The following is a 55,246-nucleotide window of genomic DNA, read 5'->3' as shown; positions in this document are numbered from 1 at the left end:
CCCCGTCCGCATCGTAGAAATCAATGTAGACGAAAGCCGGGTAGTCCGCCCCGGTCAGGTCGAAGCTCAGCTTTTGTCCTTCGACGAACTGATAGTTGCGCACCTGCGTATCCGGCCCGACGATCCGCGGGTTGTCCCGCTGATCGCTGGATTGCGGCAGACCGGTTTGTTCCAGCCCCAGAAGAACGCCGCATTGCGGGCGGGGCAGGACCCGCAGATTGTCCGCGACGGGGATCGACCGGCCGACCTGCGCCTGCAATGCAGATACCAGCGGCCCGCGCGCTTCGGCCTCCGGAACGTGGCCACGCAGGACAAGCTGGCCGGTATCCGGATCGAACTCTGTCTGTAGCCGGGCGCAGGGGGGGCCGTTCAGCGTGGCGGAGAGGCCGTCGCGCAGCTCTGCTCCGGCAGGGGTTCCGGGCTGTGCAAAAGCACTGATCGCCGCAAAGGAAACCGGGTCCAGAGAGGATGCCGAACCGGACCAGATCGCCGATGCCCTGCCGCGCTGGACCTGTGGCTGGGCCGGATCTGCGCGCTCTTCCGGCGGCGTCGCCCGGGCCAGCGGCTGCGCCACCGGCCGGGCAGAAGGCGCGGGCGACGGATCCGTTTGTGCAACAGGCAGGGGCTGAGCGGCCGGAACGGCAGCAGCCAGCTGCGCCCCGGCCGGGGTGGCCGCATCAAGCCGGTCTCCCGCCACGACAGAAGGCGGCTGAACCACCTGTGGTGCGCTTGTCGCGACCGGAGCGGTCGCCGGCGCGGATGCAGGTAGGCGCGTGCCGGCCGGCACCGTCGCCGAAACCTTCTGAACCGGAACGGCGCCGCGCCCGGCGCGTGCGCCCTGAACCGCCTGGCCTTGGGTCGGTTGCGCCGCGGCCTCCTGCAATGCGGCGCTCTGACGAGGGACATCATAGGTCGCGAGATCGAGCGCAACCGGCCTGGCGGTTCCTGCCTGAACCGGCGCATCGGGCTGCACACTCACCCATATGATCGTTCCGCCCGCACCATGCAGCAGCAGGGTGCCGGCAATCGCCAGCACAGTGCGCCAGACCGGGATCATTCGGCTTCCGGCGTGACGACAAGGACAATGTCCCGTGCGCCCGCCGCCTCGATCCGGGATGTCAGCGGCAGCACCAGACGCAGTGGGGCCGCCCGATGCGCATTGATCCGGACCAGAAGCGCGGGCGTCGTGGCAAGCCGCGCCTCCAGATCCGTCAAAAGCTCCGCCTCTGTCCTTGGTGCGCCGTCCAGCGCCAGCATCCCCTCCGCCGAAATGGCCACGGTAATGCCGCCGCCCGGCAGATCCTCTCCGGCGCCGGACCGCGGCGGGACAACGTCGAACGGCGCGGTCGCATCCATCCGTCCGATCAGCAGAAAAAACACGAGCAGAAAGAACACCACGTCGATCAGGGCGATAATCGGCTCGCCTGTCATCTGCGGTGTCCTGCGTTTCAGCTTCATGGATCGGCCTCCAGCCGGATCACCCGGATGCGGGTCGCCCCTGCCCCCGCCGCCATATCCAGCGCTGTCACCAGAGCCTGCGCCGTGGCCTGGCCCGAGGGCAGGAACAGGACCTCTGCCCCGGGTTGCTGCTGCAGCGCCGATTTCAGGCCGGCCGGGTCAAGCTCTGACCCGCCACGCAAGATCCGTCCTGCCGCATCGATCCGCAGGAACAGGCTCGGCTCCTCCGCAGCACCGGCACCCCCTGGCATAGCGTCCCGCCGCAGCGGCAGCATATCGAGATTGCGGAAGGTCGAGGTGACCATAAAGAACACCAGCAGGATCATGAGCACGTCGATCATCGAAACCAGCGGGATGAGGGTCGCAGGCGTTTTTCGACGTGTCAGACGCATGGCTCAGCGACCCTCGGACGCGAAAAGGCGTCCGAGCGTGGTTTCGATCTCCTGCGTGATGCGGTCCAGACGGGAGGTCATGAGCCCGGCCGCGACCGCCGCTGGAATGGCCACCACCAGACCTGCCGCCGTGGTCAGCAGAGCCTGCCAGATCCCCGAAGCCAGCAGCGCCGCATTCGCTGCCCCTTCGGCCTGTGCCAGTTCCCGGAACGACTGGATCATGCCCAGAACGGTCCCCAGAAGACCCAGCAGCGGGCTGATCATCGCGATCAGTTCGAGGCTACGGATATGACGCGCCAGCCCCGCGACCTCCCGGTTGCCACGCCATTCAAGCTCCGCCTCCAGCGGCGCCTGCGCGACGCCCTCGTTCAGGGATGCCATCGCATGGAGCAGCAGGCTGTTGACCGGACCGTCAGAGGACACCGTGGTCAGGGCCGCGTCCCGCTCTCCCTTCGACCAAGCCGCGAGGGCCGCGTCGCGGCTGTCCTGCCCGCGTAACGCGCCGGCAAGATGCAGCGCCTTCCAGAGGATCAGAAAGATGGAAACGCAGGACAGCAGACCCAGCAGCAGCAGAATGGGTCCCCCGTCCCGGATCGGGTCCAGAACGCCCATTTCAGTAGAAGAACCGCGCCGCAGCCCGGCTTTCGAGTTTGATCAGCGGGAAACAATCCATCGCCGTGCCGTTCTGCGGCTGGCAGGCGGGAATATCATGCAGCAGAACCTCGGACACCGCGCCGCAATCCATTCCGGAAATGTCGAAGAGCTTCAGCATTGTGCGCCCGGCCGGCAGGGGGGCGGCATCGACGCTGAGGACGCGGTCGATCACGCCCTGCCCGTCCAGGATAGCCAGAGACATCTCAAATGCCTCAAAGCTGGTCTCCGTATCGTTTCGGAACAGAAAGAACATGCGGCAACTGTTGTCCGGGGCGGCTTCCAGCTTGTTCAGTTCCAGGTTCAATGTCCCCGACTGCCCCATGACTGCGGATGCGGTCAGCGATAAGGCCACGCCGGCACACAGGGCCCGGATAATTCTCTTGCCTGACATGCCAATCCCCCTCGGTTGCCAAGGTATGAAGCCCCCTGCCCCCTGCTCCGGTCAAGCCCGGATTTTACGCTTTGATGCGGCGGCGTGGACTGTCACACTCCTCAGGACGAGGCGAGAGGTGAAAATGACCCCAGCACAAAACCCCGCATTCCGGACCTGCCCCACCTGCCGCCGCCTGATCGCGCAGGGCGAAGACTGCACGACACTCGCTTGCGTCAACCAGGCCAAATTCGCCCCCGCGCTGGACCATGCCAGGACCAAGCGCGACCGGCTTGAGGCACAGCGCCAGCTTCTGCGCGACCGGACAGACCGCCTGTTCCCGAATATCGCCAAGGCAGCCGGGCAGAACCCTGACGACATACCGGCGACAACCGTCCCATCCTGCAATCCGGAATTCGCGCCGCGGAACACGGACAGAGAGCGCGTGATGGCACGTCGTCTGATGGACCTGATCGACGAGGTCTTTGACCCGGCCACCGCAGAAGACGAAGAGCGCATGGCGAGGTTTCGCGCGCTGGCCGACGAACAGGAGGTCCAAAAGAAACCCGAAATCCCCGCAATTGCGGCGTCCTGCATCGCCTGTCAGGGCGCCTGTTGCCGACAGGGGATGAGCATGCAGGCATTTATCTCTGTGGAGACGATCGCCGTTTACCGTCTATTGAATCCCGGCTGCACCCCGTCAGAGATCCTGACGGCCTACCTGTCCCGCCTGCCGCAGGAGGCCGTGGTGAATTCATGCCTGTTTCATGGCGTCGAGGGCTGCACCCTGCCGCGGGAAATGCGGTCGCAGACATGTAACAGTTTCGAATGCGGCGACCGTAGAAGCCTCTGGGAACAGTTCGAGAAATTGGGGCGGGACGATCACGCGGTCACCATCTCCGTCAAAGGCTATCCGAATGACTTTACGGAGGCATCGCCCCTTGAGGGCCGGATCGTCGAAGTCGATCCGCAGCGCGGCATCACGATCACGCGCATTGAATACCGACCGGATCTGCGCGACTAGGCCACGCAGCTGAGGGAACCCAGGCCCCGGTCCGATTCGGCAATTGAGGCATTTCCGCGTCCATACCCCCGGCAAAGGGTGCAACAACGGCTGAGCACATGCCCGGTTTCTGGATGATTATGTCAACAGTAACCCGGTAACGGCGGCTTTCAGCTCATTCCGGAAACGGTCTTTTCGCAATTGCGGCATGCACAAAGCACATGACTTAAAAATGACCTTGCGTCAGCTGAAGGAACATCAGGGCTAATAGTCCAAAAAATATTGAACCTTATCAGACGGTTAGAGATTTTCTGACGGTTAAGAAAATTCGGCCGACTCCGAAAATCCTGCCACCGGAAGTGTTGCCAACCGCCGAAATCGCCACATTTCGCAGATGCAGCATCTGGACAGACAAACTTTCGCCACCTACCCTCTGATCAAGTCGCAATCCGAAGAAATTTTAACTGGTCCGTTCGATGGCCGCAGATGGCCCGCCATCTGTCACTACCCAACGCGAGGAACCCATCTTGTCTTCGATTGAATTTCAAAACTTCGCCACTGGCACCGAAGCGTCATTTCACGCTCACCGTGCGGCCTGCCGTAAAGACAGCCGCAAATTCTACACCCGCTTTGTGAAACGCGGTTTCGACCTGATTATGGTCGTGCTGATCGCCCCGGTCATCCTTCCTGTCATCGCCCTTCTCTGGCTGATGACAATCCGCGACGGCGGGCCCGGTTTCTTTGGCCATCTCCGGATCGGTCGCAACGGCAAGGCGTTCCGCTGCTGGAAAATCCGCAGCATGGTCGTCAACGCGGAAGAGCATCTTGAGAAGTATCTCAAGGAAAACCCCGAAGCGGCCGAAGAATGGAAGCGGGACTACAAGCTGACCAATGATCCCCGGATCACCCGGCTCGGCAATTTCATCCGCAAGACCAGCCTGGATGAACTGCCCCAGATCTGGAACGTCATCACCGGCGAGATGAGCTTTGTCGGCCCCCGCCCGGTGATCCGCGCAGAAATGCGCAAATACACCCACGGCCGGACCGCCTATCTGACCATGCGTCCTGGCATCACCGGCCTGTGGCAGGTCTCTGGCCGCAACGACGTCAGCTATGACGAGCGGGTCCGCCTGGACATCCGGTATCTGAGCGAGGTTTCGCTCTGGACCGACCTGCGGATCATGGCCGCAACGGCCGGCGCCGTTCTGAACCGCACCGGCAAATAAGACGCCCGTCACCTGAGTAAGGGTGATCCGCCGCACCACAATTTAAACCGCGACCAGGTCCCTGCCTGTGTCGCGGTTTTCTTATTTGGTGTCAGAGATATCTCCGGCGGAACGGTGCGGCACGCTCCCCGCCAGGTCCGGACCTAAAGCTTGAGGTTGTCCAGCCGCTGATCGCCCGGCAATTTGGAGCGTTCCAGAATGATCTGGGAAATGGCACGCGCACGAACCGGGTTCAAAGCGGCAAGGATCGGAGCCGCTGTACGTTCGTCCATCGTGCCCAGAACCATGACCGACACTTCGATATCGAGGTCGTTCATAATGGCCGCGGCATCCTTCGGCTTCATGTTGGAATAAAGCGCAACAAGCCGGCGGACATCGTCGGTCTGGGCGTCTTCGACTTTAGCCAGCAATCCTTCGAGCGCCGTTTTCAGCTCTTCCAGCCGGGCCTGTTCGATCCTGGTTTTCTCCGTCGCCAGATCAACCTCGGCCTGCCGCTTGGCGATCAGTGCCTTCTGCTCGTCAAGAAGCCGGCGCTCTGTCTGGATAACATCGAGCATTTCTTCCGGCGTCTGACAGACATTGGCCTGTACGGGACGCGGCATGGTTTCGGGGACTTCCGGGTCCGGGGTCGCAGCGGTGGCGGCATTCGCCGAACTCACGAACAGGCTGTCTCCGGCCGGCAACGGTGGCTCTGACGACGACATCAGATCAACGCTTAGCTTGGCAACGCCCATCCCCGCCAGCGCCATGAGCATAATCGGAAAAGGACGCAGAGCCATTTATGCCCCCCGGGTCTTGGCAGTTTCGAAAAAGCCGCGGACAAGATCCGATTTGCCGGAAACCCGGGTCACGCCAGCTGGTCGTTCGGCGGGTTTGTCATGGCGAGTGCTGCGGAAAGACACCACCTCTTCCCGCTTTTCCGCCGGACGCGTCATGATGGGGGCCCGCACCTTGTCGCTCATCGATTTCAGCATGGAGACCGTCGACTCGGATTTGTCCACGGCATCGGAAAACTGGCCAACCATCGGCTCCATTTCCCTGAGCACGGCCATCAGCATCCGCACCCTCCGATCCACGAGGAATGCATAGCCCAACGTCCCGCCAAGCAGCAGCAGGATCAGAATATCAATCAGATAGGACATTGGAGATTTCCTCTTCGTCTTTGAGCTGGGTTTCAACCTTGAGCGCCACGCGTCCGTTGCGCTTCCGGCCGGAATGCGCCGTGTACATATCGTGGCCCGCACAGGTCAGCGTCACCTGCTGATCCAGCGAAATACCAAGGTCGAGCATCTCGCCCTTCTTCCAGTTCAGCACTTTCTGCATGGGCACATGAGCCTGGTGGAGCCTGGCAGAGACGACGACCTCGGTATCCGAGATCGCCTCCGTCATGCTCTTCCGCCAGCTCTTGTCGCCGCCCAGATCGCCGCCCTGGAAAGGTTGGGCAAGCATATTGCGGACTGCCGCCAAAGCATTGAACGGCATGATGAAATAGAGATACCCGTCGCGCTCGTCGAGCGTGATATGCGCCCGCATCCGGACACAACCTGTATTTGGTGGTGCCAGGACCAGCGCCAGCGGGTTCGTCTCGACATGGGTGATCGCGAACTGCGTCTCCGTCAGTTTGGAGAAGACCTCGCTCAGCTCTTCCAGGACGATGTTCGTCATCTCCCGGCCGATTTTCCGCTCGATCGCGGTAAAGCTGCGCGGGCTCCATGCACTGCGATCGGCCGCACGTCCGCCGAATGTGATCTCCAGCACCGAGATCAGCAGCGACGGGTCGAGCACCACAGCATAGGGCCCTTCCCACGACACCGTTTCGACAACCGACATCAGCGCCGGGTTCGGGATGACGTCCAGCGCCTCTCCGGTCGGCAGATATTCGATATTGTCGACCGTGACTTCGCAGACCGCGCCGACGTAGGATTTCAGCCGCGGCCCAAGCGCCAGGGCGAAACGGTCAAAGATGACCTCAAGGATCGGCAAGCGGGCATAGGAGCGCTTTGCACGCTGTATGATCTCTTCCTCAACCGGCGCGCCGCGTGGAAGTTGGGATGTGTTTTTGGTCGCCGCCTTCGCCATGGTCACTGCACAATCAGGTCTGAGATGAGTATTTCCTGCGGCGCCTCGGATCCGGAAATCGTCCGGGCGCGCCGCAGAAGTTCGGCTTTGAGAATGGCCAGCCCCGCGCTGCCCTGAAGATCGCGTTCCGACAGCTGACGCAGATAGTCCTGAAAGCTGTCGCGGAGATAGGTTTTGCGCTCTTCGACATGTTTCGCGCCAGGCTGCGCCTCGTCATAGACGAGGGCGGTATTCAGCTTCAGAAACCGGGTTGTCTGCCGGCCTGTGGCTGTTGTGGCGGTGATATTGACGATGATCTCTTTGAAAGGCGTGACAACGATTGTCTTGCCCGGCTCTGCCGGCGGCTGCGGCGGCGCAACCTCCTCGGCGACCATCTCAGAATCACCCCCGCCGAACAACGACATTGCACTGTCGAATCCGACGGCAGCCATAAGCCCGCCGACCAGGGCAACAAGCCCGAGCAGCACGATCGCCGCGATGGACATGATCTTTTTGACCATGGATTAATCTCTGCCTGCGCCTCGCCGATTCTTCTCTTACTCTCGCGCCTTACGATTGTGTAAGAAGGATTAAACCGGCCTTTTCTTGTAAACTCTTGGAAAAGATGCCCGCACACAGGCTGAAATGCAAGTATAAACTACAAAGTTTGCTTGCTATGCAAGGATAGTTCAGCCTATTCTTGGGGCAATGATAAATCTAATTCCCGGGGGACGGCAGTGCAGGCCCTGATCGACAATCTGAAGGCCCTGGGCCAGGGGCGCCTCATTGCGCTTGGGCTGACCGGCATCGTGCTGGCCGCGGCGCTGTTTTTTGGCGTCCGCACGGTCATGCAGCCAACCTATGCGGCCCTTCACACAAACCTGAGCCCGGCAGAAGCCAGCCAGATGGTCGGCGCGCTGGAGCAGGCGGGGTTCCGTGTCCGGGTCGATGGTGGCGGCACGGCAATCTCTGTCCCGCAGGAAGATGTCGCGCGGGCCCGGATGGAACTTGCCGGTCAGGGGCTTGTGGGCGACGGGTCGGCCGGCTGGGAGCTTTTCGACGAAAGCTCCGGTCTGGGAATGAACACCTTCATGCAGAAGATTAACCGCCTGCGCGCGCTTGAGGGAGAGCTGGCCCGCTCTATCCAGACGCTGGACGGGGTCGAGGCGGCCCGGGTCCATCTCGTGCTGCCGGAGCGCGAAGCCTTTTCGCGTGACCGGCCCGTGCCCTCTGCCTCTATTATCGTACGCGGGCGCGCCGGCTATCAGGTCACGACCCGGCAGGCGCAGGCCATTCGCGCCCTCGTCGCTTCTGCCGTTCCGGAAATGTCGCCGGGCAAGGTGACCGTTCTGACAGCCAAGGGCGAGACCGTCCTGGGCGAAGAAGGCGATGGCGCCTCCGAGACATCCCAGCAGGCGATGCGCGCCACGGTCGAAGACCGCATTGCCGCCCGGGTGACAGAGATTCTGACGGCCCGTGTCGGCGCCGGCAATGCCCGGGTCACCGTCAGCGTTGATCTGACCTCGGAACGGCAGGTGATCCGGAACCAGAGTTTCGATCCTGCGCAGCGTGTCGTCCGCTCGACCGAAACCCGCGAGGAGACGCGTCAGGATGTCGACCGCGCGCAGGGCGAAGTTGGCGTGGCCGACGACATTCCCGCCACACTCGCCGATCCCGATGGCGGCACGCAGAGCTCCAATTCCCTGAACCGCACGGACGAGGTCGTTAACTACGAAATCGGCAATACGCAGAGCGAAACGATCCGGGAGCCGGGCCAGATTCAGAAGGTCTCTGTCGCTGTTCTGGTCAACGGCATCTACAATGTTCAGGACAATGGTGATGTCGTTTACGAGGAGCGCAGCGCCGAAGAGCTGGAGCGCCTGAACCAGTTGGTCCAGGCCGCCATCGGATATGATCAGGGCCGCGGCGACAGCATTTCCGTGGATAGCCTGCGGTTCATGGACTACTCGATGGATGTCGGCGAACCCGTGGGCGGCGGCGTTGCCGATGTCCTGCGCGACAATCTGGGGTCCATTCTGCGCGGGCTCTTTGCCCTGGCGCTTATCGCCGCGATCCTGCGGTTCGGGGTGATGCCGCTGATCCAGCGCGCCCTGCCGGAAAAAGCCGAAGGCACGGCCGACGAGAACACCGCGATTGGCGAGGATGGCGCAGAGCTTGCCCTGACTGCCGAACAGCCGCGGAGTCAGGCGCAGATCGCCGGACGTCCGACGGCACAGGCCGCACGTCCGGGCGCGGCGATTTCCGGCGACGCCATGACGGGAACCATCCTCGACCCGCTCGGGCCAGGCGACCCGCATGATCTCGTCAATGTCGCGGCGGTTCAGGGCGGCGTGCAGCGCGGCTGGCTGACCACAGTGCACGAGCTGATCGACAATGAACCGGATCAGGCGATGAAAGTCGTCAAGAACTGGCTGGCAGAAGGGGCATAAGCATGAGTTTCGTCTTTGATCGCAATTTCGACGAAGAAGCCGAGATTGAGGCCCGCAATCTGCTGCGGGCCCGCCGCGCCATTCACACGCCCGAAGACCTGGAAGAGGCTGTACGCAAGGCCCGTAAGGAAGCCTATGAGGATGGCCGTCTGGCCGGACGCGCCGAGGCATCGGTCGAACATGGAGAGACCACAGCGGCCCGGCAGGCAGATGCGCTTGTTGCGCTCGGCCCGTCCATCAAGGAACTTCTGGGTCAGGCCGATCAGCATCGGGTGTCGCTTGAGGCTCAGGTGCTGGATTACATCCTGACCGTATTCAAACAGGTCGCGCCGGAGCTTCTGGAACGCACCGCGACGCTGCGCGTCGAAGAAGAGGTTCGCAATACATTGCGGATGGCCGTCGGCGCCGCGTCGTTGCAGATCCATCTTCCCGCGGACCTGGCGTCGGACATGTCCGTGCAGATCGGCGATATCGCCCGTCAGTCCGGCTTTCACGGGCGCGTCCACATTCTGCCCGACAGCTCTCTGCGGCCCGGCGACTGTCAGGTCGAATGGGACCACGGCAGCATGGAATACAGCCTCTCCTCCATTTGCGACGGCATCATAGATGCGCTGAACAAAGCGACCATCGAGGCGATGGCAAAAAAATCGAAAAGAGCGGAGTAAACGCATGTCGGACGAAACAGACGACACGAACGAGCAGATCGAAAACAGCGAGACCGGGTCTCAGGCCGCGGCGGACAAAGAGCCGACGGTCATGGACGCCATGATGGGCAAGGCGCCCGACAATGGCACAGGCTATAACATCGATGCGATGCTCAATGTCGGGCTTCAGATCCAGATCATTCTGGGCAAGACCCGCATGCCGATCTCATCCCTGCTGAAACTGTCGCGCGGATCGATCATTGAGCTGGACAAGAAGATCGGCGAGCCGGTCGATATCGTGATCAACGACCGCGTCGTGGCGCGCGGCGATCTGGTCAAGCTTGATGGCGACAAGGTCGGTGTCTCGCTGATCGAGATCGTCAAAGACTACGTGTCAGAGGCCTGAATGGTCCGGGCGGGGTCCCCCGTCCGTTACCTTGTCCCAGTGCTGCTGGCGCTCGGGGTGCTTCTTCACGCCCATGGCGCGCAGGCACAGGATGGCGGCGCCTCGCTTCTGTCGACCATCACCGAAGCCCTGAGCGACGCCGCCCCCGGATCGGATGAACGCGCCTCTCTGTCCGGCCGCATCCTTCAGCTGGTCGCGGCGATGACGGTCCTGTCCATCGCACCCGGCCTGCTGGTTGTGATGACCTCTTTCACGCGATTTGTGATCGTCTTCTCGATGCTGCGCTCCGCGCTCGGCCTCAATCAGACGCCGCCGAACATGGTGCTGTCCTCGATGGCGCTGTTCATGACGTTCTTTGTCATGCAGCCCGTTTTCGAAGACGCCTGGGAGGGCGGGATCCAACCGCTCATCGAAAATTCGATCACCGAAGAACAGGCTCTGATGCGCACGTCAGAGCCTTTCCGGACCTTCATGTACGCCAATACACGCGACAAGGATCTGGCCCTGTTCGAAGACGTGGCCGCGCGGGTCAACGGCGAAACCGCACCGGCCGCGATTGTCGAAGACGATGCCCCGCCCTCGTGGCGCGCACTGGTCCCGGCCTTCATGATGTCAGAGCTGCGCCGCGCCTTTTCGATTGGCTTCCTGCTCTACCTGCCTTTCGTGGCGATCGACCTAATTATTGCCTCGGTTCTGATGTCGGCTGGCATGATGATGCTGCCGCCGGTTCTGATCTCCCTGCCCTTCAAAGTCATCTTTTTTGTCCTCATCGACGGCTGGTACATGCTGGCCGGGTCGCTGATGGAAAGCTATCTGCCCGCCGCAGGCGCGGGTTAAGGAAAGGACCACCCCATGGCCGTGACCGAACGTCAGCGCACCGACACCGCGACCCGCGCCAAAAAGCGCCGCCCCCTCAAGGGGCCGGAAAAGGCGGCGATCCTGTTCCTCGTCCTCGGCGAACAGAAGGGCGGTGAAATGATGCAGAAACTTACCGATGCGGAAATCCAGACCATTACCCGCGCCATGTCCGGCCTGGGCGTCATCGACAACGAGCGTGTCGAAGAGGTGCTGACCGATTTCACCGAGGGCATGGCAAATGGCAACGGCGTTGTCGGGTCCTTTGCGGTTGCCGAAGACATGCTGCGGTCCTTCCTGCCCGAAGACCAGGTCAACGGCATCCTCAAGGATATCCGCGGCCCGCTCAAGGAACGCGACCTTTGGGCGCGCTTCTCCGGCCTATCGGAAACGGTGATCGCCAATTACCTGAAGAACGAGCACGACCAGACTATCGCCGCTATTCTGTCCAACGTGAAGACAGATGTCTGTGCCAAGGTCCTGCCGCTGCTGGGTCAGGAGAAAATGCAGAACGTGGTCGAACGGATGATCCGGATGGAAGCCGTGCCGCATCACATGATGAAGCAGATCGAAGAAACGCTACAGTCCGATATCATCAATGCGCCGGCTCAGCCGACCAGTGGCGAGCTTCAGCAGCGCATGGCCGACCTTTTCAACAAGCTCGACAGCAATGCGTTCCAGGACCTCTCCGAAGTGCTGGAAGCGCGCATGCCAGAGACCTTTGGCCAGATCAAAGGCAAGATGTTCATTTTCGACGACCTCGTTCATCTGGATGCGATGGATCTGGCACGCGTGATGCGTGGCGCGCCGGGCAATGCCCTGCCCATGGCGCTGCGCGGTGCCAAGAAAGAGGTGCGCGATGTCTTCCTGAACGCCCTGCCCGGCCGGTCGCGCGACATGCTGGAAGAAGAGATGAATACGATGGGCCCGGTCCGTGGCCGCGACGTGCGCGATGCACAATCCGGTCTGGTCGACTATGCCAAAGAACTGGCCGACGAAGAGGTCATCCGGCTTCCGCTGGGCGGCGACGACGAGGACGAATTCATCTGATCCGGATCGCGGGGCGGATCAGCGATACAGCGAGGATGCGGAGAAGCCGACCGGAAGGATATCGAGCGTCGCCGAAATGATCGAGGTGGCGTCCGATCCGGTCAGGATCGTTAGCGCCGCACTGGTCGAGGCCGCCGTATTATTCTCGATATCCGAAATGGCGATATATTTCCGGACCAGCTGTTCCTGCACCTCGGGGTCAGACAGCGTTTCCAGATCGATCTTCGCTTCGATAATCTCGGCCTGCCGGTCAATATCGAGCTGCGCGATAGATTCCGGAAGTCCAAGCGCGGTCCGGAAAAATTCCGACATGCCGGTGTCTTTGAGAATGTCGTAGGGCGAGTCGATATCCGCGACCTTGTTCCGGAACTCCAGCGCCGTGGCAACGGTTTCATTCTCTTCAGCATAAGAGTTGATGAACTGTCGCTCGACGTATCGGTCCACCATGTCCTGCCGCCAAGTCGACGAGGCCGTGTTCAGGTTTCCGACACCGTCAGTGCCGAACCCAAGTTCCTCATACATCTCGCGGAAGCGGACATCCGTCAGCTTGTTGACGAGCGCATCGCTCTCTTCGATATTGCTTTTGAGGATCTTTTCGATCATCGCCTTGCCAAAGATCTGGTCTTCCAGATCGAAGGCACGCATCACAAAGCCATAGAGTTCGGGGTCCTCGATCAGCTGATCAACCGTTTCGACATCCCCGATATTCTCGGAGAAATAGTCAATCGCGCGTTGATGCTGCGCCTGACTGCGGATCGTTTCCAGTTGCCGGTCCTGCGTTGCGTCAATCAGCTTCAGCGCCGTGAACGAGGTCATCCCCGTGATCGATATCATCCCGTCACCCGGCGCACGGCCGCCTCCGAAACGCTTTCATCCGCCTGCGCTTCGCGGATCATTTCCTCGCGGATGCTGTCCGGCCGCGGCAGATGCACGCCCAGGATTTCAGCCTCGCGCTTCATAAGCGGACGAAGCGCGCGCAGCGCCTTGTAATAGTCGCCGTTGGACACGTGATTGGCCGCTTCGAAGACGTAATGCACATTCGGCGGGCCAAATGTGGTGGCAAGCGCGGCCAACTGTTTCTGGATCGGCTTGCGCAGTTTGTCCTGCATCCCGGGGTCAGTCAGGGCCGACTGAACCAGGAAATAGGCCTGGTTGACCGGCGTGACCGCGGCCTTTTTCGACAGCAGGTCGTGACCCCGCACAACATCGGCCTTGGTCTCGATAACCAGGGTCGATTTGCGCGAGGCATTGCGCACGACACAGCCATTGATGACGATGCGCTCGTATGGCTTGAGTGTCAGTTGCAGAGCCATGGATCAGCCCCGCGGTCCAGGCGCATCCCCGGTCAGACCCGCGATGATGCTTTCGTTGATCTGAACCAGCACGCCCGCATTTCCGTTGCCACCGACGATCATCGCGGTCTGGCGTTCCACGAACAGGGCGAGCGAAATCAGCCCGGCTTTCAGCTGGGGCGGGATGCCGTTATCCGGCAGCATGAGGTCATGTTTGATCGTCGACCAGAGTTTCTGGTTCTCGATCAGAGGGTACTGAAGCTCGGTCGCCAGGATATCCGCGCGGGTCTGACGATCTGCGGCCGCGTCATAGCGTTTGGCAATCTCTGCGATGCCGTTGGTCACGCGCACAAACACCCGCCGTTCGATCTGGCGGGGCGTTTCGCTTTCCCGGATGGTCCGCTTGTATGCAGCGATGCTCATTTTAGCCTGTCCTCATTCTCCGCTTCTGCGGAATGTCTTGGGGTTTCCCGGGTTGACCCCGGTTGTTGCGGTCGGAAGGCCGCTCAACGCGCCCTTCCGTATCTTTTTATGTGCCGATTACTGGAACAGGCTCAGAATGTTCTGAGGCGAGGAGTTCGCGATCGACAGGGACTGCGTCGCCAACTGCTGCTGCACCTGCAGCGCCTGCAGCCGTGCGGCTTCTTCTTCCATATCGGCGTCAATCATGGCGCCAACACCGGAGTCGAGACGGTCGGACAGTTCCGAAAGGAAGTCCTTCTGCGTTTCGATGGATTTCTCCGCGATGCCCAGGGCGGTGGCCGACGCGATGGCGTTGCTCAGCTCGGTTTCCGCGTCTTTCAGGATCGTCGCCTGTTCCGAAGCCGTGCTGGCCGCCGAAATGTCGAGCGCGTCGAGCGTATTGGCGATCAGGCCCAGCGACTGGGTTTTGAACGTCATGGAGGTGGTGGTCACGCCCGTTGCCGACCGGCTGATACCGGTAACAACCGAAACATCCGAACCGCCTGTCGCAGTGCCCGACACGTAATCGGTGCCGTTGAACGTCGACTGGGAGATCGTGGTCTTCATACGCGCAACAAGTTCGTCCAGTTCGGCCTGAACATCGGTGCGGACCTCATCGGTCCCGCCCTGCGCGAAGGCGACCCGCTCAAGGAACGAGTTTGCCAGCTCGACCAGCGTTTCTGCACCCAGGCGGGCGGTGGAAACGGCGTTCATCTGCAGCGTCAGGTTTTCGTCGATCGCTTTATACATGCCGGAGTCGCCGGACATGGTTTTGGAAATCGAGAAATAGGCGGCGTTGTCTTTACCCGAAGAGATTTTCAGGCCGGTGGAGATTTTGTTCTGCGTTTCAGAAAGGCTGTTGTTAATGTTACGCAGAGTAGACAGCGCGGTCATCGCGCTGTTGTTCGTAAGGATGGAAGACATTTTCTGCTCCGATTTTTTTATATCGCGTCATCGACTTTCTGTCGAATAACGGGCCTGCCCGTAGGGCGGAAGATATCAGTAAATTTCTGGTTGTGGATAACAATTTTCGAGAACCCGGGTTCTTGTGTTGCGGCCTAGCCACTGTATTTCGGGCTTTTTTTGGGCAGAATGTGGCAGAAACAAGGCAGCCCCGCCCGACTGTCTGAATGGGCACCAAATGTCGACGCGACAGGACCGCGTTCCACTTCAGGTAGAAGCAACCGAAAAATCAGGATTGTGGCAGGGTCTTCATAGCTGACACAAAAAATTTTTATCTACGACGCCCGGTCATTAAAAATAAATTAAAAAAGGGCCGCGTTTCCGCGACCCTCTGCAGTATCAAAAGATCCGGGTTTACCGGAACAGGCTCAGAATATTCTGAGGCGAAGAGTTCGCGATCGACAGGGACTGCGTCGCCAACTGCTGCTGCACCTGCAGCGCCTGCAGCCGTGCGGCTTCTTCTTCCATGTCGGCGTCAACCATCGCGCCCACGCCGGAGTCGAGACGGTCGGACAGCGACGTCAGGAACTCTTTCTGGGTTTCGATGGATTTCTCCGCGATGCCCAGAGACGTGGCCGAGGCAATGGCGTTGCTCAGCTGCTTTTCAGCAGCCTGAAGCACGGCCGCCTGGCCCGCCGCATCCGCGGAAGCCGATGCCGTAAGGTCCAGTGCATCCAGCGCATCGGCAATCATGCCCAGCGACTGAGTTTTGAACGTCATGGAGGTCGTGGTGACGCCCGAAGCTGTCCGGCTGATGCCGGTCACAACGGTCACATCCGTACCGGCCGATGCCGTGCTCGACACATAGTCGGTGCCATTGAAGGTGGACTGCGAGATGGTGGTCTTCATCCGCGCAACAAGTTCGTCCAGTTCGGCCTGCACATCGGCGCGCACTTCATCCGTGCCGCCTTGTGCAAAGGCCACGCGTTCGACGAACTCGTTTGCCAGTTCCACCAGAGTCTCAGAGCCCAGACGTGCCGTCGACACTGCGTTCTGTTGCAGCGTCAGGTTCTCGTCGATCGCCTTGTACATGCCGGAGTCGCCGGACATGGTTTTGGAGATCGAGAAATAGGCAGCGTTGTCCTTGCCCGAAGAGATGCTCAAGCCTGTCGAGATCTTGTTCTGGGTTGATGCCAGATTGGTGTTGATGTTTCGAAGAGTCGACAGCGCGGTCATCGCGCTGTTGTTCGTAAGTATGGAAGACATTTTCTGCTCCAATTTTTTTTGTTTCCCGACTTTCTGTCGGATCGGGCCTGCCCGTAGCTGCAAATTATCATTCCCGAGGTTGCGCGAAATGATAATCTTTCAACACACCTTAAGAGTGTGCTCTTTAAGTAACTGATTTTTAATGGCTTTTTTGTGGCAATGCCAAGGCATCCCGATGGCAAAGCGCCACGGGACACAGCCCGTCACGCCGCTGAAAACAGCGCGCGGGAAACCGGACCGCGTCCGTCCGGTGGATGCAGGAAAAGGCGGATCATCTGTCAGATGCCCACCGGTCCGGAGGACTGCACGGGGCAGCCCTCCGGGGTCATGTCATGTCAGTATTGAAGCTTACTGGAACAGGCTCAGAATGTTCTGAGGCGAGGAGTTCGCGATCGACAGGGACTGTGTCGCCAACTGCTGCTGCACCTGCAGCGCCTGCAGCCGTGCGGCTTCTTCTTCCATATCGGCGTCAATCATGGCGCCAACACCGGAGTCGAGGCGGTCGGACAGTTCCGAAAGGAAGTCCTTCTGCGTTTCGATGGATTTCTCCGCGATGCCCAGGGCGGTGGCCGACGCGATGGCTGCGCTCAGCTGTCCTTCCGCATTCTGAAGCGCCAGGGTCTGCTCTGCAGCAGTATCGGCGGCCGCGGTCAGCAGGCTGATGCTGCCCAGCTGGGTCGCGATGTCGCTCAGATCCTGAGAATTGAACGTCAGCGACGTCGTGGTGACGGAGGTGCCGGTCCGGCTGATACCGGTCACGACGGAAATTGCTGTCGACGGGTTGCTCACATAGTCGGTGCCGTTGAAGGTCGACTGGGCAATCGTCGTGTTCATCCGCGCAACCAACTCGTTCAGTTCGGCCTGGACGTCCGCGCGGACCTCGGCAGTGCCACCCTGCGCAAAGGCGACACGTTCGACAAAATCATTTGCCAGTTCAACGATGGTTTCCGCACCCAGGCGGGCGGTGGAAACGGCGTTCATCTGCAGCGTCAGGTTTTCGTCGATCGCCTTGTACATGCCGGAGTCGCCGGACATGGTTTTGGAAATCGAGAAATAGGCGGCGTTGTCCTTGCCCGAAGAGATTTTCAGGCCGGTGGAGATTTTGTTCTGCGTGTCAGAAAGCGTGTTGTTGATATTACGCAGAGTCGACAGCGCGGTCATCGCGCTGTTGTTCGTAAGGATGGAAGACATTTTCTGCTCCGATTTTTTTATATCGCGTCATCGACTTTCTGTCGAATAACGGGCCTGCCCGTAGGGGGAACCTACCAGCTAACCGAGTCTGTGGATATCTTGAAGATCAGAGAGACGTGTCGAAGTGTTGCGACGACGCCACGGTTTTGGGACGTTTCGCACCGTCCGGTCCGTAAATTCCGCTCAGGGAATGACGGTCCCGAATGCGATCCAGCTCCTCAATCACTGCGCCAGTAGCTTCGGTCATTTTCTCCAATAGCGCGAAATCTTGTGCGATGAGTTCCCTCATCTCCTCCAACTTGTGTCTCAGCTCGGCTGATCGCGGGTGATCTTCCAGCAGCGGGCGCGGCGCGGCAAAGACCTCTTCCACCTGCGACAGCAATTCCTGCTTTTCCGGGAAAAGTTCGTTTACGACCCCCAGTTTTCCGGCCGTGATCGCGGCGATTTCGTCCCGCAACAGCCGGGAAAGGCGGTCAACAACGGTGACGGCGGCGGTCATATTGCTCATATCAGCCCTCCACGGCCTGCGTCGCCGCTTCAACCGGGGCGATGTCGGTAATCATACCGGCGCGATATGCACCGATGCTCCGCTCCACACTCTGAGAGATGCCGGTGGTTCCGCGCGCGGCCAGTTCGTCCGCATAGGCGCGGGCCAGAAAGCTGCGCCACGTCTCCTCGGCGAACCCGCCGCTCATATCGCCGAGATTGACGGTCTTGAGCATCTCATCCATGACCTGCGTCAGAAACAGCGCCTCGAATTCCCGCGCGGCCTGCACGCTCGCATCCGGCTGAGTGGCTGCCCGCGCCAGACCAAGCTGAGCCTGAGCGAGCTGTGTTCCTGCACCTGCGTGAATATCCATGGTCCCTCCTCAGATGATCTCCAGGTCCGCATGCAGCGCACCGGCGGCCTTGATGGCCTGAAGGATCGAAATGGTCTGCGATGCGGTCACCCCGATGGCGTTCAGCCCGTCGACCAGACGCTGCAGACTGACGTCGCCCTCGATAATGGTGAAATTCGCCTGTTTCTCTTCAACCTGCACCTCGGTCTGCGGCACCACGACGGTTGTCCCGCCGATCGAGATCGGGTTGGGCTGGCTGACTTCTATATCCTCGCGCACGATGACCGTCAGACCGCCCTGCGAGACCGCCACCTTGTCGACGCGGACGTTGTTGCCAATCACAATCGTGCCGGACCGGGCGTCAATAACCACTTTGGCGGGGCTGTCGGGCTGCACCATCAGCCCCTCGACCGCGGCCATGATCTCCGGCGCGGCCCCCTTGTCGTTTACCGTGACTTCGATCGTCGTGCTGTCGAGCGCCTGCGCAGTCCGCGGGCCCAGGCTGTCGTTGATCCGGTCCGCCACACGATGGGCGGTCGTGATATCCGGTGTGCGCAGGGCGATACGGAACGACGTCAGCTGCGAGAGCTTGAATTCGACTTCGTTTTCGACGGTTGCCCCGTTTTCAATGCGGGCGACAGTCGGAACGCCTTCGACGATTTCCGCATTCGCGCCCTGCGCGGCATAGCCTGCCACGGCAATCGGACCCTGGGCAACGGCATAGACCTCTCCGTCCGCACCCGAAAGCGGGGTCACGATCAGGGTGCCGCCGCGCAAGGATTCAGCGTCGCCAAGGGAGGACACCACCACGTCGATTGTTGAACCCCGCCGTGCAAAGGGCGGCAACATGGCGGTCACCATGACAGCGGCGGTGTTCTGCGTCCGCATATTCTCTTCCGAGATATTGCCAACGCCGAGCCGCTCCAGCATGCCTTCGATGCTGCGTTCCGTGAACGGGCTGTTACGCAGCGTGTCGCCTGTGCCGTTCAGACCAACCACAAGGCCGTAGCCAACCAGCTGGTTCTCCCGCACGCCCTCGAACTGGGCGATATCCTTGATGCGCACATCGGCATGCGCCGGTGCGGCGGCAAGCAGGATCAGGGCTAGGGCCGTTCGAAAAATGGACATGTTGTTTTTTCTTGTCGCTCGATACAACAACTGTTGCCGCATTTGTTCCGAAAAAACAAGAATAGATTGCAAACTGTTCATGTAGTTTGTCAGTTTAGCTTGACGCTCGCGTATTTGTGTCCCTACTATCAAGAAAAACCAACAAAGGGCCGATCCACCTACAAGGATCGGGGGCAGTATGCAGATTTATCTTTACGAGCCGCGCGCGGATCGTCTGAATGGAGTCATGGACGAGCTTCGGATGGCAAAGATGCGTCCGGTGGCGATCCAGGACACATTCTTTACCGGCGATCTGACGTTAGTGAACCGGGACGGCCACGAAGACAGGCCATTTCTTCTGGCCGATACGCCTTCTGTGATCGACCAGATCACCACACTGAGGGCGGCCGGACTGCGTAATCCCATCATCGTGGTCCGCGATTTCCGATCCTCGCGCGACACGGCCATGACTCTGGATGCCGGCGCGGATGACGACATCGTCATTCCGATCAAATCCGTAGAACTGCGATCCCGGATCAATTCCATCACCCGCCGCGCGCATGGCCATTCGTCTGAAAGCATTCAGGTCGGAGAGATCACCGCCTTTTTCGACGGGCGCGATCCGGAGGTCTGTGGCGGCACCGTGAAACTGTCGCGCCGGGAGCATGCGATCTTTCAGCAGCTTGTCCTGCAGGCCGGTAAGGTTGTGTCCAAGGGCGCGATCTACGATGCCGTTTACGGCATGGCGGAGGATCAGCCTTTCGACAAGGTGATCGACGTCTACATCTGCAAGATCCGCAAAAAGATCGACGCGGCTGCCCAGTCGGGACACCACTATATCGAAACCGTGCACGGCCGCGGATACAAGCTTACCTCTGCCGAGGAAAAGCTGCGTCAGGCTGGAAATTTCTGACGGCACCATAGGCGCTTACGACCGATGAATAGCAAAAGGGCACGCCACACCGGCGTGCCCTTTTCTGTCGTCAACCGGCTGCGCCGGTCATGCCGTAGCACTTACATGAAGTTCAGGAATGACAGGCTCTGCAGGCGGGCTGTCACCGCGTAGCTGGCCTGCAACTGGGTCTCGACCGAGGTCAGGCGGGTAGCGGCCTCATAGGCATCAACCCCTTCGAGCGACGAAATCTGATCGGTCAGGATCGTGATCTTGTAGTCCAGCCGTTCCTGCGTCCGGTCGAGCGTTTGCTGCATCATGCCCGTACTGGATTCCGAGGCCAGCACCGCGTCGACGCCGTTTTTCAGCGCAGAGGAGGCCTCTTTCATCCAGGCATTATAGGCATCCGGATCGGCAATAGCGCCAACATCAACCGAGGCCAGCATGGCGAGGCCGCGCATCAAGTCCCGGAAACCGCTGTCATTTGCCTGGACCGCATAGTCCAGTCGGACCCCCTCCTCGATCTGGGCCGACATCCGTGGATTGGCGTTGCCCAGACCATCTTCGGCCGGGGTGCCATTGTAGAAGCTGGCTTCGTAGTTCCAGTTGGCGTCGGAGGCGCTGCCATCAAAGGCGGCCTGGATTTCCGCAATCTTGGCGGCTGCATCTGTCGCATCGGTCAGACCGCCGCCGATGATGGCCTGCATCACATCATCGGGGCTGAGCCCCGTGTCGCCATCCGTTCCGTCGTAGGTATTCATGGCGATCTTGTCGGTGTCGATCCCGCCATACAACGACGATCCGTTGTACTTCGTGTTCAGGAGACTGGCGATCGCATCATAGGCGGCCTTGGCCGATTGCTGCATGAACTCGACCGTCGGCGAAGAGGAATAATCCAAATTGGCCAGCGCAAGCGTCATCACCTCTTCGGCCTGCTCGCGCATATCGCCCAGCGTGCTGGCCATCAATTCAAGCCGGCTTTCCAGCAGGGCATTGGCATCCTGCTGTGCCTCGATCCTGTCATAGCTCGCCCTGACGCTCAGCGCCTGTACGGCCTGGCTTCCCAGCGATTTGAACATGTCGGCATGCCGCCCGGTTGACATCTCCTTCTCGGCTTCGGCGAGGAGGTTGGTCATCTGCACGGTCGTGCGCTGCCGGTAAAGCAGGCTCTGCAGGGTCGAAGTGGACTGGCTGAAGTTGATCATCTGTTATGCCTCACTCACGTCACACGGCGGCAAGAAGCGTATCGATCATTTCGATCGCGGTCTTCAGCGCCTGAGAATTCGCATTGTAAGCCTGTTCCACCAGCGTCAGGTTCTGCAATTCGGTGTCGATGTTCACGCCTCGTGCGTCCAACCGGGCCGCGCGATAGGTTTCCGCGCTGGCCGAGAGGGATGTCAGGCTGGCCTGCACATCCACCCGGACGTTCTGCTGTTTGGCAAAAATGCCGGAGGTGAATTCCGACAGGGTGTTGGTGCTGCCCTGCCCCGCCGCCGGATCGAAGGCCGTCGTGGCCGAGAAGATATCGACAAAGGCCAGCAGCTGCGTCGGATCAGAGGCCGCGCCTTCGGTCACGGCGCTCATGCCATCCCGGATCCGCCACAGATCGCCGCCTTGCGTCGGATCGACCGCGGCGTTCACCGTGATACGGCCCGCGAGGCCTTCGAGATTGGCCGCATTATAGGCCGCCCCCGCATCGGTGAAGAGCCCGGGATCACCCGCGGCAAGCGAGGTATCGGCAGCCTCGAACCCTTCGATCAGCGCCCGCGCCATTTCGTCCAGTTCCAGCTGCATCTGGGGAACGGTTTCCGTCATCAGCTCGATATGGCCGGCCAGCGTACCGCTGTCGAACCCGCGCCGACCGGATGCACCCGGCGTGATATTTTCATTGCCCGCGGTCAGTGTCTGCGTCGTCCGGTTGTAGGCAAGTTCCTGGAATTCCAGCCCTTTGACCAGCTCTACCCCGCCCTCGGTATAGACTTCCGCGCGGCCCATCTCGTCGTATTGAACCTGGATGCCCATCACCTCGGCGAGGCTGTCGAGCGTGGCGCCCATCTCGTCCTGTAGCGCGGCATAGGCATTGCTGCCCGGCGCCGTCGCCGCGATATTCCTGTTCAGCCGGACCACGTTTTCCATCAGGTCGTTCGCGGCCTCGACATCCGTCTCGATCCCGCTCAGGGCACGGCTTTCCATCTGGCTCAGACCGCCGCTGGCACTTTGCAGGGCCGTGGCCAGCTGACGACCGGCAGAGACGGCCTGTTGCTGAAGTGTCTCGTTCTCGGGCGCGTTGGACAGCAGCGCCATCGCATTTTCAAAGGCCGTCAGGCTTCCGGGAAGGCTGGTTTCGCTGTCGATTTCGCCCAGCGACGTCGTGTAAAGCGTCAGGCTGTCGACCATGACGCTCTGCTTGGCGGCGGCGGCCCATTCGCCGCGGAACATGGCATCCATCGCCGTCTGGGTCGAACGAGACACGCCAAGGATCGAAACGCCTCCGCTGAGCGCACCGGTCACATCCAGCGTGCGTCGGGAGTAACTTTCGTTCTGAGCATTCGCGATATTGGCCGACACAAGTTCGGCGCGCAGGGAATTTGCCATCAGCCCGGTGCGGCTGGCGTTGATCGCGGAAAGAATAGACATGTCAGGCCCTCACTCAGGCAAGGAAAGACGCACCGGGCCGACCCGGTGCGTCAGTCGTCAGGATCAGCGTTTCAGGTTCACTGTCTCGTTCAGCATCTCATCAGCGGTCGTGATGATCTTCGAGTTCGACGAGAAGGCGCGCTGTTTCTGGATCAGCTCGGTCAGTTCCTCGGCCACATCGACGTTGGAGCTTTCGACGGAGGACCCGGCGATTTCACCAGCCGAGCCGACACCGGCTTCGGACAGGGTGAATGCACCAGAGGACTCGCTGACGGCAAAGATGGTGTTATCCGCCGTGGTCAGCCCGTTCGGGTTGGGCACTGTCACCAGCGGAACCTGATAAAGCGCCCGACGCATGCCATTGTCGAAAATGCCCCAGACCGTGCCGTCATTGTCGATTTCGGCACGCGACAGCGATCCGGACTGCGTCCCGTCACCCGAGCTTTGCAGCGGCACATAGTCGCCGGAGAACTGCGTCAGCCCTTCAAAGGTGTTGGGCGCGCCCATCTCGACCTCGATGACCTGAGGCGAGGTGCCGTTGTCGATCGTGATCGTGGCGACCCCGGTCGTGGCATCGAACGCAAAGGCAGCCGGCGCCGTCGCGGTGCTGGTGATCGCGCTATAGGCCGACGGCGTGCCGGCCAGCGCGCCGCTGTCGTTGAAGGTTGCGGTCAGCGACCCGTAGGAATTGCCGTCCGCATCGGTGATCGACAGGCTCCATTCATTGGCCGTGGAGGTCGGCTGCCAGGAGAACTGAAGCCGGTCGGATTCACCCAGGGGCGTGAAGAATTCCATCGAATTGACAAAGGCGTCGCCCGGCGTTGTAAGCCCGGTTTCCTGCGACGGCAGGTTGCCCGTGATCTGCATGGTCGAGGTGGGGTTACCCGCGATGGTCGCATCCGCAAGGTTGATCGTCTCCAGCCCGGAGAACTGGTTGCGGTCGACCGGGCCGAGGCTGCCGGTTTCGTCATAGGGGAACCCGGCGAGGTAGTAGCCGGCCGAGTTGACCAGATACCCGTTGGCATCCTTTTCAAAATCGCCCGCCCGCGTCAGATAGGTCTCGCCGGTATAGAGGTTGTCCTCATCGTCGATCCCCCGGGTCACAGCAAAGAACCCGTCGCCGCTGATCGCGAGGTTGGTCGCAACCGACGACCCGAGAACCGTCCCGTCGCGGGTGTTTTCGTTCTGAACGCTCGCCCGGACGCCAGATGCGTCCGAACCGCTGCCCGGCACCGATGCGCCAGAGGTCAGCATATTGGCAAAGCTGCGCCGATAGCCGTTGGTGTCAGAGTTTGCGATATTATAGGAAATCTTTGCGACAGCCTTTGAATTGGCCATCAGGCCGCTGACGCCAGAGCTCATCGCCTGGGAAATGCTCATAACTGCCCCTCGTTTGTTTTTTTACGGGATCCGTTTTGGTCCCTTGTAGCCGAATATAGTCAATCGGATTTTCAACGAGGTTAAAGAATAGAGAATTTTAATCCTGCGCCGGAACATGTGACATTCAAGGATCACCCGCCCGAACAGCACCGGTCAATCCTTAGACAAACCATGCCCTGAGGCGCCCGTGCGGGTCCGGGTCAGTTGGTCTCAGGCGCGACCGCATCCAGATCGTCCAGCGTGCGGCCCGCGTTCTCAACCCGGCTGGTCGCCGAGTCCTGTCGCAACGGAAACACCTGCGCCGGCGTGTCGGTCAGCCCGCGTGCAATATCGGCCCATTGCGGCAGCTCGGTCAGCTCAGGGAATGCCGCTCCCAGCTCTGTGGCCTTGTCGAGGTCTCCGGACCGGAACGCAGACAGCAGGAACTGCAGCGCGCTTTCGAATGGCATTTCTGCCCCCAGCCGGTCCCAGATCGCCTGATATTCCGACTGGGCCTCTGCCCATTCTTCGCGATCGAACCGGGCATCGGCACGAAGCTGCAAAAACTCCACCGTCGGCTCCTGTTGGCTGGTTTCAAGCACCGCGGCGCTTTGCCCGGTTTCGGCATAAAGCGTCGCCAGCATCTGAGTGCGCCGGTCTTCCAGCTCCGGCTCTCCCGACAGAAGCGGGTCTTTCAGAACCTGCGTCGCAGCCGAATACTGGCCGCCGTAGATCAGGCTCTCGGACTGTTTGAGGCGGAGTTCATCCAGGCGGGTATCGGTGACGCTGTCGTCCAGACCAAGGTCGCGCGCCACGGCCAGGTGATCGTGAACGGATTGATATTCCTGCGCCGCCACAAGGGTCGAGCCCAGCTCACGAAACCTGTCGGCGAATTGTTCGGCGCGGGTTGCGAAACCGGGCTCAAACCGGAAATCGGGCGCAATCTGCCGATGCGCCACGAGAAATTCGCTCAGTGGCAGCGCGCCTGACACGCCGGCCTCATACACTTCCGAAATCAGCGCCCGCGCCTTCTGGCGCGCCAGTTCCGCTGCCGGATTGTCCGGAAACCTGTCCAGGATCGCGGCATATGTCGTGATCGCCCCGACCGGATCGCCCAGAGACTGATCCAGCGCGGCGATATCCGACAGGACCATCAGGGCGCTGTCATCGCCCCGCCAGATCTGGCTCTCTCGGAACAGCAGGTCGCGCGCTTCCTCTGCGGTCATGAACTCGTTTCGCAGGGCAAGGGCAATCGTGGCCAGCCGTCCGCGGTGCCCATAGCCATCATGGGCCGCCCCGGCCAGAGCGTAACTGTCAAAGGCGGCCAGATGATCGCCGCCGGCTTCGGCGGCGCGGCCCAGCAGATAGTTAAACGCGGAACTGCTGCTCAGCCGTGGATTGGCATGGAATTCGCCTGCAAAGTCGCGCGCCACGCGCCACTGCCCGTTGTGGATCGCCGCTTCCAGCAGATCGGGCAGAAATTCCGCGCGATAGGCAGGTGGGAAATAGTCCATCCGGTCACGCGCATCGCCCAGGAACGGGGCGGCGGCAGACAGGTCGCCATTGCGCACGGCACGCAGGGCCAGAAACAGCGGCTGATCCTGCCACCCCGCGTAATCCGGACCAAGCAGCGCCGCGGCTCTGTCTGTCACGGTGGCCCCTCTCGGGTCGATCAGCCCAAGCGCCAGCTCCAGCGCCGCGCGACGCATTTCCATCGGCGGGGACAGATCCGCCCCGTCCAGCCGCGCCAGAAGAGAGAGCCCCTCCGGCGCCAGCGCATACCGGTAATGCAGCGCCGCCAGAGACATCAGCGCATCCGCCATAGCCGAACCCGGTGCGTCACCCGGCCGGGCGCCTTCCATGGCCCGCCCCAGAACCTCAAGCCCGGCCGCCCTGGCCTCGATGAACGGGAGCGGCGTGGTCGCCGGCTGATACAGCACCGGCGGCACCTCCCAGGTGGTCTGCGCCACCGGGGCCGGCCCGACCGCCGGGGATTGCGTCACCGCCGAGGGATATTGCGTCTCGATCACCGCAGGCTGCACCTTCGGCTGTTCCGCGAACGCGCCCGGACCAAGCACCATTCCGGCCGAAAAAATGGATATGCAAAGATAGCTACGCAATTATTGACTTCTTTTCTTGGAGGTGCTTCTATAATGCCAAGAAAAATGCGCCATCCGCAAGAAAAGAAAATGGATAGGACGCAAGGTTTGAGGACAGTTGAGCAAAGGGGCAACGGATGGACAACACCACGTATGTGGCATTGTCTCTGGCCAGGGCCATGCAGCGCGATCTGGATGTGACGGCGAACAATATCGCCAACGCAAACACGGCGGGCTTCAAGGCTGAAAGGGTCGTTTTTTCAAGCTACCTGCACCCCGACGAGGGCGCCGAGGTCGGCGAAGGCACGAACTTCGTGGTCGACGAGGGGTCCTTTCTCGACGAACAACAGGGCGCCTTTACCCGGACCGATAACCCGCTGGACGTGGCCGTGCGCGGCAAGGCCTGGATGAGCTACCGCACACCCGAAGGCACGCAGGCTTTCGGACGTGACGGTCAGTTCGAGGTCAACGCCAATGGCACTCTGGTCACGCTCAGCGGCGCTCATGTGCTGGACGAAGGCGGGGCCGATATCGTGATCCCGCCCGGCGCCGGAGAAATCAAGATCTCCGTCGACGGCACGATCGCATCGGACAATGCCGGCGTTCTGGGCAAGATCGGTCTGTTCGACCTGCCCGACATCCAGAGCTATGTCCGCCTGGGCGCGTCGATGATTGCCCCGCCGGAAGGCCGCGCCAGCATGGCGCGGGCCGCGCAGGGATCTGAACTGGCACAGGGCACATTGGAGCTGAGCAACGTCCAGCCCATCCAGGAAGTGACCCGTCTGATGATGATTCAGAAAGCCTACGACCAGGCGACAAAGCTGATGACAACCGAAGACGAACTGAAAAAGGACATGCTGCGCCGTATGGGCCAGATGTCCGCATAACAAGACAGGCAGGAGCAGGGGACAGGTCATGAAAGCACTCGGGATCGCCGCAACCGGCATGATGGCGCAACAGACCAACGTCGACGTCATTTCGAACAATATCGCCAATGCCTCGACAACGGGGTTCAAATCGGTCCGCGCCTCGTTTCAGGACCTTCTCTACGAACATCTCGAACGTGAGGGCGCGCCGACCTCCGAACAGGGTACATACCGGCCAACGGGGATCGATGTCGGTCTGGGCGTCCGAACCGCCGGCACCGTCCGTCTGAACACGCAGGGCGGGCTGACCCAGACGGAAAACGAGCTCGATCTGGCCATCGAGGGGCGCGGCTTCCTGACCGTGAACATGCCAGACGGAACGGTGGCCTATTCCCGCGATGGCAACCTGCGGATCAATGCCGAAGGTCAGGTCGTCACCCAACAGGGCTATGAGGTGAACCCGGGCATCGTCATTCCCGACGACACCACCCGGATCGAAATTGCCGAAACCGGCATCGTCTCGGCATTTGCCGGCAACGACAACACGCCTGTCGAAATTGGTCAGATCACCCTGTCGACCTTCGTCAACGAAGCCGGGATGCGGCCGCTGGGCAACAACCTCCTGGCCGAAACGGTCGCCTCCGGCGCCGCGACACTGGCCAACCCGGGCGATCCCTCTGTCGGGATCCTGCGCCAGGGGTATCTCGAAAATTCCAACGTCAACATCATCCAGCAGATCACCGACCTGATCTCTGCGCAGCGCGCCTATGAGATGAATTCCAAGTCGATCGAGACGGCCGACCAGATGATGACCACCGCCAACCAGATCCGGTAAGCCTGAGGACCCGACATGCGCAGACTTCTCTATTACGTCACCATCGTCCTTGTGGTCTTTGTCCTGCCGGCCTCGGTCTGGGCAGAGCCGATCGAAACGCTTGTCGACGAACGCGCCCGCGAAAGCTATGGCGTCCAGCTGCCCGATCAGGCCCGGTTCAAGATCGCGCTCAAGGACGGCACCCCGGAGGAGGCCGAGAGCTTTTCCGACTACTGGATGGACAAGATCACCGGGCGGTTTCTGGCCAATGCCATCCTGCCCGACGGCAGCGTGAAACGGATCGAAGGCCGCGCAGTTGCGGTCATGGATGTGCCGGTTCCGACCCGGCGGCTTCTGCCCGGCGAGATCATCACCGCAGCTGACCTCCAGCAATCAACCCTGCCGCTGGGCCGGATCGGTGCCTTTACGGTCACGCAGACAGACGCCGTCCAGGGCATGCAGGTCAAGCGCCTGCTGGCCCAGGGCCGGCCCGTACAGACCCAGTCCATCATCCCCCCTGTCATCGTCGACCGGGGCGAACGGGTGTCCATCCGCTATGAAGACGGCCAGCTCGCGCTGTCGGCCCCCGGCCGTGCGCTCAGCGAAGGCCACAGAGGCCAGGAGATCCGGGTGGTGAACCTTGCCAGCAACACATCGGTCACGGCAGTCGCCGTCGCCAAGGGAATCGTGAGAGTGATCCGTTGAAGATGTCTCCTATTCGGTCCGCGTTGCGGACGTCTTTGTCGTGTTTTGCGCTTCTGGCCGTCGCGGCCTGCGGCAACGACCCGTTCAACCAGGACCCGAATGTCTCGGGCATTGACATGTCGCCCACGACAATGCCCGAGGTTGCCCGCGTTCAGGTGCCGATGCCGCCGCCCGAGGTTGTCCATATCCCGGAACGGGCCGAGGGCGCCTCGATCTGGCAGCATGGGTCCGGCGGCTTCTTTGCCGATCAGCGCGCCACCCGCGTCGGCGACATTCTGACCATCAATATCGAGATCGACGACGAAGCGCAGCTGTCCAACGCCTCTGACAGGGAGCGCAGCGGATCCGGCGGGCTGGAACGGCCGAGCTTCTTTGGCTACGGCGGCAAATTGCACAAGATCCTGCCGGGGATCGGCGCAGATGACCTGCCCGAGAACGACCTGGTCGATATCTCGTCTTCCGTGTCCGCCAGCGGCTCCGGCTCGATCAAGCGGAATGAGTCGATCAAGCTGAAGGTCGCCGCTCTCGTCGTCCAGATGCTGCCGAACGGCAATATGGTTGTCGCCGGCCGGCAGGAGGTCAAGGTGAACCAGGAACTGCGCGAATTGCGCGTGGCCGGTATCATCCGGCCGCAGGACATCGCAATCGACAACACCATACCCTACGAGAAAATTGCCGAAGCCCGCATCTCCTACGGCGGCGAAGGCTCGATCTCCGACCAGCAGAGACGGAGTTACGGCGAAGGTGTTCTGGACATAATCTTGCCCTATTAACTCTGATTTTCGACGCAGTTCGGTAAAACTCTCGCCCTTCTTCATCATCATAACGGCACCTGAGAAAAACAGGCTCAGGTGTCGAGATGAAGAAATCGTTGATTGCCATTGCGGCAGTTCCGGTCCTCTGTGCAGGTGCGGGCTTCGGCGCGGGCAAGTTCCTTGTCACCAAGCCCGCTGCCACGCACGAAGAAGCAGCCGTGTCCAAAACGGACGCGGAAGAAGTGCTCGACCAGATGGCAGATGAGCATGACACCCATGCCGCCCCCCAGACCGAAGACCATGGCGCAGCCGGTCACGAAGCCGAGGCGCCCGCCGCACATGGTACGGAAAAGACCCCGGCCGCCGCCCATGGCGACAGCCACGCAGAGGCTATCCCGGCGTCTTACCAATGGGAATCCGGCAGCCTGCCCAACTCTGTCAGCAAACCCACCCGCGTAGCGGAGGCAATGGCCGCGCTGGAGGCCCGGAAAAAGGCCGAACAGGCGAAATGGCCCCGCAATCCGACCGATGGCGAACGGCTTCGCATGGAAGGCCAGCATATTTCCCAGACCCGGACGGAACACCCGGCCCTGCTGCCCGTGAATACCGAAGCCAAGGTCGCACGCGATGCGATCAAGCGGATCGAGGAATCGGACGACCACGTGGTGAAGCTCGGGCGGATGACAGTGCCTGTCTACAAGGCCGCCAATGTGACCTATGTCGTCGCAGATTTCGGCGTATCCGTGTCTGACCTGGACCAGGCGAAAACCTTTTACGAGGCCGAAAATGCCACCCGCCTGCGCGACGTCATCATGAAATCGATGCACGATGCCGCTGGCACGACCCTGCTACAGAGCGATGTGATCAATGCCCAGAAACTGGCCGATCGCGTCGCCGATGACCTCAAGCAGAAATTCCGGGGCGTCGAAGACGTCCTGTTCCTGTCGCTCTATCAGACGGACCTGCCGCGCAGCTGAGGTGGTGGATCACTCCACCGCCTGCACCTCGTCGCTGGAAACCATGTCGCCATTCGCCAGATGCAGCACGGCCAGCCCATCGAGGAAGGTCAGCCGTTCGACCATGACATTGACGTAGCTTTCCGCGTCGACGGTAGTGCCGTCCTGGTCCACCGCGACGATTTCGACACTATAGGTCCCGTCGGTGACAGGCAGACCCTCGTAATCAAGACCGTCCCAGCTGAAGGAATGGATTTCATCCGTTGCCGTTTCCAGCCCCGGGATTTCGCGCAGAACCGTGCCTGATGCGTCGGTGATGACGGCGCTGACACTGGTTGCACCGGCCGCGAGCGTATATTCAAACTCCGCCGCCCCTTCCGCCAGCGTGATCTCGCTCGACGGCACCGTGACCGTGCGACCGATCAGCCCCAGATCGGAGGAAAGCCCGACCGAATTCAGCTGGCTCGCAATCGCCTCCAGATGAGAGTTGGTGGTGATCGACTGTTCCACCTGGCTGAGCTGTGCCAGCTGCGACACGAAGGTCGTGCTGTCCATCGGTTCAAGCGGGTCCTGGTTGGTCAGCTGCGCCGTCAGAAGGGTCAGGAAGCTTTTGTAATCCGTCGCCAGCTTGTTCGCGGCCACGTCAGAAGCCGTGGTCGTCGTCGTCGTGGCAAGTGCGCTTGTATCGGTAATGCTGGTGACCATGGCTGTCTCCTCAGGTCAGAATATCCAGACGGCCATCGCCGACGGTATTGGTTTCGGGCAGCGCCACGTCTTCCTCCTCGGCCGAGGTCGAGATCATGCCGGAGGGTGAGGTCTGTTCAGCCGGCAGTCGTCGCTCACCGCCCTGCCCCATGTTTTCGAAACTCATCTGATCGCCGCCGACCGAAGCGCCGCCGTCCCGTAGCAATCCGGCCAGAAGATCGCGGTCGGACCGCATGGCGTTCAGCACTGCGGGGTTTTCTGCGCGCAGAACCACTCTCAGCCGGCCTTCTTCGTCGGGCGACAGTTCGATCTCGATCCCGCCCAGCCCTTGTGGCGTCAATTCGATCCGGGTGGTGCCCTCGCTGAACGACACGCCGCGGATTTGCCCGGCGAGGTTACGGGCGAACCCCTGTTCCGGGCTTGCCGGCGTTTTGGGTTGCGCGACCTCCGCCGACGGCGCCACCGAATTGAGCGCCAGAGGCTGGACCGTCGCGGACGCCGTGCCCGCCACCGTGGGCACGTCCGTCGCAGCGGTGCCCGCGCGTTCGGACCCGGAGGCGAGCGCCTGCGCCAGCATCAGCCGCAGCGCATTGGGCAGCGGCGGTGTTTCCCGGGGCAAAGCCACCTCCGGGACATCTTCTGTCGGTGTCAGGATATCCAAAGCATCGGCGGATTGGATATCCTCGATAGATGGCTCTGCCGCGTCTTCGGATGTCGCTGCCTGCCGATCTGTCGCTGCGGCGGGCCGTGACACGCCGGAGCCCGTCCCCGCCGGCACAAGCGCGACCAGCGAAGGATCCTGTCCGCGCGTTACCGGCGCTTCGCCCGTGGCGCTGGCGCGTTCTGGCGACGGTGCCGGATCCACGGCGCCCGGTGCCACCTCGCCCTCTGTCGTCAAACCGGAAGTCGCGGCCTCCGGCAAAGCAGGCTCTTCGACAGAGCCCTCTGTGGTGACCTCCGACGACACGAAGGCAGACACCTCCTCGCGCCTCTGGATGTCCTGGACCAGTCGGCCCGACGTGAGGGCCGGATCTGGCTCTGCCTTCAGCAGCTGAACGGCCTGGGTCAACAGCTCTGTCGCCTCGCCGTCCTGCCCGACCAGCTGCGGCATGACCTCCGACAGCATGGACACAGACACGCCTGCCTCGCTCAGCACCGTATCGAGTTCATCAATCATCTCGCGCGCCCAGTCGTCAAAGGCCGGACCGGGCAAAACCTCGCCATCGGGAAACGCCTCTTCCAGACTCGCCTCTGCCGTGGCACGGAAATCCGCAAGCGCGGCCTCCAGCTCTTCAGGCGTCACCTCTGGCGGGATGTCCTGACCGGCTTCAGCCGACCCTTCAGACCCGGAATTCGAAAGGCCTGCGAGCATCGCCGCAAAACTGTCTGCCGGGGCTTCCGTCTGGTCAGACGTCACACCGCGATTTTGCTCCGCACGAAAATCCGCCCTTTGCGCGAGCATTCCCAGAATTGATAAACCAGACATCAGTTCAACATCGTCCTCTGAAAACCGTTTTCCACCAAAACCTGACGGAGCCGCGACAACGCGCGCCGCTCCATCTGCCGAAGCCTGTCCCGCGAAATTCGCAAGGCTCCGGCGACATCTTCCAGACTGTCCGGCACAGACTTCAGCCGCCGCCGGCGGATGATCTCTGCTTCTTCGGACGTCATGGCCAGCAGCGCCCGATCGATCAGCGAACACTGAACCGCATGCAGAGACCCGGCTGCGGCCAGGTCCTCGGGAGACTGTTCATCATAGACCAGCGCGTCATGCAGCGGGGCCGGCCCGTCTTCGCTGCGCGCATCCAGATCGATCACCCCGGAGATCGCTGCTTTCAGACGTTCGATCTCTTCCTCCGCGCCCGCCCCGTTGCGCATGGCCGACATGGCCCGAACCGGCACATCGATGACAGAACGGGTCCGCGCCGCCGCCGAGGCCACACCGTTCATGACCCACCAGGCCGAATAGGTTGAAAACCGGACATCCTGCTCAAGGTCGAAATTATCCGCCGCACGGATCAGCCCCACCATGCCCTCGGCCGCCAGATCCTCCAGATGTGCGGGATTATCCGTCCAGCGCATCGCCATGGACCAGCACTGACGCGCATGCGACCGCACAAGAATCGCCAATGCGTCGCGGTCGCCCTCAAGCTGCCACCGCGTCAACGCATCACGTTCTTCATCGTAACTCAGCAGCGATTCACGCATCGCCGCCTGAATGGAATTGGGCATCATGGTTAAGTGCCTGCTTTACAGCTAAAAAGCATGAACAGGAAAACACAGATCACCAATTCTTTGAAGAATTGTTTGATTTAAGCCGCGTTAAATTATCAATTTCTTTGCGAATTTTTTGTATTTACACCGCGACTTCTTTCCTGCGGCCCCAGTTGCTGCCGGACGGCCGCGCCGATCTGTTCCGCCCAGGTGCCAAATCCACGCGTGCCGCCGACCGGCATCATCAGCCGCATCGAGATCTGTATCGCGTCAGCGCCGGCAAAACTGCCATCCAGGGCCCTGAGGTATGTCACAAGCTCAGGGCGGCGCAGGAAATCGGCCCGGTCGAACAGCCCCGTCACATCGCAGCCCGCCCCCCTGGCGCCGGACCAGTAAGCACCCAGCGACGCCGCCAGACCCAGACGAAATTCGCCGGGCTCCAGGCCGACATGCCGGAACCCGCTGGCTTCGACCAGCCGGTCACAGGAGACGGCCATGGCATAAAGCGCGGCAGTCTCCTGCTCCATCGGGAAGGCACCGTCGCGCAGCAGGTTGAGCATCACCTCCCCCATGATCAGCCCCGCGTCATAAGACACAGGCCCGCGTGACCCGCAGTCGCGCAACACCACAAAGGCGCCGTAGGGAACATCCAGACCCAGCTCTTCGGTCAGCACATCACCGAGCGGGACCGCCGGCATCAGTTCCACATCGTCCATCAGTACGGACACGGCCTCTGGTCGTCCCTCTGCAGACAGAAGAACGTGGTGCACCGGCACCAGCGCGCGCAGCTGGCGCGACAGGGTTTTGGTGTCCCCATCGCGCGCTGCCCGTATGCGCCCGGTCCAGATGTCTTCCAATACTCGGTCGTTCTTCATACCCGTGCCCCAATATCTTGTGGGTCCAAGGTACAGATAGAGGGATCTCTCGAAAAGAAACAATACGCGGAGGGCCACCGAAATATGGGGATAAGTTTTCCACCCGCCCCTATATATGGATCAGCGCCTGGCATGTAGATGGGTGCAACCCAAACAAAACAAAACAGGTTGCTCCGACACCGGAGGTGTGGATGACTTCCCCCTCCCGCCTGCACGCGAAATGCGCAAGCAGAGCGGCGAGGCATCACCGGGCGGTATCTCGGTCCCGCCCGGCGCTCATCAATGATTCGAAATCGGTTACTCCAGGACCGGCTCGGGATAGCTGAGCAGGACAGAGATCCGCCGGTTTTCGGCAGCCTGCGTATCCTCTGGGTTCAGCGGCTCCGTATCGGCAAGCCCGGCAATCCGTTTCAGCCGCGCGGCCGAAACACCGGTATCGACCAGGATGCGCCGCGTGGCATTGGCCCGGTCCGCCGACAGCTCCCAGTTCGTATAGCCGCGCGTATTCGTGAACGGGACACTATCGGTATGCCCGGAAATCACGATGGAATTGTCCATATCCAGGATCGCCTCGGCGATAATGCGGATCAGGTCGCGGGTCCGGGTATCCACCCTGGCAGAGCCGCGATCGAACATCGACCGGCCCTCCTTGTCGACGATCTGGATCATCAGACCCTCGGGCGTCCGGTCGAACCGCAGGTTTTCCGTCAGCTCCTCCAGATCCTCGCGCTCCGCCACGTGCTGACGGATTTCCTGTTCCAGGGCTTCCATCTCGGCTTCACGCGCATCCTTGGCCGCTTCCAGCTGCTCTTTGGCAACCATCTGTTCGACCGCGGAGTCCACGGGCTCTTCCTGCGGGGGGGTCACGGGCACCATGGTGCCGTCTTCCTGGGTGGCGTATTCGACGATGATATCGGTGCGTTCCTCGTCCCGCAGACGGGAGTCGAACACGGCCAGCGGGTTTTCACGACCGAAGGTCGGCACCTGCGTATCGCCTTCCGGTGTCGAACTGCCGTTATAGTCGCCGTTCTCCGAAACGATCTCGCCGTTCAGCAGCCCTTCGCCCTTGCCGCCGGACTGGCTGAGCGACGGGGTGAAGTAATCGGCCAGACCCCGCAGCGCTTCCTCGTCAGAGGCGGCGAGGATCCACAGCAGAAGGAAAAACGCCATCATGGCCGTCATGAAGTCGGCATAGGCCACCTTCCAGCCGCCGCCATGATGGCCGCCGCCACCGCCTTCTTCGATTTTCTTGATGATAATCGGCTGATCGCTCATTGCTTATACCTCGACCGGATTATCCGTCCTGCTTCAGGCTGCGCTCGTATTTCCCGAAACCCGCCTGTTTGGCGTGGCTGGCCTTCTTGCGGGAATAGCTGGGGGCGACCAGCGGAAACTCGGCCGGAAGCCCGAACATCGTGCGATACTCAGCCTCCGTCAGCCCGTGTTCGGCACCGAGATGCCGTTTGAGCATCTTGAAACCGCGCCCGCAGCACAGACAGTAGACCTTGTCTTCGGTCACTGCGCGGTCGATGGGAAGCGCCGGGTTTGCCTGGCCCTGCATCGGCTGGGACGGCACCAGGCCCCCCTCATCCGACATGAGCCTGTTATACAGTTCGACGATCGCGTCAGGTGTCGCGTCCGGCCTTGCGGCGAAGGAGGCGACAATCGTCGCGACCATGTCCTTTTTGTTGTTCTCTGCCATGCCTGTCCTCAGTCACTGCCCGCAGGGTCCGTTGCCCGATCTTGTCGCCGGTGCCGGCCCTGCTCTGTCTTCGTTTTTTATATTATTCATGGCGCGCCCCTTTCAGGACGGCCCGGCGACGGAGCCTGTAGCTTTCCGCCACCAACGGATAGTCGGGTGGCAGCCCCCAACGATCCCGGTATTCCTCCGGTGTCATGCGCAGGGTTTCCTGCAGATGGCGCCGCAACAGGACCTGACGCGATCCTGTATCGAGGCAGACAAGAAAATTCGGGGTCACGCTTTCTTCAACCCGCACCGCCGGGCGCAGCGCCACAACGGAATTGCGGCGCCGTCGCACGGATGACAGAACAGACCCCAGCCAATGCCAAGGTCCCTTCTTGCCCCCAGATCCGATGCGATCAGCGCGCATAAACGCCCCCGAACTGTCCCGAAACCAGCCGGCAACTTGCCCGCTGTCCCTGACAACATAGGTCAGCTTGGTTAAAGCGAGTTGAAAGACAGAGGTTTTTCATGCCTGATCCAAGAATAATATTCTGAGATCATGCGAGTGTTGCCGATTTCAAACGATTCAGAGGATCGGTCCAGTCGTCTATTCGGCTTTGCCGATACAGATTCAGGTTGCCATACCATGGATCGCGCTCCCCTTCGTTGCTCCAGTACCAGATACACGGCGTTCCCGTCGGGATCAGAACATGCGTATCGGGATGCCCGATCGCGCCGCAGACATGCGCCGTTGTATTGTCAATCGTCACAACCCTGTCGAGCGCCGCAACCTGGGCAAAGAAGCCCGCAAGGTCGGCCATCTGATCGATGTCGGCGTCATCCAGAATGGTCAGGTCGGGCCGGGCGCGGCGGGCCGCCGTCAGCTCGGACGTCCGGTCGCCATATTGCAGGTTCACGACAAAGGCGCCCTGTGGCACTGCGTCAAGGATCTGTTCCAGCGTGACCGCCCGCAGATGCCCCATCATCGCGCCCGAGGTCCAGGCCACACCGTAGATCGGCGCGCCCTGTGCCAGGCCTTCGTATTTCGACCGGATTTCCGCAACAAGATCCGCATCGGGCGTCACAGTCGCCCCATGATGATCACTGCGTTTCGTGCCATCGATATAGCGGGCGAAGTCGCCGATATGGACCAGTTCATTGGCTTTGGGGATAAGCCCGAGCTGTTCGAATTCATGCCGGTCCACGGCCTCGAGCCCGTAGACGTTCTGTTTCAGCGCCGCCTCGAACCGGCCGTCAGAGACGAAACGGATCTTCGTCTTGGCAAAATCGATTGGCGCCAGCCGCAGAAGGGACAGGAAGGCCAGCTGATCGCCGATCCCCTGTTCGCCGATCAGATACAGCGTTTCCAACCCGCGCAGGTTCTCCGGTTCGGAATTTTCATACCGGAAGTAATTGCGCTGACCTTCGGTGATCCGCTCTGCGTAATATTCGGCACCGCGCTGGAATTCGCCGCGCCCCATGAGGAAGACCCCGAAGGCCTTGGCGATGCCGGGGCGACGGCCCGCGATATGCACCGCTTCGAGAAAGAGCCCCTCTGCCTCATCAAGAAGCCCGAGGTCCTGATGGATATTGGCCATGACGCCACGGATTTCCGCCAGGTTCTCCGCATCGGTGAATTCGTGCGACCGGGCCAGGTCCAGGGCATCCTGAGGCCGGCGCAGCAGCCGCAGCACGACCGAAAGGTACACGATCGCCGCGTCGCGGCTTTCAAACCCCGGTTCCGCGAGAAGCTCCCGGCCAAAGGTTTCGGCTTCCTTTGCCCGACCCTGATAGATAAGGGCCCGCAGATGCGCAATTCCGTGCGCCGCCGGTTTCGGGTCGATTTTCCAGGTCCGGTTCAGCCAGTCCGCCGCGGGTTTGGTCTCTCCGATACTGATACAGGCATCGGCCAGGAACAGGGACAGCTCCGCATCCTCCAGCCGGGACACGACGGGCCCCAGAACATCGACGGCCGTATGCACCCGCCCCATCTGCGTCATGAGATCGAGGTAGATCAGGATCAGCCCGCGTTCATCCGCGCCGGCGCCAAACGCTTTTTCGGCAGCGGCAACGGCCTTGTAAGGATCTGCCTGCAGGACATAGGCCTTGGCCAGCCCGACCAGCGACCCGGATTCCTTTGGGTTCAGCTCTGTCGCGCGGGCAAAAAACGCCTCTGCCGTCTTGCCTTCGCGGCGGGCCAGCGCGGCACCGCCGAGGACGATCCAGCCATGTTCGCTTTTGGGTTTGCTGAGCGCAACCGGATGCGCCAGCTGCACCGCCTGCATGACGTCACCTGCGTTCAGAGCGCGGTAGGCTTGATGAATCTCCAGCGCCTCGGGGCCGGAAATACCGTAGAGTTTCGAAGCCTTGGCCTGGCGGGCACGGCGATCTTTGCGGGAAAGGGCTGTCTCGGACATGTCACTCCTTCGGCACGGCAAAATAATCGATGGTATTTATGTAGGAGGTGCTGTCGACGATCCGGTAGCCGGCGTCCCGACACCATGCCTGCGCAAAGGCAAGCATATTTTCCCGTTTGACTTCGATCCAGATAACCGGCCGGTCGCGTGCGATCAGGGCCTGTGCACCGTCAAGGACGTCAAACTCCATACCTTCGGCGTCTATCTTGATGAAATCGACCCGGTCCTCGCCCATGAGCGCGTCGAGCGTTTTCGTCTCTATCCCGCCTCCATCGTCGGCAACCAGCCGCGTCGCGCCGAGATTGTCGGCATTGTCCTGCTGCGTCCGGAAGCGCCCGGACGACCGCCCTGCCCCGTAGCCCATGCCGCGCCGGTCGACATATCCGCCAATGCCATTGGCATCGATATTGTCTTCGAGAAGACGCAGCGCATCCGGGTTCGGCTCAACCGGATAGATCCGCGCGGGATCAAGGTGCTTGCTGTACCACACGACATGATTGCCGATATTGGCCCCAACTTCGAGAATGCGCGGATTGGCAACCTTGAGAATGCGTTTCAGCTTTTCCAGCGATCCCGCTTCGAAGAACCGGCCGCGGACATGCGTGTTCTGGATGATATCGGTGGGGTTGGTCAGCCGCATGCGCGCCTCGGGCGACCCGGAGGCATCTTTGAGGTCGACATAGACACTAACCTTGCCCAACTCCTCCCTCCAGAGGCCGGTGACGGCATTGGTCCAGTCGCCACCCGTGGCCGATCTTGGCCCGGTGGAATGCTGCCCGCGCTGGTTGATGAAAAAGATCTCAGGCCGCTTGGCACAACGATGGCCTGCCCAGAGCTGTCGATAGAGGTTGTAGTCCTCGCCCGCGTCCATATCGACGTCAAAGCCGATCGCGGCAACCGCATCCGTCCGGTAAAACCCGCCAATCTGGATCGCGTTATAGGGGTCCGTGCGCAGGAAGTCCTCACGACTGTCCAGACGCTCCGCCTGACTGTCCCTCAGCTCCGGCTCTCCGCCGGGATCGAAGGTGCAGATCAGACCCCAAACCGCCTCAAGATCGGGTTCTTCCGCAATAACGCGTCCGAAAGCCTCAAAGGCATTGGGGGTAAGAACATCATCCGCGTCGAGAAAGAAAATCCAGTCGCAGCCGTCCCGCGCCGCCTTGGCAATGCCTTCATTGCGGCGGGCAGAGCGGCCATGCCTGCCTTCGGTGTCATCCATCATCACATGCCGAACCTCGGCGAATGGCCCCATGTTATAGGACTTCGCCTGTTCAACAGAGGGCGCGCAGACCGTATTGAACAGGTCCAGATGCCCCGGGCCGACCGGCGTGATGACGGCGCATTTCATTCGGGCAGGCTCCGGCTTTCCTCCAGCGCCATATTGTCGATCAGATTGAGCGGAACAGACACGCCGCGGGTGACCTGCGGCGCAGCATCGCCACCAAAGGCCCGGCTGAGATAGGTCGAGATATCGCTGGTTTCGACACCGCCCCGGACCATCAGCGCGCCGGTCAACGCGCCCACAGCCATAAGCGCGACCATCGCCGCACGGGCCGGCGTGACGACCCGCGCACGCGGGGGGCGCTGTTTCTGCGGCTGCGCAACGACTTCACCGATGCGGGTGCCCGGCGCGACAAAGACACCGCGCGAAGTCACCGTCACCTCTGCCTGACGACGGCCGGCGCGGAATTTCTCTGCTAAGGCCGGCGGGAAGGCCTGGACCGGCAGATCGATGACAACACTTGTGGCACTGTTCCAGCCGGAAATGGCCTCTCTCGGGATCATGAAGCGCGCATAGTCATCGCGGAAACTGACTTCTGTGACCTGGATCGGCTGGGCCTGAATGCTCAGCCGCGACGGACGCAGGATCAGACGGACCGAACCCTCAAAGGCGATGATCTCCGCCTCCACCACCAGGCATTCACCTTTCAGAGCTTTCGCCCCCTCGACATATCCCATCGGAAGCTTCGACACCTCGGGAACGGGGGCGGACACGGGCGCAGGCTTTGGCGCCACGGCCTTCTGAGCGCCGCCCATCGTCAGGGTCAGCCGCGGCTTGACGGGTCGCGGGCGCACCTTGGGACGGAAGGGAACAACCGGCTGTTCGCGATGGCGGAAGGCCGGGCCCGGCGGCGGCGATTTCTTGTTCGCGACCTCCGCCTCGTTCGGCTTCATGGTTGCAGGATCCAGACCCTTTTCCACCGCATATTCGTAATTGATGGCGTAATCCGCAGCGACCTCCGGCAGGTCGTGCGACTCCGCGACGATCCGCAGAATTTTCTGCTCTTCCGAGAATTTGACGCGACGGGTCGGATACCCCTGCTCTTCGGGAACAACGGTGAATTCCCCCCTGGACCGCCCCATGACAGAAGAGACCTTGCGCATCACAGCGCTGCTTTCTGCCTTGTGGTAGACAAGGATCTCACAATCGCCTTCCTCGTCAAGGCAAAGCACCGAGTTCATGTCATCCGGCCATTCCGCAAAAACGCCGGCCATCTGTTCTGCATCAAGAAAATACGCAAGCTTCTCTGTCGCTGCCATGAATCAACCCGCCCAAGCTGGAAACAATCGCCTTCTATTCTTGTTTATACTTGCGTCGAAGTCAATTATACATATGCTACAAAGCACAAAACCAGAATAAACAGGCACGTAGCAGAAATAGGTGGCAGCAGATGAACCTCTTCATCGGTTTGGCAATGGTCTTTGGCCTTGTCTTTGGGGGTTTTATCCTTTCGGGCGGCAAAATGGACATCGTGCTCCATGCCCTGCCTTTCGAAGGTATGATGATCATCGGGGCCTCTCTGGGCGCCCTCGTGATCGGGAACTCTTTTGGTGTCGTGAAGAAGGCCATGGGCGGCTTCGCCAAGGTCATCAAGGGGGCGAAATGGAAAGCGCAGGACTATAACGACCTGCTCGCGCTCATGTTCGAACTGACCCGCATCTACAAGGCACGCGGCATCCTCGCGCTCGACGATCATATCGAGAACCCTGACGGGTCGGAGATTTTCGGCCGCTACCCCAAGATCAAGAAGGATCACTTCGCGCTCGATCTGATCCGCGACAGTTTCCGCATGCTCTCCATGCAGTTCGACGACAAATACGGCACCGAGGACATCATTAACCGCAAGATCAAGAAGCATCATCACGAAGCGCTTGCCGGCGCCCATGCGATCCAGACCATGGCCGACGGCCTGCCCGCCATCGGGATCGTCGCGGCTGTTCTCGGTGTGATCAAGACCATGTCGTCGATCGACCAGCCGCCCGAGGTTCTGGGTGCGATGATCGGCGGCGCACTTGTCGGGACGTTCCTCGGCGTGTTCCTGGCCTATTGTATCGTCCAGCCTATCTCCGGTCGCCTGACCGAGATCGAGGACGAGGACGGCGCCTTCTACAGCGTGATCCGCGATATCTTTGTCGCCATGGTCGCCAACCACCCGCCCAACATCTGTGTTGAAATCGGCCGCGGCAATATTCCGACCCGGATGCAGCCCGACTTCTACGCAGTCGAGGCGGCACAGAAAGAATTGCCGGCCGCCTGATGCTGTCGCGCGTGACATTGACCGTCGCACTGGCCGGGACTCTTGTCGCCCCGGCCTTCATCGCGCCGGAATACGATCCTACGGGAGAATATGGGCGCCTGCTTCGCGTGGCCGTTGGCACATCGTCGGCGGAAGAAGCCCACAGCACCGAGGCAAGCCCCGCCGCAGAGGCGGCCACCGGAACGCTTCCTGACGACGCCCCGATGCGCATGCCTGCCGATCCGATTGCCGATGCGCTGGCCGCGGGCACGTCCCTGCATCTGACCCGCGCACCGTCTTATGTCGCCCTGCCTCCGGATATTCTGACCCGAATTCGCGACGAGATCCTGATCAAGGATGCCAAAGGTGCCGGCGCCGCCAAAAAGGGGTCGCACTGATGTCGGCCCGTCGGCGGCGCGCCCTGTCGGTCATGGAACACCTGCGTCGGGCCGATATCGACACCCTGCGCCGGGAACAGGCCGATGTGATCCGGGAGATGTCGGAGCTCACAGAAGCGCGCACCAGCCTGGAAGAGAAATTGCGCACCGAACGCCACAATCCGACACCGGAGGCCATGCCATACGTGGCCGGTTTTGTGGACGCATTGACCAGTCAGATCAATGCAACGAAGGCCCGAATCCGCGAGTTAGAGCCGATTTTGGCCGCGTTCGAGCGCAAACAGACCGCGCTGTTTCAGGAACAGAAGGTGTATGAGACGGTCCGCCTGTCGGATTTGCACCGTGAACGTGCCGAACGTCAGCGCAAAGAGCAGGCCGAAATCGAGGAGCTTACGCTGCTCCGCTGGGGTCGGGACTGACGCAGCCGGGTCACTTTATCCGGGTCAGACAAGATTAGATCCCCGTTACCATCAATTTCTGCTTGCCCGAATCCCCTTTATTCAGCATCTAATTACGGAACAAAGCGTTCAAAACGCCAAATTCCGTAACAAACGGACTTGAATGAGGGGCAGCCGCATGCGGCAAAACGAGCGGATCGACGTTCTCGTCGGCGAACATGCTGAGAAACTGTCTGAGCGGTTGCAGCAGCACCGTGCCCAACTCTTCCCGCCGAACGCCCGCAAGGAAATGCGCAAATTCGCCGCCGGTGAGGTCGCCGACCTACTGGGCGTAAAGGACAGCTATCTCCGCAAGCTGCATCTCGACGGCAAGGCGCCGGATGTTGAGATGAAGGGGAACGGACGTCGGTATTACACCTCTGAGGATATCCAGGCCCTGCGCCTGATGCTGGAAAAAGGCGCCAAGGCGCCCGGCACCTATGTTCCGGGGCGTCGTGAGGGTGACCACCTTCAGGTGATAACCGTGATCAACTTCAAAGGCGGCTCCGGGAAGACCACAACGGCAGCACATCTGGCCCAGAAGGCTGCAATGGACGGCTATCGTGTTCTGGCGATCGACCTTGACCCGCAGGCCTCCCTCTCGGCCTTGCACGGGTTTCAGCCTGAATTCGATCTTCTGGACGGCGGCACCTTGTATGATGCGATCCGCTACGAGGATCCCGTGCCATTGAAACAGATCATTCAGAAGACCTATTTCACGAACCTCGATCTGGTGCCGGGCAATCTCGACCTCATGGAGTTCGAACATGACACGCCCCGCGCTCTGGCGGAACGCAGCGGCGCGCTGTTCTTTACCCGTGTCGGCGATAAACTGGCTGAAGTAGAGTCTGATTACGATATCGTCGTGATTGATTGTCCGCCGCAGCTGGGCTTTCTGACGATGTCTGCACTGTCCGCGGCAACTGCCGTTCTGGTGACCGTACACCCCCAGATGCTGGACGTGATGTCCATGTGCCAGTTCCTGTTGATGACCTCCAATCTGCTTGGCGTGGTCAGCGAGGCGGGCGGAAATATGGACTATGATTGGTTGCGCTACGTCGTCACCAGGTACGAGCCAGGCGACGGCCCGCAGAACCAGATGGTCAGCTTCATGCGCTCTATGTTCGGGGACCATGTGCTCAATCATACGGTGCTGAAATCGACCGCGATTTCTGACGCCGGCATCACCAAACAGACACTATATGAGGTTGAAAAGTCTCAATTCACCCGCGCAACCTATGATCGCGCGCGCGAAAGTCTCGACGCCGTGAACGGGGAGATTGAGGGACTGATCCAACAGGCATGGGGGCGCTGATATGGCACGCAAGGATCTGCTTAAGAGTCTGATGAGCGAGGCCACCTCCCCCAAGCCGCAAGAGAGCCTGCCCCGGACTGAACCGGCGGCCCCTACCCCGGGGCCGAGATATTCAAAGGGTGCCATCGGCGCTGTGTCCGCCTCAATCGCGCAGTTGAAAAGCCGCGCTATCGAAGAAATAGACCCGAATTTGATCTCCTCCGGGGGTCTGGTCGACAGGCTGGGCGAGGATGACGACCACGAGTCGCTGAAAGCCTCCATCCAGGAATATGGCCAACAGGTCCCGGTTCTGTTGCGGCACGATCCTGCCGAACAGGGTCGATATCAGATCGTTTATGGCCGGCGAAGGGTCGCCGCGCTTCAGGCGCTGAACCTCCCGGTCAAGGCAATGATCCGGGATATGAAGGATGACGACCTTATCATCGCTCAGGGTCAGGAAAACGCCGCGCGCCGTGACCTCACCTTTATCGAAAAGGCGAATTTCGCCCGGCAGATGCGGGATCACGGGTTCGAAAGAAAGGTGATCTGCGACGCCCTGCATATCGATAAAACCGTGATCTCGCGCATGCTGAGCGTGGCGGATGCTTTGCCTCTTCCCCTGGTCATGGCCATTGGCCCCGCACCCGCAGCCGGCCGCGACCGTTGGCGCCTGCTGGCAGATCGTTATGCCGAACGGGGTGATGAAGCGGCTCTGACCCGCTATTTAGAGACCTCCACTGACCCGTCCGATGCTAAATTCGACGCCGTTCTGGAACGATTGGCAGAGCCACGCGCACCCAAGCCCGCCACCACGGATCAGGTTCTCACGGACGAAAAATCACAGACCATTGGCCGCGCCCGCAAAACGGGCCGAAAAACCGTACTGTCTTTCGATGCGAAAGAGGCCGACGGATTTGACGACTGGCTGATCGATCAGATGACAGAACTCCACCGCCAGTACATTTCGTCCCGGCGCTGACCCCAACGACAGAAAAGCAACCAGAAAAGGAGGCACGAGCAGAGGCAAATTCAAAGAAAAAGACCCCCCAGGACTATTCATCCCGAGAGGCCGTTTCGTTCTAGCACCTCGAATCTACCTCCTCTGGTTGACAGCTGTCAACACCGCCCAGGCGGTGAATGGGAAAGATTTGCCTTCGTGAGCAGTAATGAAAACACAGATCACGTCGCATTTTGGTGCGCGGCCGATCACGGCTGACCAGATCGAATATCAGCAGAGAATTGACACCGCTCCCCATCTCGAACCCGTGTCGAAATGGACGGTTCTGGCGCATCTCGGGCTCTGCGCCAAATCCCTGAATATCTCAGCGCGCAACCTGGCCGTCCTTCAGGTCCTTCTCAGTTTCCACCCTGAAGATACGCTAAACCCCGAGGCGCCGCTCATCGTGTTTGCCTCCAACGCTGCTATCCAGAAGCGCGCGCATGGCATGCCGGAAAGCACCCTGCGCCGGCATCTCATGGCCCTGGTGGACGCCGGGCTTTTGATCCGCCGCGATAGCCCCAATGGGAAACGATACGCCCGCCGGACCGGAGATGGACAGATCGGCACCGCCTATGGCTTCGATCTCAAGCCCCTTGCCGTGCGGGCTGCCGAGTTTGCGGCCCGCGCAGCCGAGGAACAACAGCGGATGGATGCGATCAAAACCGCCAGAGAGCTCATCACTTTGACCATGAGGGACATCTTCAAGTTCATTGAGTTCGCGCAAAGTCACGGAGCCGCAGGGAACTGGGACGCCTACGAAGACCAGACGCGCCTTATCCGGCGGACCCTGCGTCGCAATATGACCCTGATCGAATTGCGCGCCGCTCAAAGCGAATTGAGTGCCACTCTGCACGATATCAAGTCCATCACTGAACTCGCCCAGATCCCTCAGCCCGAAGATGCCACCGCGCAGAACAACCCGGAAATCGTCACGGAAACAGCGGAAATGAGCGGCAGCGGCAGTCAAAATGAGCGGCACTATCAGAGATCAGATAAAAAACATTCTGATAAACCTCAGGAGCTGACGCTTGCGCATGTCCTCAGCGCCTGCCCCGATGTTCATCCTTATACAGGCCAAACCCCGAGAGGTTGGAATGATTTCATCCGGTCTATGTCCATCGTGGCACCCATGACCGGCATCGACAGCAACAGCTGGAAGTCCGCATGCATAGAAATGGGGCCCGAGCGCGCTGCTGCGACAGTTGCCGCCTTGGTCCAACGATGCGGAGATATCAGAAACCCCGGCGCCTATTTCCGGGTTCTGACAAGGAAAGCAAAGGAGGGGCGTTACTCACCCCTCTCCATGCTTAACACACTCTCGGCTGCTCAGGCATGTTGACAGCTGTCAACTCAGTCGGGCTTGCCAACCTCCACACTGATCCCGGCATTGCCGAGCAGTTCGTAGAGTTTCGCAAAGGATTCCTCGCTCGGCGTCGTTTCTTTCTTGGCCTGGCTCAGAAAGGCTTCCGCAGGTTTGGCAAACCGGATGGCGGCATCCACATCCGCGTCGGTTCCCGAACGATAGGCACCGATACGGATCAATTCCTCCATATCGGCATAGCGGGCGAGGGCGCGTCGCGCCGCCTGAAGTACGGCATATTCCCCGGTATTGTGGCAGGCCGGAAGCATCCGGGAGATCGACTTCTGCAAGTTGACAGCCGGAAACCGGCCCTGCTCTGCAATGGCCCGGTCAAGCACAACATGGCCGTCCATAATCCCCCGCACAGTATCGCTGATCGGTTCGTTCAGATCATCGCCGTCGACAAGAACGGTATAAAGCGCGGTGATATCTCCACGCTCTCCGACGCCCGGACCGGCGCGTTCCAGCAGCTGCGGCAGTTCCGCAAAAACGGTCGGCGGATAGCCTTTGGTCGTCGGCGGTTCACCCCCGGCCAGACCGATCTCTCGCTGCGCCATGGCGAAACGGGTCACGCTGTCGATCAGCAGCAGAACCTGCAGGCCCTGATCGCGGAAGAATTCGGCAACCGCCGTTGCAGTCCAGGCCGCCTGACGCCGCATCAGGGGCGGTTCATCCCCGGTCGAGACGATAACCACGGATCGATCCAGACCCTCGGGACCAAGGTCTTCCTGAATGAAGTCCTGAACCTCCCGGCCGCGTTCGCCGACAAGGCCGACGACGATCACATCCGCTTCGCAACGCCGCGCCATCATCGACAGGAGCGACGACTTCCCCACGCCGGATCCCGCGAAAATGCCCATGCGCTGCCCACGGCAGAGCGGAGTGAAGATGTCAAAGACACGGACACCCGTATCCAGCCGGTCGCCAACCCGGCGCCGTTGGTAGGCATTTGGCGGGGAGGATTTCGGAGACCGGACCGCGCGGCCTTCGTGCAGCGCGCCGCGGTCGTCGATAGGCCGCCCAAGCGCATCAACCACGCGCCCGATCCAGCTCAGGTCCGGCCGGATCGTCTCTCCCAGCGTGCTGATTTCAACCCGGTCACCCACGGTCACGCCGTCCCAGGTGCCAAATGGCAGCACCTTGATCCCGTCGTCATCCACGGCAACAACTTCGGCAAGGACCTGGCCCTTCTTCCCGAAAATTGTGCAGCGTTGTCCGATCCCAAGCGCCCGGCTCAGGCCTACGACCGTAAGTGTCAGCCCGGTAATCTTTGACACTTCGCCGGCTATTCTTGGCCCTTCAGTGTTCCGAGCAAGGGTAGAGAGTTGAGAGAACGCTGTTTTCATAAGAACTATCCATTGCTCTTTTGCATTTATTCATGCTATTCTTGAAACGCTATATACTAATTCCATGCAACGCAGAAGGAAAACTTGACATGAGGCTTTCTGACATGTCGTTTTTCAATCTGGCGCATCGCCGGATGAACTGGCTGGGAACCCGGCAGCAGGTCATCGCGCAGAACGTCGCCAATGCAGATACGCCGGGGTTCAAGGCGCGCGATGTCGCGCCTTTCGCCGATGCGCTGGCCGGGTCGCGTGCAGGCGGGCTCAAAACCACCAACACACGGCATATTTCCGGGTCGGGCGCCACGGACGGCATTCGCACACTGGAAGACGAGGGCCCTTACGAAAGCTCTCTGGACGGCAACTCGGTCGCGCTGGAGCAGCAGGCGATCAAGGCCGCCGAGATTTCCGAAAACTACCGCATGGCGTCACAGCTGTACCGCAAGGGGCATGATCTTCTGACCCTCGCAGCCACCGGCATCAGATAGGAGGGGCGCGCATGGACCCGCTCAGCTCAATTCTCAAAATCTCGGCCAGCGGCATGCTGGCTCAGGGCGAACGGCTCAAGGTCGTTTCTGAAAACGTGGCGAACGCCAGTTCCACGGCGGACAAGCCCGGCGCAGACCCGTATCGCCGCAAGACGATCACCTTCCGCGAGGCGCTGGACGAAGCGACCGGCGCCACGACGGTCGAGGTCTCTGACATCGGCCGGGACCGGAGCGGATTCTCCATGCGGTACGAGCCCTGGCATCCGGCCGCGGACGACGCGGGTTTCGTGAAGGTCTCCAACGTCTCGACCGTGCTTGAAATGGCCAACATGCGTGAAGCGGCGCGCAGCTACGAGGCCAATATGAACATGTTCGAAGCGGCCCGTAAGATGCGGACCAATATCCTGGACCTCCTGAAATAGGCTTGAACAGAGACTGAAATGACCGAAAAGTTGATCTCAACCGGCCTGGTGAATTCCGCATACGGCTCGTCCCGCCTGCTTCAGGGCGGTGCCGTTCAGGATGCCGATTTTGCAGGACAGGCCGAAGGCCCGAGTTTTGCGCAACTTGTGCAGGGTGCCACCCAAAATACGGTGACAACAATCCGCGAGGCGGAGCAGGTCGCACAGGCCGGGCTGGCCGGAGAGGTCTCGGCCCAGCAGGTTGTCGAAGCCACTCTGGAAATGGAAACAACCCTGCGTATCGCTGTTTCCGTGCGCGACAAGCTGGTCGAAGCCTATCAGCAAGTGATGCAGATGCCGATCTGAGGACCATGACGTGACCGAGGCAGACGCCTATGACATCCTGTCGCAGACTTTCCTGACCGTGCTGATCGCCTCCGCGCCCATCCTTGCGGTGGCGCTGGCGGTCGGGCTGTTTATCGCGTTTTTCCAGGCTCTGACGCAGATTCAGGAAATGACGCTGACGTTTGTCCCCAAAATCGCGGCCATTTTCGCGGTTCTTCTGATCGGCACGCCGCTGATGTATTCGACAGTCCGCGAACTTGCCGAAAAGGTCTTTGACCTCATCGCCAGCGGGTCCGTCTGATGCGACGGGCCCTGGCGGTCTTTCTCCTGATGCTTGGCTCCATGCCTGCCACGGCACAATGGACCGGGTTCTACACGCCTTCCGATGCCGAGGCAGGGCAGGGGGTGGTTTCAGGCTCTGTATCGCAGAATGGGGTCTGTATCCGCGAAATACTTCTGGCTCAGATGCGGTATCAGATTCCGGGCAATCTTCTGCTTGCCATCGGTCTGCAGGAGTCCGGCATGTACCGGAACGGAGAGCTGACGATCTGGCCATGGACCGCCAATGCCGCCGGTGTCGGGCGTTATTTCGAGACCGAAGAAGAGGCGATATTCTGGGTGCGCCAGCAACAGGCCTCAGGTACGTCTTCGGTGGATGTGGGATGCATGCAGATCAATATGCACTGGCATCCGGAGGCGTTTGAAAACGTTACCGAAGGGTTCGATCCCCGCCGTAACGTGGCCTATGCCGCGCAGTACCTGCTGCGGCTTTACAATGCCAAGGGCGACTGGACGCAGGCGGCGGGCTCTTACCATTCCAAGACCGAACAGTATCAGACGGCCTATCTCGAAAGGCTGGACCAGAACATCAAGGTGGCCAACGCCCGTCTTGACGATTTTCGCCAGATGGCGGGCGCTGTGAACACGCGCGGCGACGGTTCCGGGCAGGGCGGACGCATGCCGACCTCCGGCGTATTCTGGACGGCTGATCTGGGCAATGACGCCGCAGAAGGGCAGGGGGGGCGCAGCCTGTTCGGGCCGGGCACCATCCAGCCTATCCTGCCGACGTTCAGCAAGGGGTCCTGACATGGCGGCACCGGACAGTTTCCAATCGCGTCCAAACGGATCGGTCTTTGAGCTCGGGCTGAAAAACCGCGACATCGGCTTCGCCCTGGGCATGGTGCTCGTACTGGCGGTTCTGTTCATTCCGCTGCCGGCGGTCATCCTTGATTTCGGTCTGGCGGTCTCGCTCTCGCTGTCGGTGCTGATCCTGATGGTTGCGCTCTGGATTCCCAAACCGCTGGAATTCAACTCATTCCCGACGCTGCTGCTGGTCGTCACCATGCTGCGGCTGTCGCTGAACGTGGCCTCGACCCGGCTTATCCTGTCCGAAGGGCACACCGGACCGGGCGCCGCCGGCGGCGTGATCGAGGGCTTTTCGCGTTTTATCGTCTCGGGCAATTTCGTCATCGGGATCGTGATTTTTGCGATCCTCGTGGTCATCAACTTTCTGGTCATCACCAAAGGCTCGACCCGGATCGCCGAAGTTTCGGCCCGATTCAGCCTGGATTCGATGCCCGGCAAACAGATGGCCATTGATGCCGACCTTGGCGCGGGGCTGATCGACGACGTAGAGGCCAAGCGGCGGCGCAAGGATCTGGAAGACGAAAGCGGCTTCTTCGGGGCCATGGACGGTGCGTCGAAATTTGTGCGTGGCGATGCCGTTGCCGGGATCATCATCACGCTGATCAACGTGATCGGCGGCATTCTGATCGGGGTGCTGCAATACGACCTGTCGTTCGGGGCCGCGCTGAACAGCTATACGACGCTGACGATCGGTGACGGCCTTGTCACCCAGATCCCGGCGCTGATCGTGTCGCTGGCCGCGGGTCTGATCGTCACCAAAGGCGGTACGGAAGGGGCGGCGAACGAGGCGGTCATCGGCCAGCTGTCCCGCTTCCCCAAGGCGCTTTACATGGCGGCGGGCATGCTGGGGCTGATCGGGCTTCTGCCGGGCTTTCCCCTGCTGATTTTTGTCATCATGGGCGGCGGGATGGCGACGCTTGGCTGGTATATCCAGCAGCAGGAAGGCCGGGCGGAAGAGGCCGCGCGCCGCGCACGCATCCAGGAAGAGGCCGCAGGCGATACCGCCAAGGAAGACAGTGTTCAGCAGAACATGAAGCTGGACGATCTGCGCCTTGAGATGGGCGAGGGTCTGGTCCCGCTGATGTCCACGCCGGATGCGGCTCTGCCCGGCAAGATCAAGTCTCTGCGCAACCTGTTTGGCCGCGAATTCGGCTTTGTTCTGCCCTCCGTCCGGATCACGGATGAACCGACCCTGCCGCCAAATACCTATGCGATCCTCCTGCAGGGGGTCGAGGTCGCCCGGGGCGAGGTCCGCCCCAACGGCATGATGGTGGTCAATCCCGCTGACAATCCGATCCAGATGAAGGGCGAGGTCGCAAAAGATCCGACCTTCGGCCTCGACGCGCTCTGGATCCAGCCCAATCAGGCGTCGGAGGCCGAACGGCAGGGCTATACCGTGGTTGATCCTGAAAGTGTCATCACCACGCATCTGACCGAAGTGGTCAAAGAGAATATGCCCGACCTGCTGACCTATGGTGCGACCCAGGATCTGATCGAAGGGCTGGAGCGCGAATATCAGAAGTTGATCGGCGAAATCGGCGGCGCCTCTCCGGCGATCCTTGTTCAGCATGTGCTGCAGGCGCTTCTGACCGAACGCGTGTCGATCCGGAACCTGCCCCTGATCGTGGAGGCCATTGCCGAGGCCAAGCGCGGATCGTCCAATGTCACCACGATCACCGAACACGTGCGCCGTCGTCTGTCCAACCAGATCTGCAAATCGCTGACCGACGAGACCGGGTTCATTCCCGTGATCACGCTGTCTCATAAATGGGATCAGGAATTTCTCGACAATATCCGCACCCAGAATGACGACCGGAACCTCGTCATGTCGCCGCAGCGTATCCAGGAATTTGTCCTCGACGCCCGCAAGGCCATTCAGGAACATGCGGCGCAGGACCTCTGGCCCGCGATCCTTGTCGCGCCCGAGGCCCGCAGTTTCATTCGCAACATGCTGGAACGGGTCAGCCCGATGACGCAGGTGATTTCGCATAACGAGGTGCACAGGTCTGCCAATCTCAAGACGCTGGCCACGATTGGAATGTCATCGGGGCAAGCCGCGCAGATAGCCGCACCGAAAGGCTGATGCATGGACCTCTCGGCCTTCCTGAATGTCCAGTTTCTGTCAGTGGCCATCACCTTTGCGCGGATCGGCGGCGCGATGATGTTTCTGCCCGGCTTCGGAGAACAGTTCATCACCGTGCGGCACAGGCTGGCCGGCGCGCTTTTGCTGTCCGCGGCGCTGACACCTGTAGTCGGCGGGGCGGCGCTGCCGGAAACGCCGCTGGAGCTGATCCGGGTCTTTGCGATCGAAATAACAATTGGCGTCTGGATCGGGCTCTGCGGGCGGGTCTTGCTGGCGGCGGTGCAGGTGGCGGGGGCACAGATCGGCATGGTCTCCGGCCTTGCCAACGCCTTCGCGCCCAATATGGGCTCTTTTGAGGGGGCGACGATCATCGCCTCGGCGCTGCTCATGGCGGCGATCGCGGTGATATTTGCGGCCGATATCCATCATCTTATGATCGCCTCGCTGATGCACAGCTATGATATCTTTCCGGTCGGGGTGCTGATGACCGGCGATATGGGGCAACAGATGGCGAAAGCCGCCATGGCGTCCTTTTCCATCGGGGTGTCCATGTCCGCGCCGTTCTACGTCATTGGCATCGTGCTGAATACGGGTCTGGGTCTGACCAACCGCATGCTGCCGACCCTGCCGGTGTTCTTCGTTGCCTCGCCCGTTCTGATCGTGGCGGGGCTGTTTGTCCTGGTTCTTTCGGTGCCGTCGGCCCTGCGAACCTTCGTCAGCCGCTTTACCGAGTGGCTGGGCGTTCTGACCTTCTGAGGAGGCGCGGATGGCAGACGACGAGGACAAGCAGAACAAGACGGAAGAACCGTCAGAGCGAAAACTCCGAAAAGCGCGGGAACAGGGGGATGTGCCGTCATCCAAAGAGGTCGGCAATCTCATGTCGGTCCTGTCGCTGTTCCTGGTTGCGGTGATTTTTCTGCCTCAGCTCGGCTCGACGCTGGCGGGTGTTCTTCGCCGGGTGTTTGAAAATGCCGGTCAGGTCCGGATCGGCCAGGACGTGCAGGGCATACGCGATCTCTCCCAGGTCACGGGCGAGTTGATTGGCGGCATCGCAACTGTCCTTGCGCCGGTGGCGGGCGTCATGATCCTGGCCGCGATTGCCGGCGTCCTCATCCAGGGAGAGGTCGTCGTTGCAGTGGAACGGATACGGCCCAAGCTGGACAAGCTGAACCCCATATCCGGCTTCAAGAAGATCTACTCGCTCGACGCGATGGTGGAGTTCCTGAAAAGCATCGCCAAGGTGCTGGTCGTGGGTGCGATATCCATCTGGATCGCGCAATCTGCCGTACGGGGTATCTGGCAGTCGGAAAATGTCCTGCCTCAGGCCATTCTGCCCTATGTCGGTGGCTATGCATCGCAGCTTTTGATCATCATCACGATCATTCTGGTCTTTGTCGCCATCGCCGATGTGTTCTGGAAACGCGCGCAGTGGATGAAGAAACAGCGGATGTCCGTGCAGGAAGTCCGGGACGAACATAAGGATATGGAAGGTGACCCGCAGATCCGCGCCAAGCGGGAACGCGAACGCCGCAAGCGGTCGCAGCAGCGCATCGCGACGGCGGTTCCGAAATCCACCGTCATTCTGACCAACCCGACCCATTTTGCGGTCGCGCTGAAATACGAGAATGGCGAGGACGCGGCGCCGGTCTGCATGGCCAAGGGCGCCGATCTGATGGCGGCTCAGATCCGCCGCATCGCGCGAGAGCACGAAATCCCGATTGTCGAGAACAAGCCGCTTGCCAGGGCCCTGCATGACGTGGCCGAAATCGACGAAGAAATCCCCTATGAGCACTGGCAGGCCGTGGCCGAGATCATCGGCTACGTCATGGACCTGCAGCGCAACATTGATCGCGATCCGCCGCAGGGGTCGGCGCTGCGCCGGGAAGATTGATCAGGCAGAGGGGGCGTTGTCGTCCGTATCTTCGCCATATACCGCGTGACGCAGCTTTGTCAGGGCGGCATCGGTCCGTTGCGCCGCTGCCTCCAACCCGGAGGCCAGCTCTGCCAGAACGGGGCCGCTGGGTGACCGGCTCAGGACCCTTGCGCTACTGCCGCTGATACTGGCGACATTCGCCATGGCATGCAGCAGCTCCCGCACGTCAGAGACCGGGATTGTCACATGATCATCCCGGGTCGGATGCCCCTCAGGTGCCGGTGACAGGGTGGCAATCGCGGCGCTTTCGTCTCGATGCAGCGGCAGCAGACTGATCTCAAGACGCCCCGGTGCCAGCGCCGGAGCGGTTTCGGCAACAGTATGCGCATAGTGTCCGCCAAGAGCCCGGCTTAACGCCTGATCGACAGATGCCTGATCCTCACGACGCCAGATGTCGATCCAGTGCGCCCCTTTCAGGGCGCCGGCAGTGCGCCCCAGCAAGTCCGGGCTTGTCTGGCTGACCGCGTTTATCAGACCGGATTGATCGATGACCATCGTAACCGCCCCCGCATTTTCCGGCATTCCGTCAATCAGGGCGCCGACGGCAGCATCATGAAAAGGGGTCCCGATATCGTTCATCGAATCTCCGCACAGGTCAGTGGACAGCGCAGTCGTAATCAACACGACCCCCTGGCGATACGGTGAATTCAGTAAAATGCAAACTAATTTACAAAGGCGCGGGCCAGCGCATCACTCAGCGATGTCCCTGAAAACGGTTTCTGTACGACCTCGCAGGGCGGATAGGCTGACAACAGATCAGGTGCCGCACCGTAGCCAGTTGCCAGAACAAAGGGGATATTCGCGGCGCTCAGCCGTTCGGCCACGGCGACGGATTGTTCGTCGCCCAGGTTCACGTCAAGCAGCGCAAAATCCACCTCATGGCTGTCGAGATAGGA

General features: G+C 60.9%; 62 protein-coding genes (2 of these 62 only partly in view). 27 read left to right on the top strand and 35 right to left on the bottom strand.

From position 1 onward, the window contains the following. The 5 genes in view from ACRARG_RS17755 to ACRARG_RS17735 are tightly spaced (at most 3 nt apart) and all read right to left on the bottom strand, a layout consistent with a single transcriptional unit that may run on beyond the window. A protein-coding gene (locus ACRARG_RS17755; RefSeq protein WP_432691551.1) for a DUF4384 domain-containing protein crosses the window boundary here: on the bottom strand, positions 1–1,057 show its 5' portion. It extends 302 nt beyond the left edge of the window; 1,057 of the gene's 1,359 nt are visible here — the first part of the coding sequence; its start codon is at positions 1,055–1,057; its stop codon lies beyond the left edge, outside the window. After that, complete coding sequence (locus ACRARG_RS17750; protein WP_432691550.1) at positions 1,054–1,458, bottom strand: ExbD/TolR family protein; 405 nt, start codon at positions 1,456–1,458, stop codon at positions 1,054–1,056. The genes ACRARG_RS17755 and ACRARG_RS17750 overlap by 4 nt, the downstream gene beginning before the upstream one ends. After that, on the bottom strand, positions 1,455–1,850 hold the full coding sequence (locus tag ACRARG_RS17745) for an ExbD/TolR family protein (protein ID WP_432691549.1): 396 nt from the start codon (positions 1,848–1,850) through the stop codon (positions 1,455–1,457). The genes ACRARG_RS17750 and ACRARG_RS17745 overlap by 4 nt, the downstream gene beginning before the upstream one ends. A gap of 3 nt (positions 1,851–1,853) precedes the next feature. Further along, positions 1,854–2,462 carry a MotA/TolQ/ExbB proton channel family protein gene (locus tag ACRARG_RS17740; protein ID WP_432691548.1) on the bottom strand — a complete coding sequence of 203 codons (609 nt, stop codon included), beginning with the start codon at positions 2,460–2,462 and terminating at the stop codon, positions 1,854–1,856. A gap of 1 nt (position 2,463) precedes the next feature. Continuing rightward, on the bottom strand, positions 2,464–2,895 hold the full coding sequence (locus ACRARG_RS17735; protein WP_432691547.1) for a hypothetical protein: 432 nt from the start codon (positions 2,893–2,895) through the stop codon (positions 2,464–2,466). A 124-nt stretch (positions 2,896–3,019) separates the two neighbouring features. Here ACRARG_RS17735 and ACRARG_RS17730 point away from each other — a divergent pair, with 124 nt between their 5' ends. Then, positions 3,020–3,898 carry a hypothetical protein gene (locus ACRARG_RS17730; RefSeq protein ID WP_432691546.1) on the top strand — a complete coding sequence of 293 codons (879 nt, stop codon included), beginning with the start codon at positions 3,020–3,022 and terminating at the stop codon, positions 3,896–3,898. A gap of 506 nt (positions 3,899–4,404) precedes the next feature. Then, entirely contained in the window at positions 4,405–5,103 is a 699-nt protein-coding gene (locus ACRARG_RS17725; RefSeq protein ID WP_432691545.1) for a sugar transferase, read from the top strand. A 143-nt stretch (positions 5,104–5,246) separates the two neighbouring features. Here the strand turns inward: ACRARG_RS17725 and ACRARG_RS17720 are convergent, their stop codons facing one another. From ACRARG_RS17720 to ACRARG_RS17705, 4 genes are read right to left on the bottom strand one after another with little or no spacing between them, the layout of a single operon-like run. Next, complete coding sequence (locus ACRARG_RS17720) at positions 5,247–5,882, bottom strand: MotE family protein (protein WP_432691544.1); 636 nt, start codon at positions 5,880–5,882, stop codon at positions 5,247–5,249. Beyond that, the gene (locus ACRARG_RS17715) at positions 5,883–6,245 is read right to left on the bottom strand and encodes a flagellar motor switch protein (protein ID WP_432691543.1); all 363 of its coding nucleotides are present in this window, start codon (positions 6,243–6,245) and stop codon (positions 5,883–5,885) included. Continuing rightward, entirely contained in the window at positions 6,229–7,182 is a 954-nt protein-coding gene (locus ACRARG_RS17710; protein ID WP_432691542.1) for a flagellar motor switch protein FliM, read from the bottom strand. The genes ACRARG_RS17715 and ACRARG_RS17710 overlap by 17 nt, the downstream gene beginning before the upstream one ends. A gap of 2 nt (positions 7,183–7,184) precedes the next feature. Then, on the bottom strand, positions 7,185–7,682 hold the full coding sequence (locus tag ACRARG_RS17705; protein ID WP_432691541.1) for a flagellar basal body-associated FliL family protein: 498 nt from the start codon (positions 7,680–7,682) through the stop codon (positions 7,185–7,187). Between the two features lie 216 nt (positions 7,683–7,898). Between ACRARG_RS17705 and fliF the strand changes: the two genes are divergently transcribed. The 5 genes from fliF to ACRARG_RS17680 are packed head-to-tail and all read left to right on the top strand — an operon-like array spanning position 7,899 to position 12,566. Beyond that, positions 7,899–9,611, top strand: a complete 1,713-nt coding sequence (fliF, locus tag ACRARG_RS17700; RefSeq protein WP_432691540.1) for a flagellar basal-body MS-ring/collar protein FliF — start codon at positions 7,899–7,901, stop codon at positions 9,609–9,611. 2 nt (positions 9,612–9,613) lie between these two features. Next, positions 9,614–10,276 (top strand): FliH/SctL family protein, encoded by a 663-nt coding sequence (locus tag ACRARG_RS17695; protein ID WP_432691539.1) that lies wholly within the window; start codon positions 9,614–9,616, stop codon positions 10,274–10,276. 4 nt (positions 10,277–10,280) lie between these two features. Beyond that, a complete protein-coding gene (locus ACRARG_RS17690) occupies positions 10,281–10,661 on the top strand; it encodes a FliM/FliN family flagellar motor switch protein (RefSeq protein ID WP_432691538.1) in 381 nt (126 codons plus the stop codon). Beyond that, positions 10,662–11,498 (top strand): flagellar type III secretion system pore protein FliP, encoded by an 837-nt coding sequence (fliP, locus tag ACRARG_RS17685; RefSeq protein ID WP_432691537.1) that lies wholly within the window; start codon positions 10,662–10,664, stop codon positions 11,496–11,498. It begins immediately after the preceding gene. A gap of 15 nt (positions 11,499–11,513) precedes the next feature. Beyond that, positions 11,514–12,566 (top strand): flagellar motor switch protein FliG, encoded by a 1,053-nt coding sequence (locus ACRARG_RS17680; RefSeq protein ID WP_432691536.1) that lies wholly within the window; start codon positions 11,514–11,516, stop codon positions 12,564–12,566. 18 nt (positions 12,567–12,584) lie between these two features. Here the strand turns inward: ACRARG_RS17680 and ACRARG_RS17675 are convergent, their stop codons facing one another. From ACRARG_RS17675 to ACRARG_RS17635, 9 genes are all read right to left on the bottom strand, one after another. Then, the gene (locus ACRARG_RS17675) at positions 12,585–13,400 is read right to left on the bottom strand and encodes a DUF1217 domain-containing protein (RefSeq protein ID WP_432691535.1); all 816 of its coding nucleotides are present in this window, start codon (positions 13,398–13,400) and stop codon (positions 12,585–12,587) included. Further along, positions 13,397–13,879, bottom strand: coding sequence for a flagellar biosynthesis repressor FlbT (locus ACRARG_RS17670; RefSeq protein WP_432691534.1), 483 nt, complete (start codon positions 13,877–13,879; stop codon positions 13,397–13,399). Before ACRARG_RS17670 ends, ACRARG_RS17675 begins: the two co-directional genes overlap by 4 nt. 3 nt (positions 13,880–13,882) lie before the next feature. Further along, on the bottom strand, positions 13,883–14,281 hold the full coding sequence (locus ACRARG_RS17665; protein ID WP_432691533.1) for a flagellar biosynthesis regulator FlaF: 399 nt from the start codon (positions 14,279–14,281) through the stop codon (positions 13,883–13,885). 117 nt (positions 14,282–14,398) lie between these two features. Further along, a complete protein-coding gene (locus ACRARG_RS17660; RefSeq protein WP_432691532.1) occupies positions 14,399–15,244 on the bottom strand; it encodes a flagellin N-terminal helical domain-containing protein in 846 nt (281 codons plus the stop codon). Between the two features lie 393 nt (positions 15,245–15,637). Continuing rightward, positions 15,638–16,489, bottom strand: coding sequence for a flagellin N-terminal helical domain-containing protein (locus ACRARG_RS17655; protein WP_432691531.1), 852 nt, complete (start codon positions 16,487–16,489; stop codon positions 15,638–15,640). 348 nt (positions 16,490–16,837) lie between these two features. Further along, positions 16,838–17,680: a flagellin N-terminal helical domain-containing protein gene (locus tag ACRARG_RS17650; protein ID WP_432691530.1), complete on the bottom strand. Its 843-nt coding sequence runs from the start codon at positions 17,678–17,680 to the stop codon at positions 16,838–16,840. A gap of 106 nt (positions 17,681–17,786) precedes the next feature. Next, a complete protein-coding gene (locus ACRARG_RS17645; RefSeq protein WP_432691529.1) occupies positions 17,787–18,188 on the bottom strand; it encodes a hypothetical protein in 402 nt (133 codons plus the stop codon). Between the two features lies 1 nt (position 18,189). Continuing rightward, positions 18,190–18,540, bottom strand: coding sequence for a rod-binding protein (locus ACRARG_RS17640; protein WP_432691528.1), 351 nt, complete (start codon positions 18,538–18,540; stop codon positions 18,190–18,192). A 9-nt stretch (positions 18,541–18,549) separates the two neighbouring features. Continuing rightward, positions 18,550–19,647: a flagellar basal body P-ring protein FlgI gene (locus ACRARG_RS17635; RefSeq protein WP_432691527.1), complete on the bottom strand. Its 1,098-nt coding sequence runs from the start codon at positions 19,645–19,647 to the stop codon at positions 18,550–18,552. A gap of 178 nt (positions 19,648–19,825) precedes the next feature. Between ACRARG_RS17635 and ACRARG_RS17630 the strand changes: the two genes are divergently transcribed. Next, positions 19,826–20,539, top strand: a complete 714-nt coding sequence (locus tag ACRARG_RS17630; protein WP_432691526.1) for a winged helix-turn-helix domain-containing protein — start codon at positions 19,826–19,828, stop codon at positions 20,537–20,539. Between the two features lie 101 nt (positions 20,540–20,640). On the opposite strand, the gene ACRARG_RS17625 is transcribed toward ACRARG_RS17630, so the two are convergent. The 4 genes from ACRARG_RS17625 to ACRARG_RS17610 form a co-directional block, all read right to left on the bottom strand. After that, complete coding sequence (locus ACRARG_RS17625; protein WP_432691525.1) at positions 20,641–21,723, bottom strand: flagellin; 1,083 nt, start codon at positions 21,721–21,723, stop codon at positions 20,641–20,643. Positions 21,724–21,742: 19 nt separating this feature from the next. Continuing rightward, positions 21,743–23,155 (bottom strand): flagellar hook-associated protein FlgK, encoded by a 1,413-nt coding sequence (gene flgK, locus ACRARG_RS17620; protein WP_432691524.1) that lies wholly within the window; start codon positions 23,153–23,155, stop codon positions 21,743–21,745. A 63-nt stretch (positions 23,156–23,218) separates the two neighbouring features. Beyond that, complete coding sequence (locus tag ACRARG_RS17615; protein WP_432691523.1) at positions 23,219–24,535, bottom strand: flagellar hook protein FlgE; 1,317 nt, start codon at positions 24,533–24,535, stop codon at positions 23,219–23,221. 200 nt (positions 24,536–24,735) lie between these two features. Next, complete coding sequence (locus ACRARG_RS17610) at positions 24,736–26,634, bottom strand: hypothetical protein (RefSeq protein ID WP_432691522.1); 1,899 nt, start codon at positions 26,632–26,634, stop codon at positions 24,736–24,738. 116 nt (positions 26,635–26,750) lie between these two features. Between ACRARG_RS17610 and flgF the strand changes: the two genes are divergently transcribed. The 5 genes from flgF to ACRARG_RS17585 all read left to right on the top strand — a co-directional run bounded on the left by flgF (position 26,751) and on the right by ACRARG_RS17585 (position 30,730). After that, the gene (flgF, locus tag ACRARG_RS17605; RefSeq protein WP_432691521.1) at positions 26,751–27,500 is read left to right on the top strand and encodes a flagellar basal-body rod protein FlgF; all 750 of its coding nucleotides are present in this window, start codon (positions 26,751–26,753) and stop codon (positions 27,498–27,500) included. Between the two features lie 28 nt (positions 27,501–27,528). After that, on the top strand, positions 27,529–28,314 hold the full coding sequence (gene flgG, locus ACRARG_RS17600; protein ID WP_432691520.1) for a flagellar basal-body rod protein FlgG: 786 nt from the start codon (positions 27,529–27,531) through the stop codon (positions 28,312–28,314). Between the two features lie 15 nt (positions 28,315–28,329). After that, positions 28,330–28,998, top strand: coding sequence for a flagellar basal body P-ring formation chaperone FlgA (gene flgA, locus ACRARG_RS17595; RefSeq protein ID WP_432691519.1), 669 nt, complete (start codon positions 28,330–28,332; stop codon positions 28,996–28,998). A 2-nt stretch (positions 28,999–29,000) separates the two neighbouring features. Beyond that, a complete protein-coding gene (locus ACRARG_RS17590; RefSeq protein ID WP_432691518.1) occupies positions 29,001–29,771 on the top strand; it encodes a flagellar basal body L-ring protein FlgH in 771 nt (256 codons plus the stop codon). Between the two features lie 86 nt (positions 29,772–29,857). After that, the gene (locus ACRARG_RS17585) at positions 29,858–30,730 is read left to right on the top strand and encodes a hypothetical protein (RefSeq protein ID WP_432691517.1); all 873 of its coding nucleotides are present in this window, start codon (positions 29,858–29,860) and stop codon (positions 30,728–30,730) included. 9 nt (positions 30,731–30,739) lie between these two features. Here ACRARG_RS17585 and ACRARG_RS17580 read toward each other — a convergent pair whose 3' ends face one another. From ACRARG_RS17580 to ACRARG_RS17535, 10 genes are all read right to left on the bottom strand, one after another. Continuing rightward, on the bottom strand, positions 30,740–31,414 hold the full coding sequence (locus ACRARG_RS17580) for a flagellar hook assembly protein FlgD (protein WP_432691516.1): 675 nt from the start codon (positions 31,412–31,414) through the stop codon (positions 30,740–30,742). 10 nt (positions 31,415–31,424) lie between these two features. Then, positions 31,425–32,876, bottom strand: a complete 1,452-nt coding sequence (locus ACRARG_RS17575; RefSeq protein ID WP_432691515.1) for a flagellar hook-length control protein FliK — start codon at positions 32,874–32,876, stop codon at positions 31,425–31,427. A gap of 23 nt (positions 32,877–32,899) precedes the next feature. Continuing rightward, positions 32,900–33,646 carry a sigma-70 family RNA polymerase sigma factor gene (locus ACRARG_RS17570; protein ID WP_432691514.1) on the bottom strand — a complete coding sequence of 249 codons (747 nt, stop codon included), beginning with the start codon at positions 33,644–33,646 and terminating at the stop codon, positions 32,900–32,902. A 98-nt stretch (positions 33,647–33,744) separates the two neighbouring features. After that, positions 33,745–34,503 (bottom strand): hypothetical protein, encoded by a 759-nt coding sequence (locus ACRARG_RS17565; RefSeq protein ID WP_432691513.1) that lies wholly within the window; start codon positions 34,501–34,503, stop codon positions 33,745–33,747. A gap of 297 nt (positions 34,504–34,800) precedes the next feature. Beyond that, entirely contained in the window at positions 34,801–35,778 is a 978-nt protein-coding gene (locus ACRARG_RS17560) for a flagellar motor protein MotB (RefSeq protein WP_432691512.1), read from the bottom strand. A gap of 19 nt (positions 35,779–35,797) precedes the next feature. Further along, positions 35,798–36,205 carry a Ros/MucR family transcriptional regulator gene (locus tag ACRARG_RS17555; protein ID WP_432691511.1) on the bottom strand — a complete coding sequence of 136 codons (408 nt, stop codon included), beginning with the start codon at positions 36,203–36,205 and terminating at the stop codon, positions 35,798–35,800. A gap of 82 nt (positions 36,206–36,287) precedes the next feature. Then, positions 36,288–36,542 carry a MucR family transcriptional regulator gene (locus tag ACRARG_RS17550; protein ID WP_432691510.1) on the bottom strand — a complete coding sequence of 85 codons (255 nt, stop codon included), beginning with the start codon at positions 36,540–36,542 and terminating at the stop codon, positions 36,288–36,290. A 202-nt stretch (positions 36,543–36,744) separates the two neighbouring features. Then, a complete protein-coding gene (locus ACRARG_RS17545) occupies positions 36,745–38,604 on the bottom strand; it encodes a tetratricopeptide repeat protein (protein ID WP_432691509.1) in 1,860 nt (619 codons plus the stop codon). Position 38,605: 1 nt separating this feature from the next. Then, a complete protein-coding gene (locus tag ACRARG_RS17540) occupies positions 38,606–39,952 on the bottom strand; it encodes an FkbM family methyltransferase (protein ID WP_432691508.1) in 1,347 nt (448 codons plus the stop codon). Further along, a complete protein-coding gene (locus tag ACRARG_RS17535; protein ID WP_432691507.1) occupies positions 39,949–41,145 on the bottom strand; it encodes a hypothetical protein in 1,197 nt (398 codons plus the stop codon). Before ACRARG_RS17535 ends, ACRARG_RS17540 begins: the two co-directional genes overlap by 4 nt. A 131-nt stretch (positions 41,146–41,276) precedes the next feature. Between ACRARG_RS17535 and motA the strand changes: the two genes are divergently transcribed. The 6 genes from motA to repC all read left to right on the top strand — a co-directional run bounded on the left by motA (position 41,277) and on the right by repC (position 46,590). Beyond that, entirely contained in the window at positions 41,277–42,143 is an 867-nt protein-coding gene (motA, locus tag ACRARG_RS17530) for a flagellar motor stator protein MotA (RefSeq protein ID WP_432691506.1), read from the top strand. 11 nt (positions 42,144–42,154) lie between these two features. Next, positions 42,155–42,520 carry a hypothetical protein gene (locus ACRARG_RS17525; protein ID WP_432691505.1) on the top strand — a complete coding sequence of 122 codons (366 nt, stop codon included), beginning with the start codon at positions 42,155–42,157 and terminating at the stop codon, positions 42,518–42,520. Continuing rightward, on the top strand, positions 42,520–42,939 hold the full coding sequence (locus ACRARG_RS17520; RefSeq protein ID WP_432691504.1) for a hypothetical protein: 420 nt from the start codon (positions 42,520–42,522) through the stop codon (positions 42,937–42,939). The genes ACRARG_RS17525 and ACRARG_RS17520 overlap by 1 nt, the downstream gene beginning before the upstream one ends. A gap of 157 nt (positions 42,940–43,096) precedes the next feature. Beyond that, positions 43,097–44,272: a plasmid partitioning protein RepA gene (gene repA, locus ACRARG_RS17515; RefSeq protein WP_432691503.1), complete on the top strand. Its 1,176-nt coding sequence runs from the start codon at positions 43,097–43,099 to the stop codon at positions 44,270–44,272. Between the two features lies 1 nt (position 44,273). Further along, a complete protein-coding gene (gene repB / locus ACRARG_RS17510; protein ID WP_432691502.1) occupies positions 44,274–45,230 on the top strand; it encodes a plasmid partitioning protein RepB in 957 nt (318 codons plus the stop codon). 187 nt (positions 45,231–45,417) lie between these two features. Next, positions 45,418–46,590 (top strand): plasmid replication protein RepC, encoded by a 1,173-nt coding sequence (repC, locus tag ACRARG_RS17505; protein ID WP_432691501.1) that lies wholly within the window; start codon positions 45,418–45,420, stop codon positions 46,588–46,590. 11 nt (positions 46,591–46,601) lie between these two features. Here repC and fliI read toward each other — a convergent pair whose 3' ends face one another. Next, positions 46,602–47,957 (bottom strand): flagellar protein export ATPase FliI, encoded by a 1,356-nt coding sequence (gene fliI, locus ACRARG_RS17500; protein ID WP_432691500.1) that lies wholly within the window; start codon positions 47,955–47,957, stop codon positions 46,602–46,604. A gap of 89 nt (positions 47,958–48,046) precedes the next feature. Between fliI and flgB the strand changes: the two genes are divergently transcribed. Genes flgB through flhB form a run of 8 tightly spaced genes read left to right on the top strand, consistent with a single transcriptional unit; the run spans position 48,047 to position 54,308 of the window. Then, the gene (gene flgB / locus ACRARG_RS17495; protein WP_432691499.1) at positions 48,047–48,442 is read left to right on the top strand and encodes a flagellar basal body rod protein FlgB; all 396 of its coding nucleotides are present in this window, start codon (positions 48,047–48,049) and stop codon (positions 48,440–48,442) included. An 11-nt stretch (positions 48,443–48,453) separates the two neighbouring features. After that, positions 48,454–48,864: a flagellar basal body rod protein FlgC gene (flgC, locus tag ACRARG_RS17490; RefSeq protein WP_432691498.1), complete on the top strand. Its 411-nt coding sequence runs from the start codon at positions 48,454–48,456 to the stop codon at positions 48,862–48,864. Between the two features lie 18 nt (positions 48,865–48,882). Beyond that, entirely contained in the window at positions 48,883–49,209 is a 327-nt protein-coding gene (fliE, locus tag ACRARG_RS17485; RefSeq protein ID WP_432691496.1) for a flagellar hook-basal body complex protein FliE, read from the top strand. A 10-nt stretch (positions 49,210–49,219) separates the two neighbouring features. After that, entirely contained in the window at positions 49,220–49,489 is a 270-nt protein-coding gene (locus ACRARG_RS17480) for a flagellar biosynthetic protein FliQ (RefSeq protein ID WP_432691495.1), read from the top strand. Next, a complete protein-coding gene (locus ACRARG_RS17475; RefSeq protein ID WP_432691494.1) occupies positions 49,489–50,274 on the top strand; it encodes a lytic transglycosylase domain-containing protein in 786 nt (261 codons plus the stop codon). Before ACRARG_RS17480 ends, ACRARG_RS17475 begins: the two co-directional genes overlap by 1 nt. 1 nt (position 50,275) lies before the next feature. Next, positions 50,276–52,417, top strand: a complete 2,142-nt coding sequence (flhA, locus tag ACRARG_RS17470; protein WP_432691493.1) for a flagellar biosynthesis protein FlhA — start codon at positions 50,276–50,278, stop codon at positions 52,415–52,417. A 3-nt stretch (positions 52,418–52,420) separates the two neighbouring features. Next, positions 52,421–53,173 (top strand): flagellar biosynthetic protein FliR, encoded by a 753-nt coding sequence (locus ACRARG_RS17465; RefSeq protein ID WP_432691492.1) that lies wholly within the window; start codon positions 52,421–52,423, stop codon positions 53,171–53,173. Between the two features lie 10 nt (positions 53,174–53,183). Continuing rightward, entirely contained in the window at positions 53,184–54,308 is a 1,125-nt protein-coding gene (flhB, locus tag ACRARG_RS17460; RefSeq protein WP_432691491.1) for a flagellar biosynthesis protein FlhB, read from the top strand. Here the strand turns inward: flhB and ACRARG_RS17455 are convergent, their stop codons facing one another. Continuing rightward, a complete protein-coding gene (locus ACRARG_RS17455) occupies positions 54,309–54,929 on the bottom strand; it encodes a PAS domain-containing protein (protein ID WP_432691490.1) in 621 nt (206 codons plus the stop codon). It abuts the gene before it with no gap. Between the two features lie 83 nt (positions 54,930–55,012). Continuing rightward, positions 55,013–55,246, bottom strand: the end of a protein-coding gene (locus tag ACRARG_RS17450) for an HWE histidine kinase domain-containing protein (RefSeq protein WP_432691489.1). Its footprint extends 2,337 nt past the window's final position; 234 of the gene's 2,571 nt are visible here — the last part of the coding sequence; its start codon lies off the right edge, out of view — the gene reads right to left on this strand; the stop codon is at positions 55,013–55,015.

It is taken from the genome of Pseudooceanicola profundi, from assembly GCF_050897955.1.
Lineage (GTDB): Bacteria > Pseudomonadota > Alphaproteobacteria > Rhodobacterales > Rhodobacteraceae > Pseudooceanicola.
This window is presented reverse-complemented; position numbering and strand designations above follow the sequence as displayed.

Bases quoted from the DNA above. Each gene is read 5' to 3' on its own strand.
- fliP (WP_432691537.1), top strand. From the start codon at position 10,662: ATGGTCCGGGCGGGGTCCCCCGTCCGTTACCTTGTCCCAGTGCTGCTG.
- repB (WP_432691502.1), top strand. From the start codon at position 44,274: ATGGCACGCAAGGATCTGCTTAAGAGTCTGATGAGCGAGGCCACCTCC.
- ACRARG_RS17745 (WP_432691549.1), bottom strand. From the start codon at position 1,850: ATGCGTCTGACACGTCGAAAAACGCCTGCGACCCTCATCCCGCTGGTT.
- ACRARG_RS17665 (WP_432691533.1), bottom strand. From the start codon at position 14,281: ATGAGCATCGCTGCATACAAGCGGACCATCCGGGAAAGCGAAACGCCC.
- ACRARG_RS17640 (WP_432691528.1), bottom strand. From the start codon at position 18,540: ATGGATATTCACGCAGGTGCAGGAACACAGCTCGCTCAGGCTCAGCTT.
- ACRARG_RS17680 (WP_432691536.1), top strand. From the start codon at position 11,514: ATGGCCGTGACCGAACGTCAGCGCACCGACACCGCGACCCGCGCCAAA.
- ACRARG_RS17535 (WP_432691507.1), bottom strand. From the start codon at position 41,145: ATGGCAGCGACAGAGAAGCTTGCGTATTTTCTTGATGCAGAACAGATG.
- ACRARG_RS17670 (WP_432691534.1), bottom strand. From the start codon at position 13,879: ATGGCTCTGCAACTGACACTCAAGCCATACGAGCGCATCGTCATCAAT.
- ACRARG_RS17750 (WP_432691550.1), bottom strand. From the start codon at position 1,458: ATGAAGCTGAAACGCAGGACACCGCAGATGACAGGCGAGCCGATTATC.
- ACRARG_RS17675 (WP_432691535.1), bottom strand. From the start codon at position 13,400: ATGATATCGATCACGGGGATGACCTCGTTCACGGCGCTGAAGCTGATT.
- repA (WP_432691503.1), top strand. From the start codon at position 43,097: ATGCGGCAAAACGAGCGGATCGACGTTCTCGTCGGCGAACATGCTGAG.
- ACRARG_RS17625 (WP_432691525.1), bottom strand. From the start codon at position 21,723: ATGATCAACTTCAGCCAGTCCACTTCGACCCTGCAGAGCCTGCTTTAC.
- ACRARG_RS17720 (WP_432691544.1), bottom strand. From the start codon at position 5,882: ATGGCTCTGCGTCCTTTTCCGATTATGCTCATGGCGCTGGCGGGGATG.
- ACRARG_RS17630 (WP_432691526.1), top strand. From the start codon at position 19,826: ATGCAGATTTATCTTTACGAGCCGCGCGCGGATCGTCTGAATGGAGTC.
- ACRARG_RS17655 (WP_432691531.1), bottom strand. From the start codon at position 16,489: ATGTCTTCCATACTTACGAACAACAGCGCGATGACCGCGCTGTCGACT.
- fliI (WP_432691500.1), bottom strand. From the start codon at position 47,957: ATGAAAACAGCGTTCTCTCAACTCTCTACCCTTGCTCGGAACACTGAA.
- ACRARG_RS17455 (WP_432691490.1), bottom strand. From the start codon at position 54,929: ATGAACGATATCGGGACCCCTTTTCATGATGCTGCCGTCGGCGCCCTG.
- ACRARG_RS17520 (WP_432691504.1), top strand. From the start codon at position 42,520: ATGTCGGCCCGTCGGCGGCGCGCCCTGTCGGTCATGGAACACCTGCGT.
- flgA (WP_432691519.1), top strand. From the start codon at position 28,330: ATGCGCAGACTTCTCTATTACGTCACCATCGTCCTTGTGGTCTTTGTC.
- motA (WP_432691506.1), top strand. From the start codon at position 41,277: ATGAACCTCTTCATCGGTTTGGCAATGGTCTTTGGCCTTGTCTTTGGG.
- flhB (WP_432691491.1), top strand. From the start codon at position 53,184: ATGGCAGACGACGAGGACAAGCAGAACAAGACGGAAGAACCGTCAGAG.
- ACRARG_RS17545 (WP_432691509.1), bottom strand. From the start codon at position 38,604: ATGTCCGAGACAGCCCTTTCCCGCAAAGATCGCCGTGCCCGCCAGGCC.
- ACRARG_RS17580 (WP_432691516.1), bottom strand. From the start codon at position 31,414: ATGGTCACCAGCATTACCGATACAAGCGCACTTGCCACGACGACGACG.
- ACRARG_RS17540 (WP_432691508.1), bottom strand. From the start codon at position 39,952: ATGAAATGCGCCGTCATCACGCCGGTCGGCCCGGGGCATCTGGACCTG.
- ACRARG_RS17690 (WP_432691538.1), top strand. From the start codon at position 10,281: ATGTCGGACGAAACAGACGACACGAACGAGCAGATCGAAAACAGCGAG.
- ACRARG_RS17705 (WP_432691541.1), bottom strand. From the start codon at position 7,682: ATGGTCAAAAAGATCATGTCCATCGCGGCGATCGTGCTGCTCGGGCTT.
- ACRARG_RS17555 (WP_432691511.1), bottom strand. From the start codon at position 36,205: ATGGCAGAGAACAACAAAAAGGACATGGTCGCGACGATTGTCGCCTCC.
- ACRARG_RS17660 (WP_432691532.1), bottom strand. From the start codon at position 15,244: ATGTCTTCCATCCTTACGAACAACAGCGCGATGACCGCGCTGTCTACT.
- ACRARG_RS17650 (WP_432691530.1), bottom strand. From the start codon at position 17,680: ATGTCTTCCATCCTTACGAACAACAGCGCGATGACCGCGCTGTCGACT.
- ACRARG_RS17695 (WP_432691539.1), top strand. From the start codon at position 9,614: ATGAGTTTCGTCTTTGATCGCAATTTCGACGAAGAAGCCGAGATTGAG.
- flgG (WP_432691520.1), top strand. From the start codon at position 27,529: ATGAAAGCACTCGGGATCGCCGCAACCGGCATGATGGCGCAACAGACC.
- flgK (WP_432691524.1), bottom strand. From the start codon at position 23,155: ATGTCTATTCTTTCCGCGATCAACGCCAGCCGCACCGGGCTGATGGCA.
- ACRARG_RS17715 (WP_432691543.1), bottom strand. From the start codon at position 6,245: ATGTCCTATCTGATTGATATTCTGATCCTGCTGCTGCTTGGCGGGACG.
- ACRARG_RS17590 (WP_432691518.1), top strand. From the start codon at position 29,001: ATGTCTCCTATTCGGTCCGCGTTGCGGACGTCTTTGTCGTGTTTTGCG.
- ACRARG_RS17740 (WP_432691548.1), bottom strand. From the start codon at position 2,462: ATGGGCGTTCTGGACCCGATCCGGGACGGGGGACCCATTCTGCTGCTG.
- ACRARG_RS17615 (WP_432691523.1), bottom strand. From the start codon at position 24,535: ATGAGCATTTCCCAGGCGATGAGCTCTGGCGTCAGCGGCCTGATGGCC.
- ACRARG_RS17735 (WP_432691547.1), bottom strand. From the start codon at position 2,895: ATGTCAGGCAAGAGAATTATCCGGGCCCTGTGTGCCGGCGTGGCCTTA.
- flgB (WP_432691499.1), top strand. From the start codon at position 48,047: ATGAGGCTTTCTGACATGTCGTTTTTCAATCTGGCGCATCGCCGGATG.
- ACRARG_RS17635 (WP_432691527.1), bottom strand. From the start codon at position 19,647: ATGTCCATTTTTCGAACGGCCCTAGCCCTGATCCTGCTTGCCGCCGCA.
- ACRARG_RS17475 (WP_432691494.1), top strand. From the start codon at position 49,489: ATGCGACGGGCCCTGGCGGTCTTTCTCCTGATGCTTGGCTCCATGCCT.
- ACRARG_RS17645 (WP_432691529.1), bottom strand. From the start codon at position 18,188: ATGAGCAATATGACCGCCGCCGTCACCGTTGTTGACCGCCTTTCCCGG.
- ACRARG_RS17730 (WP_432691546.1), top strand. From the start codon at position 3,020: ATGACCCCAGCACAAAACCCCGCATTCCGGACCTGCCCCACCTGCCGC.
- ACRARG_RS17465 (WP_432691492.1), top strand. From the start codon at position 52,421: ATGGACCTCTCGGCCTTCCTGAATGTCCAGTTTCTGTCAGTGGCCATC.
- ACRARG_RS17585 (WP_432691517.1), top strand. From the start codon at position 29,858: ATGAAGAAATCGTTGATTGCCATTGCGGCAGTTCCGGTCCTCTGTGCA.
- ACRARG_RS17565 (WP_432691513.1), bottom strand. From the start codon at position 34,503: ATGAAGAACGACCGAGTATTGGAAGACATCTGGACCGGGCGCATACGG.
- ACRARG_RS17575 (WP_432691515.1), bottom strand. From the start codon at position 32,876: ATGCTCGCGCAAAGGGCGGATTTTCGTGCGGAGCAAAATCGCGGTGTG.
- flgF (WP_432691521.1), top strand. From the start codon at position 26,751: ATGGACAACACCACGTATGTGGCATTGTCTCTGGCCAGGGCCATGCAG.
- flgC (WP_432691498.1), top strand. From the start codon at position 48,454: ATGGACCCGCTCAGCTCAATTCTCAAAATCTCGGCCAGCGGCATGCTG.
- fliE (WP_432691496.1), top strand. From the start codon at position 48,883: ATGACCGAAAAGTTGATCTCAACCGGCCTGGTGAATTCCGCATACGGC.
- repC (WP_432691501.1), top strand. From the start codon at position 45,418: ATGAAAACACAGATCACGTCGCATTTTGGTGCGCGGCCGATCACGGCT.
- ACRARG_RS17570 (WP_432691514.1), bottom strand. From the start codon at position 33,646: ATGCCCAATTCCATTCAGGCGGCGATGCGTGAATCGCTGCTGAGTTAC.
- ACRARG_RS17710 (WP_432691542.1), bottom strand. From the start codon at position 7,182: ATGGCGAAGGCGGCGACCAAAAACACATCCCAACTTCCACGCGGCGCG.
- ACRARG_RS17560 (WP_432691512.1), bottom strand. From the start codon at position 35,778: ATGAGCGATCAGCCGATTATCATCAAGAAAATCGAAGAAGGCGGTGGC.
- flhA (WP_432691493.1), top strand. From the start codon at position 50,276: ATGGCGGCACCGGACAGTTTCCAATCGCGTCCAAACGGATCGGTCTTT.